This is a genomic window from Bradyrhizobium diazoefficiens (assembly GCF_016612535.1).
Taxonomy (GTDB): domain Bacteria; phylum Pseudomonadota; class Alphaproteobacteria; order Rhizobiales; family Xanthobacteraceae; genus Bradyrhizobium; species Bradyrhizobium diazoefficiens_C.
The window spans coordinates 57152-112113 of record NZ_JAENXS010000007.1; the positions used below are offsets into that span (position 1 = coordinate 57152).

Here is a 54962-nt window from a genome sequence, read left to right on the forward strand (position 1 = left end):
CGATCCTTCATCCCGGGCAACACAGCGCGGACGGCATGGACCACGCCCATGAAATTGACATCCATCATGCGCGCGAAGAGGGCGCTGTCCGACTTCGCAAACGGCGCCGACTCGGCGCTTCCGGCATTGGCAATCAGGATATCGACCGGCTTTCGCGCATGCGCCTCCGCAACGGCCGCCTTTAGGGCAGCTTCGTCGGAAACGTCGGCGACGACTGCAAAGTGCGCAGCTCCTGCGTTCACCGCCTGCTCGAGCGTTGCCGCATTTCTGCCGAGCACGGTCACCGTCGCGCCGGTCTCGACAAGCGCCGCCGCAATCGCGCGGCCGATGCCGCGACTGCCACCTGTTACCAACGCGTGCGGCGAATGCGGCAATCCGGACATGCACTGGCTCCCTGACATGGCTGCTGGCCTACGCGTGGATATATTTTAACCTTCAAGCTTTTGCAACGAAGCCTGCTTTTGCACCGGGTACCGACGCGGGGAGCAACCGGCCTGAAAATTGCTTTAAGTATAAAATTATCTCTTCCCATCGTCCGCAGGCCTGTTAGCATCGCCGGGCCAAGCAGAAGGATGTCGCGTGCCGCAGCCTGCGCCAATGATAACAAAGGACGGACGCTTCGCCTACGAAGCTGCGGGCGATCCGAACGCAATACCTTTGATTTTCCTGCATGGCATTGGCGGCGCGGCGCGGGCCTGGCGGCAGCAGCTCGCCAACTTTGGCGATCGCTTCCGCGCCATCGCATGGGACATGCCGGGTTACGGCGGCTCTGCGCCGCTCGCCAGCGTCAGCATCACTGCCCTGGCGGATGCTCTCCAGCAATTCGTCGAACAGCTCGGCGCAACACGCCCCGTTCTGGTCGGCCATTCGATCGGCGGCATGATCGTCCAGAAGCGGCTCGCGCAATCTCCGAAATCAGCGCGCGCCGTCGTTCTCGCGCAAACCAGCCCGGCCTTCGGCAAGGCCGATGGCGACTGGCAGGCATCGTTCATAGCGGCGCGATTGGGGCCGCTCGATCGCGGCGAGACGATGAGGGCGCTGGCGCCGTCGCTGGTGAAGGAGCTCGTCGGCGACGACCCCGATCCCGAGGGGATGGAACTTGCGCGCGAGTGCATGGCAAGCGTTCCCGAGGCGAGCTATCGCGCCATGATGCTGGCCTTGATCGGATTCGATCAGCGCAGCACGCTCAAGGACATTTCCGTGCCGACGCTGCTGCTGTCCGGCTCGAAGGACAACAACGCGCCCGCGCCGATGATGGCCAAGACGGCGACCTACATTCCTTCTTCCGAGTATATCGAGCTCGCCGGGGTCGGCCATCTCGCGAACCTCGAGCGCCCTGATGCCTTTGACGCGGCTCTCGGCCCATTCCTGAATTCCGTCGCGACCAGAACGTAGGGTGACTGCGCAATGACCATGCAAGTCAGCAAGACTATCGGCATCAGCGACAAGGTCGCGCTGGATGCTCCGATCTTCGATCCCGTTGCATTCCGCCTGAGCGACGAGCAAGCAAGGATAATCGCGCGGGCGCGGGAGATCGGCCAGAGCGTATTCGCCGGTCGCGCCGCGAGCTACGATCGCGAGGCAATCTTCCCGAGCGAGAATTATCGCGACCTGCATCGCGTCGGCCTGCTCGGCATTGCGGTCCCCAAAAAGCATGGAGGGCTCGGCGCGAACTATCAGACTTATGCCCTTGCAGCGGCCGAGATCGGCCGCTATTGCGGCGCGACAGCGCTGACCTGGAATATGCATGTCTGCTCGACCCTGTGGTCGGGTCCGCTCGCCGACGATCTCGACATGGATGCGGAGACCCGCGCCGAGCACGAGCGCCGGCGCGCAGTTCACTACAAGCGAATCGTCGAGGACGGCGCGATCTATTCGCAGCCCTTCTCCGAGGGCGGTGCGGCCGCCGCGGGCGGGGTCGCCTTCGGTACGGAAGCAAAGCCGGTGGACGGTGGCTGGATCGTCAACGGCAAGAAGATCTTTGCATCGCTCTCCGGACACGCAGACTACTATGGCGTGCTCTGCACCGAGATCGAGGAGGGTGAGAAGGCCTCGCGCCGCAATACGCTTTACCTCGCTATTCCTGCGAAGTCGCAAGGCGTTTCTGTCGTCGGCGACTGGGATCCGCTCGGCATGCGCGGCACGGTCTCGCGAACGCTGCTGTTCAAGGACGTGTTCGTGCCGGAAGATTCCGCATTGATGCCGCGCGGCGTCTATTTCCAGGCGGCGATGCGCTGGCCACACATGTTCCTGACGCTGTCGCCGACCTATATGGGCCTCGCGCAAGCCTCTTACGATTTCACGGTATGTTATCTGCGTGGCGAGGTCCCGGGCATGCCGCCGGTCAAGCGCCGGATGTACCCGACCAAGCAGATTGCAGTCGCGCAAATGCAGATCAAGCTCGAGCAGATCAAGACGATCTGGTTCCAGGCCGTCACAGAAGCCTGCGCCAATCCAAGCAAGGAGCAGGTGCTGCGCGCCTATGCCGCGCAATATTCGGTGATGGAAGGCGTCAATGAGCTCGCCGCGCTTGCGATCCGCACCTGCGGTGGCCAAGCCATGCTCCGGTCGCTGCCACTGGAACGTATCTATCGCGATAGCCGCTGCGGCTCGCTGATGCTGCCCTGGACGGCCGAGCTCTGCCTCGACCGGATCGGTCGCGAGGCGCTGTACGAGGCCGGCGAAACGGACGACTGACGGTGGACCTCTGCAGTCTGATCGAGCGCAACGCGGCGTTCGCGCCAGATAAGACGGCCATCGCCTTCGAAGGCGAGCGGCTAAGCTATGCGGCGTTTGCCGACCGCATCGAACGGACCGCAACAGCCCTAAAGCAGGAGTTCAGTGTCGGGCGCGGTGATCGCGTTGCGATCCTGAGCCTGAATCGGCCGGACTATCTGGTCCTGCTCTACGCATGTGCGCGGCTTGGCGCGATGCTGGTGCCACTGAACTGGCGGTTGGCGGTCGCCGAGCAACTCTTCATCCTCACTGATGCCGGCGCCAAGGTGCTGGCGCTCGAGCAAGCGTTTGAGGGCGTTCTCCCCGAGCTCGCACCCGGAACTGCTGTCGTCGGCCTCGATTTTTTGCCACCGCGCGGCACGACATTCGAAAGCCTGCTGACGCGCAGCGATGGTAATGGCCGCAACCCGCACACTGATCTCTCCAGCCCGCTGCTCATCGTGTACACGTCAGGGACGACTGGACGGCCGAAGGGCGCGGTGCTGCGCCAGGAGGCGCTGTTCTGGAACGGCGCTATGAGCCAGCACATGCACAACATGACGTCGGACGATCACGTGCTGACGGTGTTGCCCTTCTTCCATGTCGGCGGCCTCAACATCCAGACGACGGCGGCGCTCCAGCTTGGCGCGACCGTCACGATCCACGCCCGCTTCACGCCGGACACGGCGCTTGGGGCCATCGAACGGGAAAGACCGACCCTGACGGTGATGGTGCCGGCAATCATCCAGGCAGTGAGCGATCATCCTGCCTGGGCCGCGACGGATCTCTCGTCGCTGAAGGCCGTCGCCACCGGCTCGACCATCGTGCCGCCGCATCTGATTGATCGCTTTGTCGCGCGCGGCGTGCCGGTGCTGCAAGTTTACGGCTCGACGGAAACCTGCCCCATCGCAGTCTATACCCGCCTCGGCGGCGACCTGTCGCGCACGGGATCGACCGGACTTGCCGGCTTGTGCTGCGAGGCGAAAGTGATCGACCAGGCCGGCAATGAGGTGCCGCCGGGCACGCCGGGTGAGATCGCCGTTCGCGGCCCCAACGTCTTCTTCGAATATTGGGGGAATGCGGACGCCACACGCGATGCGCTGCACGACGGCTGGTATCGCACCGGCGATATCGGCCTGTGCGACCCGGACGGCTACTTCTCGGTCCGCGACCGCAAGAAGAACATGATCATTTCCGGCGGCGAGAACGTCTATCCGGCCGAGGTCGAACGGGTGCTGCTCGAACATCCGGACGTCAGCGAATGCGCTGTGATCGGCAGACCGGACCCACGCTGGGACGAAGTGCCCATCGCTTATGTCATCCCGCGATCCGGCCGCCGGCCCGAAGCGGACGCGCTCAGAGTACACGTTCAGGCCCAGCTCGCCCGCTACAAGGTTCCGCGCGACATCGTCTTCGTCACCGATCTGCCACGCACAGCGCTTGGCAAGGTCCAGCATTTCCTGCTGAAACAGCTTGATACGCAGTCGCGCGCGCAAGGAGAAGCGTCTTGAAGGTTGCAGTTCTGGGCGGGGGAAACGGCTCTTTCGCGGCCGCGGGCGACTTCTCGCTGTCGGGGCACGAGGTCCGGCTTTGGCGCCGTGACGCCGAGCAGGTCGAAGCACATCGTGCCACCGGCTCACGCATCCTCGTGAAGGACCACAACGGCCGCCACGACGTGAAGCTGGCGCTCGTGACCACCGATATCGCCGAAGCCGTCAGCGGTGCCGAGCTGATCCTGTGCCCGGCCCCGGCCTTCGCACAACGGGACATCGCGCGGTTGCTTGCTCCGCACCTTCGCGACGGGCAAGTCGTGTTTCTGCCGCCCGCAACATTTGGCTCGGTGATCTTCGCCCAAGCGGCCCGAGACGCCGGCAACCGCGCCAAGGCGAGCTTTGCCGAAACCGGGACGTTGCCCTGGCTCACCCGCAAGCACGGACCGTTCGAGGTCGCGATCACCATCCGCGCCAAGCGGCTGCCCGTCGGCGTCTTTCCTCTCGATCAGGCGCCGCATGCGCTTGAAGTGATTGGACGCGCCTTCCCGGGCGTGATCGAGCCGTGCGGTGACGCGCTGTCCGGCGCGCTGATGAACGCAGGCTGCATCATCCATCCTCCACTGATCGTGATGAACGCGGGCCCCATCGAGCATTTCGAGCGGTGGGACATCCACAAGGAAGGAACGCAAGCCGTGATCCGGCGGGTAACCGACGCCCTCGACGCCGAGCGGATCGCCGTGCGCGAGGCGCTCGGATATGGCGCGCCGCATTTTCCGCTCGCCCATCACTACGCCAAGGGGGGCGAAATCTGGATGTATGGTCGTGACTCGCATGACCGCTTGACGGAGTCCGGCGACTGGCGCGAGCGGATCGTGCTGACCGAGCACCGCTACATGCGCGAGGATCTGCAGCTTGGGTTGTCGTTGCTGGTATCCGCCGCCGGACTGGCGGGCGTGGCCACACCGCTCGCCAAGGCTTTCCTGGCCATCGGCGGCGCAATCTGTGGCGAGGATTTTTCGCAAGGCGGCCGGACGTTGCAGACGCTAGGGCTTGGCAAGCTTCACAAGGCCGAATTGCAGATGCTGCTCCGTGAGGGATTCTGACCGATGAGCCGTCGCGCCAACATTGCCTGTCTCGGCGCCGGTCGCATGGGTCGAGGCATCGCCGTCGCGTTCGCTTATGCGGGGCACACGGTGACGATGATCGACATCAAGGCCCGCTCGGCGGAGGACTTCGCCAGGCTGGAGGCGGACGCGCTTGGCGAGGTCAGGACGACCTTTGCCAGCCTGTCGAAGCTGGGGCTGCTCACCGAGAACGATGTTGATCCGCTCATCGCGCGGGTCTCGGTGGTACCCGCGCGTCAGAGCAGCATTGTGCTGGCTGGTGCCGGAATGGTTTTCGAGGGCGTTCCTGAGGTCGTTGAGCTTAAGCGTGAGGTGCTGGAGGCTGCTTCAAAACAGGTCGGCCCGGACACGATCATTGCGTCGACAACATCGACCATCCTCGTCGACGATCTCTCCGGAGTGATCGTGAACCCACACCGCTTCCTCAACGTGCACTGGCTCAATCCGGCCTATCTGATCCCGCTCGTGGAAGTATCGCCCGGCAAAGCCACCGATCCCGCCATCATCGACGAGGTCAAGGCGCTGCTCGAAGGCATCGGCAAGGTCCCGGTGGTCTGCGCTGCGACACCAGGCTTCATCGTCCCCCGCATCCAGGCGCTCGCGATGAATGAGGCCGCGCGCATGGTCGAGGAAGGCGTCGCCAGTGCCGAGGAGATCGACAAGGCGATTCGCTACGGATTCGGCTTCCGTTATGCCGTGCTCGGGCTGCTCGAGTTCATCGATTGGGGTGGCGGGGATATTCTGTACTACGCCAGCCGCTATCTCGAAAGCGCGCTCGGCAGCGACCGCTATCGGGCGCCAGACGTCGTTTCGCGCAACATGCACGAGGGCCGGATCGGCCTTCGCACAGGCGCGGGCTTCCTCGATTATTCAGAGATGGACGTCGATGCCTATCGCGCGAAGCGGCTTCAAGCCATGGTCGATCTGCTCCGGCACTTCGACCTAGCTCGCCCGCCGGTGCTTGACCCTCACTAGTCGAAGACGTCCTGAAGCACGCCTTCCCGGACCACCGCGACCCCATCGAGCTCGATGGTAGTTCCCATCATCGGCAGATCGAAATGTCCCGCGGTGTAACGGCCGGCGAATTCATTGGCACCGGTCGAGAACAGGAAGTTACCGGAGACGGCGCGAATTTCGGTACCGTTTGTGTCGCGCTGATCGTACATCGACAGCGCCTCGTAGCGTGCACCCGGGTTCATGCCGAAGCCGACATGCGAGACCGCATAAGCTTCCCGATCGCCCCAAGCGGCGAGATAGGCGCGCATCATCGCGGCATCCGTACCCTCGCCGTCCAACTCGACGACATAGTCGTCCTTCAAAATCATCTTCACCGGCGACGTCAGGTACCGCTTGAACGTGAGATTGATGTCGCCGGGCGCCATCACCAACGTGCCGTTGATCGTTCCGCTCTTGGGAAAGCTGACGACGATGCCGCCCGGCCAATGCGCCAGCGTGCCGGGCTTGTCGGTCCAGCCCCACACGCCGACCGTCGAGGCTCCGATCATGTCCACATCGAGTGCCGTGCCGGCCTTCGACGTAACCCGCATCCGCTTGGTCCCCCGCAGCATCTTTGCCGCCGCACGAACACGCTTCTCAAGCGCCGGATCCGGCACCATGCGCTCCAGCGCCTCGGGATGCTCATTGGAGATCACCAGGATGCGCGCGCCGGTCTTGAGAATTTCGGGTGTCTCGACCGCGTGCATCAGGCCCTCGATGGTGCAATCCACCACGAAGCCTGCCTGCTGAAGCGCGCTGATGACCGGACCAAGCCGCTGGATCGCTTCGCTGGCCCCCGTTGAGCGAACTGGAACGATATTCCGGTTGCGCGGCGTCGGCATGACCACGTGAAACGGCCTCGCTCCCATTCGCAGCAGGGCCAGCTCCGCCAGGTGCACGTTCAGCGCGCGCGACTGCGTCTCCGAGAGAATCGCCGCCGTGTCCCCGGCCTTGACCGCGCATCGCTCAAAAATTTCGCAAAACGCGTCGATCCATTTTGCCTCGATGCGATCAGCCAGCATGGTTCACTCCCGGTCTTCCGGTTTCTTGTTCGTCAGGTCACGCTTCGGGGAAGCCCCGCAAGAGGTACGATCGCACGGCGCCTAATAGACCGTTCAGGATCAACCCCAGCAGCGAGATCGTGATCAGCGGCACGAACATGTCGACGGCTTGGAACGTTCGGGCCGCTGTCACGAGCACGTGCCCCAATCCGTCCGTCGACGTGATCATCTCGGCCAGAAACACCACGATGCAGGAAATGACAAGCCCGATCCGGCAGCCGATCAGGATTGACGGCATCGCCGCCGGCAAGACCACCTTAAAGAGGATTTCATAGCGGGGCGTTCCCGCCGCCATCGCCGACCAGATCAGCTTCTGCTCGACTGTCGACGCCCCGTAATAGGTGGACAGCAAAATCGGGAAGAGTGCATCCGCCGCGACCAACGTGATCTTCGATCCGTGGCCAAAACCGAGCAGCAGCAGCAGGGCCGGATAGAGCGCGACTTTCGGCAATGGCGCCAACACCCGCACGATCGGCCGCACCACGGCATTGACCACGGGATTGGCTGCAGCCGCGATGCCGATACCTACGCCGAAGACGACCGCAATCGCGAAGCCAGCGAATAGCCGGATCAGGGTCGCCGCGATTTCCTGTTGAAACGTCCATGTCATGAGCTGCTGGAGTAGCCGGCTGAAGACGACTCCCGGCGGCGGCAGCAAAACCGTCGGCGCAAAGCCGAACGAGACTAGGCCCTGCCACAACGCGATGACCAGTGCGATTGGCGCAAGCCCAAAGATGACGTTTGCTGAGAGAGAACGTGACATCAAGAGAAGCTCAGCGGCATGTCGAATTGCGGTTCAGACCAGCGCACGAGCCTTGCGCGGACGCGCTCGAAAATCGCATCGAGGGAGATCCCCATCGCGCCGACGATGATGATCATCGCGTAGACCGTGTCGTATTGGCCCATGTCGAGCGCGTTGAACAGGATGTTCCCGGCCCCGGACTGCCGAGCGATCATCTCGCTGGTGATCATCGTGATCAGCGCAAGCACCAATCCCGTGCGGCACCCCGTCAAAATCTCCGGGAGTGCGGCAGGCAACACGATCCGGACGAGGCGCTGTATGGGCGAAAGCCCCATCGCCGCGCCTGACCAGAGCATCTTCTCCTCGACGGCCTTAGCACCCTCAAAGCTATGATAGATCACAGGCAAGCTCACGCCGAGGAAAATCACCAGCGTCTTCGTGATGTCGCCGACGCCGAGCCACAGCATGATGATCGGCATCAGGGCTGCCTTGGGCACCGGATAGATCACCATCAACAACGGGTTGAAGAAAGCCGCAACGGACCGGCTGCGGCCCATCAATAGGCCCAACGGAATCGAAATAACCACCGCTACAGCGAACCCAATCGCCATGCGGCGAAGCGAGGCCAGGATGTTGATCAACGATTCCTTGTCGCCAAGGATGTCCGGAATTGCCCGGATCGCCTCGACCGCAGTTGGAAAGCTGTCGCTCTTCAGTGCGAGCGATGCAACCTGCCACACCGCCAACAGTCCGATGCACGCCAGCACCGGGGCAATGCGTCTGGTCAAGGCCGCCGGCGAGATCATGACGATGATCCGCTCTCGTCGACCTCATCGAACATGCGTTCAATATCGACGACGTATTTTTGATAGCGCGGATCGAGCAAAAGCTCGTTGCGGCGCCGCGGCCGTGGCAGATCGATATCGATGGTTTCGCGAATGCGGCCGGGAGATTTCGACATCATCACGACCTTGTCCGAGAGGAACACAGCTTCGTCGACCGAATGGGTGACGAACAGCACTGTCTTGCGGTCACGCTCCCAGATATTCAGGAGGTCGTTTTGCAAACGTGTCCGGGTGTGTGCATCGAGCGCACCAAACGGTTCGTCCATCAACAGGACTTCGGGGTGATAGGCGAGCGTTCGGGCCAGCGCGACCCGCTGCTTCATGCCGCCCGACAGTTCCTTCGGATAGAAGTTCTCGTAGCCCTTGAGGCCGACCATTTCGATCAGAGCTAGGCTCTGTGCTTCAGCCTCTGCGGCTCGCACGCCCTGCTGGCGCGGCCCATAGATGACGTTGCCGAGCACCGTCTTCCAAGGGAACAACGCGAATTCCTGAAACACCGGTCCACGATCCGGCCCCGGGCCCGTAATCGCCTGTCCCTTCATCTTCGCCGCGCCGCTGGTTGGACTGACGAAGCCACCGACGATGTAAAGCAGCGTGGACTTGCCACAGCCGGACGGACCAAGGATGGAGACGAACGCCCCCTCCTCGATCGTCAAGGAGATGTCCGACAATGCCACATGATCCTTGCGCGCCGAGGTCTGGAAGACCTGCGAGACGCGGTCGATTTCGATGATCGCAGAAACCGGCTTTCGTGACGTCACCGGTCTCACCCATTCGCTCGATCTCGAAGGCACTACCTTCATCCCGTCTCTCGTTTCACGCAGGCGCGAACGTCACGCGACCGATCTGCTGAATGTCCTCCATCAGCGACACGAGCTTAGCAAGAAACTTGCCAGACGGGGCGTCATTTTCATACGCGCGATGACTCAGTCGAACCACGGCCACTCCGCCGGCCCCTGATGCGTGACTGCGCCACCAGGCGCCTGGCCAACCAGCCGCGCATATTTTGCCAGCGCACCCGCGCGATGACGCGGCGGGCGTTGCTTCCAATCATTTCGGCGTGCAACGAGCTCCTGCTCGTCGACCAGAAGGTCCATGCGGCGGCCAGCGGCATCAATCCGGATCTTGTCACCATCGTGGACAAGCGCCAGCGGACCGCCGACGAATGCTTCCGGCGACACATAGCCGATACACATTCCGCGGGTCGCGCCGGAGAACCGCCCGTCCGTGATCAGGGCCACCTTCTCGCCCATGCCCTGGCCGTAGATCAGCGCGGTGACGCCGAGCATCTCGCGCATGCCGGGGCCACCGACCGGCCCTTCGTTGCGGATCACCAAAACTTCGCCGGCCTTGTAGCTGCGGTCACGAACAGCCGCGACGCAAGCCTCCTCATCCTCGAAGACGCGCGCCACGCCTTCAAAAAACTGACTCTTCAAGCCCGCGACCTTGATGACGGCACCATCGGGGCAGAGATTGCCCTTCAGCACTGCAACACCGCCGTCGGGCATGATCGGCGCGCGGGCCGCGTAGACGACCTCGCCATCGGGCGCGTTTGCCGCGCCGTATTCTTCCGCGAGCGTACGCCCCGTGATGGTCAAGCAGCTGCCATCGACATACCCGCCCTGGATCAGCTCGCGGATCACAACGGCCGCGCCGCCGATATCGTAGACGTCTTTCGCCGTGTACTTGCCCCCGGGCCGCAAGTTTCCGATCAGCGGCGTCCTGGCAAAGACCTCGCCGACATCATCGATCGTGAACGCGATGCCGGCCTCGTTCGCAATTGCCGGAAGGTGCAGCGCGGCGTTGGTCGAGCCCCCCGTCGCGGCCACGATCGCCGCGCCGTTTTCCAGCGACTTTCGCGTCACGATGTCGCGCGGCAGCGGTCCGCCACGCTTCAGCATCTCCATAACGAGCCGCCCCGCGCGGCGCGACATCTGCGCGCGCTCGGCATAGACGCCGGGCACCATCGAGACGTTGGGGATGGTCAAGCCCATCGCCTCCGACACCATTCCCATGGTGTTCGCGGTGAACTGGCCTGCGCAGGCACCGATGGTCGGCAGGCACGCGCGCTCGATCCGCTCGAGCGTGGCAGCGTCGATCTCACCGGTCATGAAGCTGCCGACTGCTTCATAGGAGTCGAGCACGGTCAGCGTTCGGCTGTCGATACGGCCCGGGAGCGAGCTGCCGCCATAAATGAAGATAGACGGCATGTTGCAACGAACCATGCCCATCATGACGCCGGGAAGCGTCTTGTCGCATCCGCCATATCCGATCAGCGCGTCGTAAGCGAGGCCGTGAACGACGGCCTCGATGGAGTCGGCGATCAGCTCGCGCGAAAACAAAGAGAATTTCATTCCCTCATGATTCATGCTGATGCCATCGGACACGGAGATCGTTGAGAATTCGCGCGGCGTGCCGCCGGCCTCTTCGATCGCGGTCTTAGCCGCGGCCACCTGGAAATCGTGAGTCATGTTGCAGGGCGTCTGCTCGCCCTTCATGCTGACAATGCCCACCATCGGCTTGGCGATGGCCGCATCATCCAAACCCATAGCGCGCATGAAGGCCCGGTGCGGAGCCCGGTCGATACCGTCAGTCGTTATCCGTGATCGCAACTTCTTCATGCTTGCATCATCTTCATGCAATGTCCCGCACACAGCCGGGACATTGCGACCTCGTTGATCCAGCGAACAGCCAGCTTATTGCAGCGGCGCGACGATCGTCGGATGCTTGAACTGCGCGACATCCAGTTTGGGAAGCATTCCCGTATCCGCATAGATATCCAGCATCTTCTGGATCGCCGGGAAATTCGGTGCCGCCCCGGGATCGCGGCCAAAGTCGTTGTCCTTGAGCAGGTAACTCTCAAGAACCGGAATGGGCGCCTTCAGAACCTCATTGACCACCTTCAGCGTCTCTTCGCGGTTCGCCAGCGCCTTCTTCATGCCCGACGTGATATCGCGGACATAGGCCTTGACCAACTCCGGGTTCTTGTCGACGAAATCGGCACGGCAGGCTTCCAGGATATGCACGATGTTCGGCATGGCCTGCGACAAAGAGAACAGCTTTCGGGTGCCGCCCTTGGCCTCCGCTCGCGCCGCAAATGGCTGGTTCATGTTGACCGCATCGACACGGCCCTGGCGCAACGCGTCTTCCGAAACGGCAAAGCCGACTTCGACCAGCTTGATGTCCTTGGCCGGATCGACGCCATTCTGCTTCAGGAGCAGGTTGAACGGCCCCTGCGTACCGCCGCCGATCACGGAAATGCCGACCGTCTTACCCTTGAGATCGGCGATCGTTTTGATCGGGGAGTCGTCCATGACCGCCCAGTAGACCGAAAAGCCGCCGGGCTTTTCGAACACGTGCTGGGCCACGATGTAGGCCTTGAGATTGCCGCCGACCACGCCGTTGGCGAGCGACAGCGGTGCCTGCGTCGCGCAGTCGAGCGCGCCGGCCGCGAGCGCCTGCGTCATCGGCGCTGTACCTTGGAATTGGGTCCATTCGATATTGTAGGTCTTGCCGATATCGGGGAATTCGGCCGGCCTGCGCATCATCCAGTATTTGGATTCCTCGGCCGGGATGGTCCAGCCGACGCGGATTGTCTGCTGCGCCCATGAGGGGCTAGCCCCCGAAATCATGGTCGCCACAGCCCCCAGTGCCAGCATCCACTTCGAAACTGCCCGCATCGTGTCCACTCCGCTGCTCCGGCGTCGACCGACGCCACCCAACCCGACCGGCCCAAATGTTTCATGGTTCAAACACTCAGGCAAGCCATGCAAGCCGGCCCAGTTTCGCTGCGGGAGGTGTTGTGTATGTTGCGCAGCGGCCGCGCGACGCTGCGCCGCGACAGAAGGAGGCAACCTATGGCTGACGCGAGCAAGTCAAACCCGCAACCCGTCGAGAGGCTCGGCTATCTCGGCCTCGGCCTGATGGGGACGCCGATGACCCTGCGCCTGCTCAAGGCTGGCTATCACGTCAGCGTCTGGAACCGTTCGGAGGGCAAGGTAGCTCCGCTTGTCGAGGCCGGCGCCAAGCATATGGGCACGCCTCGTGACCTATTGGCGAATTCCGACATCGTGTTCATGTGCGTGACGGATGCCGCTGCCGTCGAAGAGGTCATCTTCGGGCCGGAGGGTCTTGCGGCGGCCCCCGGCGCTGGCAAGCTCGTGGTCGATTTCTCGTCGATCCATCCAAAGGCCGCGCGTGAGCTGGCCGGGAGATTGAAAGCTGCGAACGGCGCCAGCTGGATCGATGCACCGGCGTCCGGGGGCACCAAGGGTGCCGAAGAAGGTACGCTCGCCATCATGGCCGGCGGTGCAGCCGATGATATCGAGAGGGCGCGGCCTTACGTGCTGGCCATGGCGCGCAGATTCACCCACATGGGCCCTACCGGCGCTGGCCAGACTACAAAGCTCTGCAATCAGGTCATCGTCGGATGCGCAATGGCCGTCCTTGCGGAGGCAACGCGCCTTGCCTCGAATGCTGGAATTGACGCAAGCCGACTGCCCGAGGCGCTCGCCGGCGGCTTTGCGGATTCGATCCCGCTTCAGCTGTTCGTGCCTCGGATGGTCCAGGGCATTCACTCTCCGCCGCTCGGGCACATCGCGACGATGCTCAAGGACCTCGACACGGTTGCCGACGTTGCCCAGGCGACGTCGACGCCGGTGCCGATGGCGACCCTCGCGGGACAGATCTTCAGGCTTGCCAAGGCTGCACGCGGCGCAAACGCGGATGCTTTGGAAATCTACAAACTCTCGGCTATTGACCGTTGAATCGGCTTACGACGACTTCTTGCGCTCGTCGTCGGCCAGAAACCGGCCGTACGTCCCCCGCGCAAACAGCAGCGGCTCGTTTGCGTTGTAGGCATAGGCCTCGACCGCACCGAGAAAGATCACGTGATCGCCGCCATAGTAGCGATTGACGGATCGGCACTGAAAATTGGCCACGCTCTCGGCAAGCACCGGTGCGTTGGCGAGGCCCGGCGTCCAGTCCACGCCAGCGAACTTGTCCTCGGACGACTTTGCAAATTTGTTTGCAAGTGCCTGCTGCGATGTGCCCAGCACGTGGACAGTAAAGTGGCTGGCGCTCTGAAACACGGTCAGGCTCGAGGAGTACACTCCGAGGCTCCAGAGGATCAGGGGAGGATTCAAGGAGACCGATGCGAACGAGTTGCAGGTGATACCATACGGCTTCCCATCAGCGGCCATCGCTGTGATGATCGTTACGCCCGTTCCGTACGCGCCGAGCGCGTTGCGAAAATCACGCGGGTCAATCCGCGAGCTGTCGCTCGCGAATTCGTCGGCTGGATCGGGAGCGGCCGGCTGCTTTGGCTGATCATTCATCGGCCGGCCTCACAAGGTGAGATTCTCGGACGGCAGCCCGAGTGCCACGCGTCCATAGTTGGTTCCGGCCGCATCGAAATTGAATGCGAGGTGCGAATTGATCGCATGCGCATCGCGGAATTGCCTCTGCAACACCCCCGTCGTGAACAGGCCGCGTGCTCCGCTCGCCGAAAACAGCATCGAGACGGCATCTGTGCACAGATTGACCGAGAACGCCCCGTCGCGCCGATATCTGGTCTTGGTCGCCATGTCGGGACCGTGGTTGCGTCGCGCGTGCTCCATCGCCTCGATACAGGCCGAGCGCATGATGAGGCGTGCAGCATCGATCTTGGCGGATGCCTCCGCGATCTTGATTTGCGTACTTTGAAAATCGCTCAGCTTGGCGCGGTTGTACGTCGATATGCGGTGACGCGCGACCTCGGTATAGTCGTCCAGGCATGCCTGCGCGTTCCCTAGCGCAACACCGGAGAGAACATAAGGAAACAGCGAGAACACAGGCAGCGCATACAGCGGATTGGGATTCACCTTGCTTCCGGGCGTTGCGCCTCCCGCAAGATCGCCCACGGCGACCGTCATATGCTCGGCCACGAAGGCATCCCTGACCTCGACATCCGACGACCCGGTGCCGCGCAGTCCGGCGACATTCCAGGTATCGAGGATCTTGTAGTCGGCCTTGGGCAGCAGGAAGATACGGTATTCGATACCGTCAGCCTCGTCCTCGGACGAAACGACGCTTGCGAGCATGTTCCACGCACAGGAGCCGACTCCCGATGAGAAGGGCCAGCTTCCGTGCAGCCGATATCCGCCCTCGACTTTCCTGGCGCGACCGGCGGGGAAGATGAACGACGACGCGATCAGCACGTCCGGGTCTCGGCCCCAGACCAGATCCTGCGCACTGTGCTCGAACATGCCGAGCATCCAGTGGTGGCTCGCCAGATTGGCGAAATTCCAGGCCACCGATGCGTCGGCCCGTCCGAGCAATTCAGCGCAATCGATCAGGGCGACGTAATCGAGCTCGGCGCCACCGATCCGTTTCGGCTGAAGCATGCGGAACAGGCCGGCATCGTGCAGGTCCCGCTCGGTCTCGGGTGGCAGGTGCCGTAGTTCCTCAGTGCGAGCCGCGCGTTCCCGCAGCTGAGGCACGAGCGACCGGACCCTTGCAATCATCGTCGCATAGGCTCGATCGCCGGAGTCTATCCCCGCCGGCTGCCCCATGCTCGGCTCTTGACCACGCGCCATTCAGGTCCCTCGCTTCCACACATTTATGCGGCGGGAGCCTCGCCAAATCAAGCCAATGCAACGACGCGGCTTGCGATCGTGGCACGCTCTTCAGACCGCGTCCGTGCCCTTGCGCGGCCCAAAGGCTCCCTTCTCGGCCAACGCCGCGATCCGACGCTCATCGTAACCAAGCGTCTCACGCATGATGCCCTCGGTATGCTCGCCCAACAACGGCGCGGCTACGGGATCAACTGCCCCGGTCAGGCCCATCGTGATCGGTGGCTCGATGTTCGGCACCCACTGCGCCGTGCGATGCGGGATCCGGCTCAGGCGCGCGCGTTCGCGCGCTTCGGGCGCATTGAATCCCTCCTCCACGGTCCGGAGATAGCCGACAGGGATATTGGCCAGCTTCATCTTCGCCATCCAGTTCTCGAGGCTGTCGGTTGCAAACACCTCCGCGATGGCCGCACGCAGGAGCTCCTTGTTCTCTGAGCGGGCCTTCCGCGTGGCGAAGCGCGGCTCGGTGATGAGATCCGGGCGGTTCAGCACCTCGACCACCAGCCGTCGGTACAACCGATCATTGGCGCAAGCCATGTAGAGCGGGCCATCGGATGCCTCGTAAACACCGACGGTCGGAGACCCGCTCGGCGAATTGCCGAACCGGCCGGGATTCTCGCCGTTGATCAGATAAGCCATGCCGTAGAAGCCCGTCATCCCCATGGCGACGTCGAACAGGGCGACCTCGACGTGCTGCCCGCGGCCGAGCCGATCCCGCGCCAACAGCGCCAGCAGGATGGCATTGCAGGCAGACATCCCAGTTGCCATGTCGACAATCGGCGGACCGGTCCGAACCGCCGGACCATCGGCAAACCCGTTGAGCGACATGAAGCCGCTCTCCGCCTGCGTGATGGGGTCGAAGCCGGGGCGCGAGGCAAACGGCCCGGTGCGTCCGTAAGCGGAGATCGAGCAATAGACCAGCCGCGGATTGAGCGGCGCGACTGCTTCGTAGTCGAGGCCGAACTTCTTCATGACCCCGCTGGAAAAATTCTCCACGACCACGTCCGCTTGGCGGATCAGATCCCGCGCGATCTCACGCGCCTCCGGCACGGCAAGATCGAGCGCGATGCCGCTTTTGTTACGGTTCAGGCTGAGATAGGCAGCGCTTTCGCCGCCGATCTCGGCATGTTCATAGGCGCGCGTGTCGTCGCCACCATCGGGGTTTTCGATCTTGATGACGCGGGCGCCGAAATCGGCGAGCGTCTGTGTGCAGGCCGGACCCGCGACCACGCGCGTGAAATCAACCACCAGCAGACCATCAAGTGCGGTAGGAGCTCCCGCCGCCCGCGACGAACGTTCCGGCAATTGAGGCTTGGTGGACATCCTCAGGCTCCCTTACAACGGCTTGTGCTCGCCGAATTTCCTGCAAGCGAACTTAAAGCCCGACGAGGCCGACTTCGCAAGGGCTTCAGCCACAACGCTTCAATACGCAAAAAGGACCCGGCAGCGGTGAAGCTGCCGGGTCCTCGGACATTGCAGGTGAACAAAACCGCGCCCCTTTACGTTGCGAAAGCCACGTTCCGCACCGCGGGACACACAGCTCAGCGAAGCGACCTTCGCCAATAGAGGGTATGCGACCAGGCCCAGGGCACCTTGGGTTCATAGAGCCGATAGCCTGCCTGGATGAAATTATTGGCAGACACCGGATTATCGGTGGTATCGGAGACGATGCCGTCCCATCCGATGCGCCGCCCCCGCGCTTCGATCGCTCGCATCAGCCTGAGCTGAAGTCCCCTCCCCCAATGCCGCTGCAAGACCCCGACCCTGGAGAAGTAGCCGCAATTGCGTGCGTAGGTGGACGCAACAACACCCGCGAAGGCGACCGCATCGTTACCCTGATAGGCGAGCCACCACGCACCGAGGTCGAACTGCGGCATCGCCGCCGCATCGAAGAACGTCAACCGATGCAGATCAGCCAGGGTGTCGGCAACGTCATCATCAGACGTATCGACGATACGAATTCTGTACATGGGATTGCTCGTTTGGAGCGGAATGACCTTGCGGATTGTGCGGCGACGTCACCGCCGGGAGAAACTCACTTGCCCAGCACGACCTTCACGCCGAGCCAGACGGCGCCCATCAGGCCGGTGGCAATCACCGTAATCACGGCCTTGAAGGTGTAGCTCTGCGCCTGTTCCACGCTTTTTCGCCACCGCCGCAGATGCTGGAAATCCGCCCGAACCTCCCTCCGGTCATCGTCTTCGATTCCGAAGGAAGCCAGCACCGATGCCACGGCCTTCAGCACGATCGCGTCGATGCTGTCTTGCTGGAGTTTGTGCTGCTCGGCCAGCGTCTCGGCCACGATCGCTTTGATTTCGTCATCTGGTATCTTCACCGCTTGATGATCCTTGCGACATTCTCAAAGCCGCGCTTGGCGAAGTAGAAGGAGACGACGAGATTGGCGGTGATTGCCGCAAACCCCGCCAGCGGATCGGTTGATCCAAAGCCAAGGACCTTGTCCCAGACCAGGAGCTTGACGGCTGTTCGGGTATGGCTGCGTGCGATCGACCGGATCTCGGTCAGCGTTCGCGCCTTCGACGCCCTCTTGGCGACAGGCCGGTAGACGTCCGCCATCTTCGGCTCGTATTCAAGACCATCGCTCATGCGAACATCTCCCACACCACAATCGCGACCAGGCCCGCCAGCGCGAACGATATCAGATGGACGGTCATCTTCTCTCCAGCGAAAACAACAATGCGGCAGATCGCGAGACGAGGCGCGATCGTTTCGGCGCGAACCTTATCCCCGTCTCCGGGGACCGCGGCGGCGCGAGCGAATGGCTCGCGCCGCGGGCCGGCACGTTCGCGCGTGCACGGCCAATCAATGTGGTTCGGACGGCGGCGCGCCGATCGGCGCTCCCTGAACGCGTATCAAGCAAGTGCGTGGCCGTGTTGCGCGGGTCGCCGTCCGATTCCGTAGATCGAAACGAAAAAGCCCGCAGCGGATGCTTCCGCGCGGGCCTGACAAACTCGTTTCGATGATGTCATTCTGCCGGTGTTTTGCCCGACGTGTCAAATCTGAAATGCAATCTGATCGCGACGTTGCAATTCCGCAGCGACATGAAAAAACCCGCTGCGGATCATCCCGCGCGGGCTCGACCAACTCATCTCGATGATGCCACTCTGCCAGTGTTTTGCCCGACGTGTCAAACGATGTCGGCGTGGCTGCAAGAAGGACGTCAGGAACGCGGAGAGACTCTGCTTGGAATCCTCACGCTCGCGCGAGCGTCACGCGCCGGGTCATCGACTCCACCGACCTCATGCGCGTTCTTTGTCTCTGGTTCATGTGCAAGTGCCTCCTGCATCCATTGGGGCCAGCCGACGGACCGCTGCTCCCGATTTTTCCGGGAGAATGGTAGTAGGCCCTACGGGGACTGCTCGCATTTTCTCGCTCATCGCAATTCCTCCGGGGATGATGTGGATCTCTCGATCTGATTAACGGCCGGCGAAGGATTGTTCGGATGCACGATGACGCGTTCGATCCGCTGCAGCAGTTCGATTGGGGCACCGTCGGTAGCCAAGGGCTGCACTGGTCTGCCCCAGCCACGGTCAAGAATCGCGTTCGCGGCGGCTACGCGTGCGAACGCGTTCGCGCTCTCCTTGTACATGATGGCGGAGAGTACGTTGATTGCGGCTTCGGTCTTGCTCCTCGCCAACACCCGAATGTCATCCAGCGTTGGATCTCCGATGCCGTCGCTGAAAGACAGAGCAGAACTTCTCTTCAACGTGACCATTGGAAGCTCCTAAAAGGAACTGCGTTTATGGAAACAAAAACCCGCGGCGGATTGCTCCGCGCGGGCTGAACCAAACTCTTTTCGATGATGCCACTATGCCGGTGTTTTGCCCGACGCGTCAACTCCTTTGTGAGGATAAACCGAAGTAGCTCCGGCGCGTGACGGGGGACTCGGTGCGCCGGAGCCGCCTTTCCAGCCGGCCAATCGGCGGTATGGCGGCACGCAACCAATCCCGGTTTGAAACTGAGGTTCCTAACGCCCCTTCCGCCCGAGCTTGCGCTCATCCTTTCTGGATTTCTCACGACAGCGCCGAACGCGGTCGTCGAGCCGATTCATCCGAAGGCGATGCCGGTAATCCTCACGACGGCCGAAGAACGAGAGGTTTGGTTGCGGGGCTCGTGGGATGAAGCCAAGACCCTACAGCGACCACTGCCAGACGAGAGACTAAAGATTGTCGGGCGAGGGAGCGAGAAGGAGGACGCTGTGTCGGCATAGCTCGCGAAGAACTATCCACCACCGACTCGATCGTTATCTTGAACCTGGACAAGGACACCGAAAATATATGCGACCCTAGCGAATGATAGGAAAGCCCAAACAAATAATGAGAACCAAACGATTATCATTAGATAGAGGAATTTGTCGTCGGGAGATATCGTAAACTTCCAAACGAGCAACGGCATTGACGTAACCGTAAGGAGAAATCCGCTCGCGATTGCACGCATAATGTAGGTGCTAAATCTTCTCATCGAGCGAGTTCGGCGGACCTCTCCGATGAAGCCATCGTTTTTTCCAGCCACAAATCCATAGATTGCAAATACGCAACCGGTTTGAATGGAGGCCCACCCAAATACCGCGGAAAATAGATTACTTGCCGAGATTCGATCCGCAGCCATAAGCGGAATGATTGACGAGCGGAGCGACCACAGCAAGGCAAGAGCTATAAAGGCGCAACAGATCGGCCCGAAGGCTTCAACCATCCAGCCGAAAGATTTGCTAGAGCCACGCATGCATTTGGTCTCTCAAGGCACTGAGCTTCACTCGATAGTTGGCCTCCGGATCATTGACACTAAGCTCGAGCCTCTCCCTTACTGAGAGAATATCTTCCAAAAGGTCTAGGTCCTCCGTCTTCTCGCCTTCTTGCCTAACTCTCGCTTTCATGCTCGAAATTTCGACTTGATCTTGTACGGCTTGAGCTCTGAAGTGGCGGACCATGGCCTTAATCCTTTCAGAGAGGCCACCTGAATGATGCCCCATAGAAAGATCGATTGTGATGCTCGGCGCCTCATAAGCTTCGCCCATGTCACGAAATGATCTGACGATTGATTGCGCGCCGCCGCGATCCATCTGATTAAGTTGCGTGGGGCCTGCTACACTGATCGAGATCTTTCGAACGATTCCTTGGTTGAATTTCTCCCACATGTCCTCGCGCACGATAGGCTGAAATTCGAACCTGGCCCCGTCAACCATTTGGCCTAAGTACTCAGCGATCCGTCCGGGCGAAATGACGCGCGGATCGTACTGCAAACCAAGATGGTCATTGCCCGGTAGGTACCGAAACACTATCCCGTGTCCTAACGGGTTTCTGATCCGGAGGGGTCGTCGACCCGTTTCACTTACCTCGGACGGATAGTTCGTTTTCTGTATGCGCGTAAACTCGCCGTGAATCGAGCCACGAGCACTCTCTACGATCTCAGCTCTTACGTAATAGTCCTCGCCGAGTTGGCGTTCACGGTCGGCTGGTCGAGGAATATCGCCGATCTGTGAAAGGATACCGCTGAAATTGAGCCGACCACCCGGCGCTCTAAGAACACGATAAAATCTAAAAGTAATTCGTCTATCCACTTAGCTCCCCCGCCTGTGTGTTGTGTCCATAGGATGACACAACTTCAGCGAAGTATCCAAGAGGGCACTCCTCTCGCAGGGCTAGCCTGTGGATTTGCTCTCAAAACTGACAAGTGGAAAGGCTGTAACAGCCTTAGAACAAAACAAGAACATCGTCAATGGCTCTCATTGTTTTTCATTGATGTCATACGCCCCTACTTCTCCCTCAGCTTCCGCTCGATACGAGCACCAACTGTCTTAGGGAACGAGCGCTTCACGCCAACTGGATCATTCGGCGCGGGCCGGCCAACTCATCTCGATGATGCCACTCTGCCAGTGTTTTGCCCGACGTGTCAAATCTTATTGCGGTTAAACCGAAATCACGCCTCGTTCAGCCCGGCCCCACGGTCGACCACGACCGCTTCTCCCTTGGCGGTCAGCTTGAAGAGGTCGCCATCCCTCTCCACGTAGCCGTCCGCGATGAGCTCGAACAGTTCGCCGTGCCTGTCATCGCTGAAGGCGATGGACTGGCCGATGTCGCAGAGTGTGGCGATCTGGGCATCCGTCAGCATTGTATCCTCCTGACGGACTAAAATCCGAAGGGCGCGAAGGGTTCCTCCGCCGCGCGGCCGGAGGTCGCTGCGACGGCAAAGCCCGCGGCGGATGCCTCCCGCGCGGGCTCGATCTCACTCTTCCGATTTTCCGATGATGCCATTCTGCCAGTGTTTTGCCCGACGTGTCAAACGCCGAGCAATTTTCAGACGCCAGGAAACGCCCAGACATTTATGGTGGCGACACCCTCGCGCAGCTTCTTGATCGGTACATAGTCCGGAGAATTCCAGAAGGCATGAATGGCCTCCATAGTGGGAAACTCAAACATGACCACCGGCCGGGTGTCGTGATCGCCTTCGAAGATTTCGACCTTTGCACCTCGAGCGGCGATTTTGCCTCCAAACTTGGCAATGAACGGAACGACCGCCTCGCGGTACTTCTGATATTGAGGTTCGTCGGCAATTGTGGCTTGAACAATAAAATATGCAGACATGATAGCCATCCCTGTGCGTGCTTCCAAGGACGGTAAGCGTAATCACTTGGCGGCCTGTTGTCGATGTCGCCAAGCATCCACCGTGGGTCGGAAGCAGAAATGCTGATCCTTATTCGATAACAACGTCCGCCGAGGCAAGCAAACTCGGCGAGATCGGGAGATCGAGCGCTTTTGCCGTTTTGAGATTGAGCAGTAATTCAAATTTTGTTGGTGTTTGAACCGGCAAGTCGAATGACTTCGAGCCCGATAATAATCGAGAAACGTAAGACGCTGCCTCGCGGAATTGCTGGTCCTGATCGAAGCCGTAACTGCATAATCCTTCGTTTCCGGCAAAGTTGCGTGACGGATAGACGGCAGGCAGTCGATAACGCGCAGCCATTTCCACAATAGGCCGGCGATGAATCAGCATGAAGCCGTCAAACGCCACCAGCAAGCCTCCGTCCGGACCGGCGGCGAATCCCTGTATCGCATTGTCGATCTCTCCGGCGTCCTGGGCAGGTGCATCGGTCACATCCAAGCCGGCCGACCGCGCATCTTCAAGCAAGCGTTCCAGCAGCGGCTGCGTCGCGACTCCGCTTTGCCGGCTTCGCAAATACAACACGCGGCTGATTCGCGGGGACAGGTCTTTCAGCAGACTGAGCCGCTTGCCGACAAGCCCGTTCTCGTAAGTGGTGAAGCCCGTGACGTTGCCAACCGGATGCGAAAAGCTCCCGACGAGAGGCTGAACGATCGGATCGGGAAGGCTGACAAAGACAATGGGTATCGAGGTCGTTGCCTGTCGGGCCGAAGGAACGGTCGCGCCCTTGGCCAGGATAACGTCGGTCCCGGACGCCACCACTTCCTTGGCGTTGGCAGTCATCCGCTGGCTGTCGGCCGCGCCCCATCGCACGGTCACGTCGATATTTTTTCCTTGGACCCATCCAAGTTTTTCCAGCTCGGCTTTGAAGGCGTTGACGCTGGAAATCTCCAACGGATCGGTTTCGGCCGTACTCATCAATATGCCGACACGCCTGATGCGTTCGACCTGCTGCGCGCTGACGATAAGCGGCCACGCTGCCGCGCCGCCAACGAGGCCGATAAAGGTGCGTCGTTTCATTTGATACCCCTAGCCCAAGGGGGCTATTTAAGCCGGTCGAGAGCCTCGCATCCAGAGAATTAGAATTCACGACAGTCTTGTGTCTGCTGAAGGCCCATCAAGCGACATCAGGGCGCTTGGACAAAACAAAAGCCCGCGGCGGATTGCTCCGCGCGGGCCGAACCAAACTGTTTCGATGATGCCACTCTGCCAGTGTTTTGCCCGACGCGTCAACTTCTTTCTGATGATAAACCGAAGCGGCTCCGGCGCGTGACAGGGGGCTCGGTGCGCCAGAGCCGCCATTTCAGCCGGCCAATCGGCGGTATGCCGGCAAGAGACTAAATCCAGTTTGAAACCGAAGGTTCCTAACGCGTCCCTCCGGATTGTCCCGCGCCGGTCATCCGAGACGCAGCCAACGGCGAACGCGAGATGGTGATGGTGATGATGATGATGATGATGCGCTGGGGCATGCCGCCTCCGTCACGCACCCGTGGCCCCACTTTCGCAACACCTCGTCGGGCGTCTGCCAGTATGGGAGTCTCCTGACGGTACAAAATCCGAAACCGCAGACTATTTCTCCGGGGTGGGAGACCGGGTGTCCGACAATAAAAAGCCCGCGGCGGATTGCCTCCGCGCGGGGTCGACCTGGCTTTTTCGATTTTCCGATGATGCCATTCTGCCAGTGTTTTACCCGACGTGTCAAACGAACGATTGGACAGAGCGAGCGTTGACTGAACAGGAGAATCCGCCAGGGCGACAAGACATGACACCCAAGACCTCACGAAATATGCCAGGACCGGAGCCACGCACGGACAGCGCGCGTGACACGCAGCAAGCGATCATCGAGGACGCGGACAAGACCGACAACAAGGATCGCGATCTCGTGCACGGCGATGGCGGGAGCATCGACATTCCCACAAAGCCCGACGATCTATCGCGAGACGACTAGGCCCCCGTGAGTGGACCACGCGCGGGGTATGCAGCCCGTGTTGCCGCTCGTACCGTTTGAAGGACGACCCACAGCTATGCCGCCCGCGACAACTCCGCCGCGCGCTCGCCCTGTCTCTCCAGCATGGCGATCGAGGCCCGCAAATTGTCCCTGCGTGCCCGCAAATTCAGGGCCAGCATCGAATAGGTGGGACTGCCGGGGTCGGCGTTTCCGGCATTGCGCTCCTCCTCGGCAATGTCGGCCTCGAGCATCTGGACCCGCCATTCCAGGTCGGAGATCAGAGCGTGGAATTGCAAGGACGCGGTCGGTTCGAAACGGGACATAGACTGCATGTGATCGCCTCAATCTGAAACGGCCCGATGGGCCGGGCCGGGATTAAGACGTCGTGCAGCAAGAGGGATGCCAATTCATCGGGGAGGACGGGAGCGGCAGATTCGCCGCCCTCATTCCTCCCTGAGCTTCCGCTCGATATAGGCGTCGATCGTCTCGGCGAAGGAGCGCTGCACGCCAACCGAACTGACATGCAGCTCCAGTGCGTCCTGCTGGAGCACGCGCAGGCCGCGGCTGCGCACGCTGACCGGCGCCATCGCCGGATAGTCGTCGATGGCGCTCGTCGCCAGCGGGACTCCTCTCGGATCTCCCCTGGCAATCAGCAAGCGCAGAAAGCTCAGGCAATCGGCCAAGCCCGGCATGGGTTCGCACTCAGCCTTGCTGCGACTTCGGCTGGGGCCTCCTGACCGGCTGGGCATGCGTCCCGAACAGCGCCAGCAGCAACGCGACTTCTTCCTTTGAGCCGACCTGGATCATGATTGTCTCCTTTTCGCTCCCTTGGTCGGGCCCAACGGCGAAGGCGTTCAGGACGATCTGGTTTCAGGATTGTTTCAAACCTGTTTCGTCGTCAGTGCAGGCCGCACCTGGCGAGACCACCGCGCGCGGCGCGCCTGCCTCGCGATGCGGATGCTCAGCTGTTCGGCTGCCACCCGATGATCGCACCGACGAGGCATAGAGCCGCCCCGAAGGCCGTGCCGCCCATCTGCATCCAGTACCGGATCGGCATGGTGTCCCGGTCAAACACCTGCCGCGACCATCTCGACCAGTCCAGCCAGTCATCGCTGACGAACATGATCTTTCCCTCGACGAAGCCGAGCCACGCCTTGCGGGCGCAGTAGATGCACACCGCAAGCGCAGCGAGGCGATAGAGGAGATCAAGCGCGGGGTTCATGCAAAAATCCGTTCACCGGGTCGGGATGCAATGACCGGGCCGCATCGGCTATCCATATCGGCTATCCCATCGGCAAGATCACGGCAGGCAGGGCAATTTCCCTGCCTGATTTGGTGTGGCTGGACCGGATGCAGGTTCAATTGCGCGCAGGTTCGACGGCTCAAACTTTATTCGAATGCAACGAAGCGGATTCGGCGGAATGAAATCTGTTCGCGCCATGCTGGCACACGCGTCTTGAGGAGACATGCGCGATGTACTACGTCGCCGCCGCATTGCTGGGACTTTCAGGACTGTTCTACTCCGCGAGCCATCACGAGCTCGGCCAGTTCGGGTCGGACGTGTGCAGCTATGGCGGCACGTTCTGCGACAGCCCGACGATCGTCTTCACCGGCGCGGCACTCGCCGCTGCCTGGGGCATGTTCGTCAGCATCAAGTAAGACGCCGGATGCCCGCCGTCCATTCCGGACGCCGGGCATGCATCCAATGGGTTGCAGGCTCAAAGCCTACTGGCGTGCCGCTCCGCTCGCTCCCGGAATCTGCCCGCCAAACTTCGACGGGCCGGTGCCGCTGACGCTGGTCGGCCCACCCGCCGTGCCGTTCGGGTCGGTGCGCGCCGCGGTGCGGCCCGGGCCGTGCATCATGTTGAGGGAATTGTGCCAGCCGTGATGATGATGCCTCGTGCCGTGAGCCGAGGCATAGCCTGCCGGCATCGCCAACAAAATCGCCAAAGTCCATGCTGCTGTTTTCATAGGTTCCTCCTGTCGGGAAAACTGTCCGGCGGCTTGCTCGTTCCCACCGGCGATGACGACAAGCTGAAAAATTCGGCACCTGAACCTTCATTCGAACGCCGGACGATTCACGTCTCGTTGTTCTTGTATCGCTCGCGCACGATGCTGTCGGCAACATGCCGCTCGGTTCGGCCGCGGGCACGGTTGCGCAGCACGCCGTAGATCAGCGCCGTGAGCAGGATCAGCGCACCGATGAAGAAGACTGCTTCCAGACCCATCAATGCCTCCTGTCGTTGCAAGTCTGTTGTCTGAAAGTCTGTTGTTTGGTCCGTTGTTTGGAAGTCTCTTCTTCGAAGCGCGCGCGGGCCTTGTGCCGGGCTTCGCAGAGGGACCGCGTCCCGTCACAGTTGCGCCGCCAGCTCCTTGCGGACGGCGGCGGCCGAATTGCCGACCTTGTCGACAACCTGTTGCAGCTTTTCCCGAGAGATGCCGAGCGCGTGGGTCCAGTATTTGACCTCGTAAGCCTCGTGCATGTTGATCTTGCTGCGGTCGGGGTGCTCGCGCTTCATCAGATTGTCCATCGGACCATTCCTCGTTTGCTGAAGCGAGAAACGCCGTGCATCGGCCCGCCGTTCCCAAGCCCGGCCATCCCAAATCGGACCATCCTGGATCAGATCATCCTGGATCAGATCATGGGTTGTTCGCCGCCCCGGCGAGCAGACCGTGACATTCCAATTGGCGGCGCCAAAGAAGACAGGGTTCGCAGGTGCGATATTTCGGCTATGCTGGACCCGGGGGTGCGGGGTCAATCATGCCGTCCGACGTGCGGGACTATATCGATTTCTGGGTTGAAAACAGCATACACGCTGCGGAGCAGTTCGGCACGCAAGGCGCATCGCAGGATGTCGCCGAGCTGGTACGGCGACTGGTCGAGAGCGCAAAGGGCCAAGGCATCTCCGAAGACGACATGCGCCAGCAAGTCGGCGATCTCCACGAATTCCTGGCCGACAAATTGGCTGGCGCCAACCTGATCGAGCGTGGCCGTCTCAAATGAGGAGGCCGGCTTCGTGACCTATGCCACCCGACAAGGTCCGGGTCGACAAGGCCCTCGTCGAGATGGCGCGGAACGAGGCGCGTCGCGCCGTTGTCCGGTCCGTAAGCGTCGAGAAAGACCATAGCAGCGGCGGCGTTGCTCCCTAGACCATCGCGGTGCAGGGGTCGATGGCCGCCGTCCTTGAGCGGCTCGCGGCCCTCGACCTGGGCGAGAAGGAACGGACCGGCCAGCATGTGCGCTGCCGCCGCCAGAAGCGGCGGCAGGCGACAAGTCCGCTGCACGATTGGGTCCAGATCGACCAGCGCATGGCGCAAGCCAGCACCGCAGGGCGCCGACCATTGGTCACCGGTCCCCGCGCCCGCATCGAAGGCGGCCCGCAGCGCATCGCACCAGACCGCAGGGACAGCACCGCGGAGCAGGAGATACCCGTCGCGCGTCAGCGCGGCGGCTGATCCGCCGCGAGCAGGTCGACCTTGGTGGGCGTCAGGCCATGGCTCATGATGCTCCCTACAATCTCAACGTGCTTGTCGCAAGGGCCTCGCGCTCGACACGTCGCGCCTCACTGGCCGGCCGTGGAACTTTCCGGCTATGATCGGGCTTAGGCCTTGAATTCGCAATTCCGGAAGGTGTGCCCTGTCGAACCGATCGAAACACCGGCCCTCCAAGCACGACAGCTCCGTCGCGCCGACGAAATCCGGCTCGATGCTGCTGCAGCGGCTCGGACCCGGCCTGATCACGGGCGCGGCCGACGACGATCCGTCGGGCATTGCCACCTATTCGCAGGCTGGCGCGCAATTCGGCTATGGACTGCTCTGGACGGTGTTCCTGACCACACCATTCATGATCGCGATTCAGCTCGTGAGCGCGCAGATCGGCCGGGTCACCGGCAAGGGGCTGGCTGCCAACGTGATGGAGGTCGCGCCGCGCTGGATGGTGCTGGGGCTCGTGGGGCTGCTCGTGGCCGCCAACACCTTCAACATCGCCGCCGACATCGCGGCGATGGCCGAGGCGCTCTCGCTCGTCATCGGCGGGCTCGACCACGAGCATGCGCTGATCTTCGCGGCCGGCTCGACCATCCTCCAGGTCTTCCTGCCCTATCGCCGCTACGCGCCGGTGCTGAAATTCATGACGCTCTCGCTGTTCGCCTATGTCGCGACCGCCTTCACCGTGAAGATCCCGTGGAGCACGGCGCTGCTCGCCACCGTGTGGCCGAAGGCGACCGTCAACGCCGATTATTTCATGATGGTGGTTGCCGTGCTCGGCACCACCATCAGTCCCTATCTCTTCTTCTGGCAGGCCTCACAGGAGGTCGAGGAGATGAACCAGGGCAAGCGCGACAGACCGCTGCGCGAAGAGACGCGACAGGGCGGCGATCCCGAGATCGCGCGCATCAGGGCCGACACCACCGTCGGCATGCTGCTGTCGAACGGCATCGCCTTCTTCATCATCCTGACCACGGCCTCGGTGCTGAACGCCAACGGCGTCACCAACATCAATTCGGCGACGGAAGCGGCCGAGGCGCTGCGGCCGCTCGCCGGCGACTTCACCTTCGCGCTGTTCGCACTCGGCATCATCGGCACGGGCCTGCTGGCGATCCCGGTGCTGGCGGGCTCGGCGGCTTACGGCGTCGCGGAGATCTTCGGCTGGCGGGCCACGTTGGAGGCACGGCCGGAGAAGGCGGTCGGCTTCTACACCATCATCGCCGCCGCAACCATCATCGGCTTTGGACTTGGCTTCACCGGCATCAGTGCGATCCACATGCTGGTGTGGAGCGCCGTGCTCAACGGCATCGTCGCCGTCCCCATCATGGTGATGATGATGATTGTCTCGAACCAGACAATCATGGGGCGCTTCAGGGCCCGGTCGCAGCTCGTCGCACTCGGATGGCTCGGCACCGCGCTGATGGCGCTTGCCGTGCTCGCCCTGCTCGGCTCGTCCGCGATCGGCTAAAGCGACGACAGCGCCGCCGAACTGCGCATCATGGGCGGCCTTCTCAACTACCGCCGCAAAAGCTGACGCTTACGGCGTCACCGGATTGATGGTTGGGGAGATCTTTGGCCCCGGCCTCTCCGGCTCCACCGGAGATTTTGGTTCGGTCGGAAGTACCTTGGCGCCTGCTGCATGGGCAGCCTCGCCCGTCGTTGCATACATCGCGACATGAGCCGGCTGCGTTTTGGCGCGGTTCCACGGCCCGTGATCGACGATCAACATCGCAGCAATCGTCACGCCGGCGACAATCAACGCGATCACACCGGGATGGCGAAGTGCTGAGGACATGGAGTTTGCGAAGCGGCCAGTTGTCATCCAAAGACCCCACAATTTTTCCTCTCGCTGGTTAATGCAAATGCGGCCCGCGAGTTCCGCACCCGACTTAAGCAAGTTCCGAGCCAATGCAGGGAACTCGACCATTTCGCGGTCTTCACTTTACGTCGGGTCGAGCATCGCCGACGAACTTGTCACGGTTCGGCATTTTGATCGCCGCGAGCGATTTGGCATCGAGCGTCGCATCCGCTCCGACCAGTCCATTCAAGTTCAGGATGTAGGCCGACACCGCGTATACGTCGTCATTGCTCAGCGACTGCGGCGCGTTCTGCGGCATGGCGCGACGGACATAGTCGAACAACGTTGGCGCATAGGGCCAATAGCTGCCGACAGTGCGTATCGGCTTCGCTGTGCTGATCGTTTCTTGACCGCCGACGAGACGATCGCCGACACCGCCCTCGCCCTTGTCGCCATGGCATGACGCACATTGCTGGGCGAACACCTCGCGTCCATGACTGACTGATCCGCTTCCCGCAGGCAGATTGCTGCCATCGCGCCCGACATCGATATTCCAGCCCGCGATCTCGGCAGCTGTCGCCGTCCGACCAATGGCGTAAGCGCCCTGTGCTTGCGCGCCGGTCGCGAAGGCGCACAGCACGATCGCGCAGGCAATGACGCAGATCTCACGCCAGCGCATTGGTCACCTCGCCGTCAGCCGCGATGCGCCAGGGCCAGATCGCGTTGTTGTGGTAGAAAAAATTCTCGCCGCGCACCGCGAGCAGCTCGGCGAGCGTCGGCTGCACATAGCCGGTCTCGTCGATCGCACGGCTCTGGATCACCGCCGGCTTGCCGTCCCATTGCCAGGGCAAACGGAAGCGCGTGAGGGCACGTGTCAGCACCGGCTCCTGCAGCCGTGCCTCCTGCCAGTTCTTGCCGTCATCGATGGAGACTTCGACACGCTTGATCTTGCCGTGGCCACTCCAGGCGATGCCGGTGATTTCGTGGAAGCCGGGTACGTCGAGGCGCTGGCCCCCTGAGGGACGCGTGATGATCGACTTTGCCTCCATGTAAAAGGAGAACTCGCGCGCCGTGCCGTCCGGCAGGAGGTCGGTGTATTTCGAGGTCTCCTCGCGCGAGTAAGCGGGCTCCGCCGTCACGTGCAGGCGCCGCAACCACTTCACATTCATATTGCCCTCGAAACCCGGCAGCAGCAGCCGCAACGGATAGCCCTGCTGCGGGCGAAGCCGCTCGCCGTTCTGGCTGTAGACGAGCATGGCGTCCTCGAGGCATTTCTCGATCGGAATGCTTCGGGTCAGCGCGGCAGCGTCGGCGCCTTCAGCGATCACCCATTTGGCCTCCGGCTTCAGTCCGGCCTCCTGGAGCACCAGCTTCAGGCTGACGCCCGTCCATTCGGCGCAGCTCAGAAGACCGACGAGATCCGAGGCCGTCTTGCCATAGGGCTTGGTGTAACCGGGATTTCCCGAGCATTCGAGAAAATGGATGCGCGACTCCGACGGGAAGCGCCGCAGATCGTCCATGGTGAAGATCAACGGATGCTCGACGAGGCCGTGGAGCATCAGTCGGTGTTGCTCCGGGTCGATTGTCGGAACACCGCCATGATGTCGCTCGTAGAACAAGCCGTTCGGCGTAATGATGCCGTCGAGCTCCTGCAACGGCGTCCGGCCGGAGGCGGAAATGTACTGCTTGAGATTCTTCGAGATGTTCTTGACGACGCCCTTCTCGAACGGCGACGGCGTGCCGTAGGGTTGGCTTCCCATCGGATCACCCGGCGCCTTCATCCAATTGGGAATGTTCGGTGGAAGATTTTCCGTCTCCGCGGCGGCCGGTGCACCGGCGCCGACGACAACACTGCCTGCCACGGCGCCGCCCCCTTGCAAGAAGCGGCGGCGTGTGGTCCTCGCGGATTTGTCGCGGATGTCGATCGTACGGCTCATGGCGGCCCCTCGGCTAAAGCTCGGCCCCTATGAAACCTTCCGCGGAGCGCATTTGCAATTCGCTTGCATTTCAAAAGCAGGCAATTTCGATCAGAGCCGATCTAAATCCACCGGGGCCGACAGCAGTTCCATGCTTTGCAGCGCACAAACGGCTCGCCTGTCACTCACCCGGCGCGATCGCATTGCTGGGCGTCTGCCGATCGGTGATCTGTTGGCCGAACAGGCTGCCAATCAGCTCAACCGCGGTGCGTGCAGTGCGGCCACGCTCATCGAGGAACGGATTGAGCTCGACGATGTCGACGGATCCGACAACGCCGGAATCGTGCAGCAGCTCCATGATCAGATGCGCCTCGCGATAGGTCGCGCCGCCCGGCACCGTGGTGCCGACGCCCGGCGCGACGCAAGGATCGAGAAAATCGACGTCGAAGCTGACATGCAGGACGCCGTTGCTCGCCTTGACGCGCTTGATGACGCGGCGGATCAGCACGGCGACGCCGAACTCGTCGATCTGGCGCATGTCGACAACCCTGATCCGGCGTGCGCGCATCAGCTCCTTTTCGAGCCTGTCGATCGAACGCGCGCCGAACAGGTCGAGCTTGTCTGGATCAATCGAGGCGCGCGGATCGTCGCCCAGGAGACCATCGAGGCCCGCCTCGCCGCACAGGAACGCCGCCGACATGCCGTGCATATTGGCTGTGATCGTCGTCTCCGGCGTGTTGTAGTCGGCATGGGCATCGAGCCAGAGCACGAACAGCTCCCGTCCGCGCTCCTGCCAATGCCGCGCCATCGCATTGACCGACCCCATCGACAGCGTGTGATCGCCGCCGAGGAAGATCGGCAGGGCACCCGTTTGCGCGATCTCATAGCCGCGACGGCTGAGCACGCGCGTCCAGCGCTGGATTTCGCGGTAGTGATTGGCCTTCTCCGGCGGCCCGTCGGCGAGGTCCCTGACCTCGGTCACGGATAGATCGCCGTAATCGACCACGTCGAAATCCAGGCTTTCGAGCAGTGTTGCAAGCCCGGCGGTCCGCAGCGCCGCGGGCCCCATCAAGGTGCCGCGCTGCGAAGCGCCCATGTCGATCGGCGCGCCCAACAGCGCGATGCGCCGGGCTCGATCCGCGATGGTTCGATCGGTCACGGCAATCTCCTGAGGTCAGCAAGGCTGTGCCAGCGTAACAGAGATTCGCATCCGTCGTTTCACGGGGATTCGTGGCCAAAGGGCCCGCGTGCCCCGGAACAAATTCCATCACGCCGCATTTTCTCTGCAAGGCCGGTACCCGCCGTTCAAAACGGCGCCTGTCGCGGATAGCCAAAGGTCATTCGACCCGCTGTTCCAAACGAGCGCACGCGCGGATAGCCAAAGGTGCCGGCCTCTGTTTCTTTGTCAAATCGGAGGTCGCGAGCTTGAGCACGGACATACCGCAGCCCAATCCTCAGCCCGGCATGGCCGAGCGCGCCATCGATGCAGCGACCGACGTGTCCCACACCATCGGCGAGGTCGCCGGAGGTCTGCGTGCCGCCGTCGATCGCCTCACCTACGCGATCAACGAAGCGCGAAAGCCGGGACGGCCGCTCTCGACAGTCGCGGCGATTACGCGCGAGGCTCCCTTGGCCAGTCTGTTCGTCGCTTTTCTCTTTGGCGTGGCGGTTGCGCGCCGGCGCTAACACCAAAGCGAGCGCGTTCAGGCCGCGCTGACAGCTTCGAGTTCAGCCGCCAAAAATTGTTTCTCGAACGCGTCGGCAGGCATCGGGCGGCCGAAGAAATAGCCTTGCCCTTCCTCGCAGCCCATGCTGACCAGGAAGTCGGCGGTGGCGCGATTCTCGATCCCTTCAGCGACAACTGTCAGGCCAAGCTGCTTGCTGAGGCCGATGGTCGAGCCGACAATGGCAGCGTCGTCGGAATCCGCGAGCAGATCGAGCACGAACGAGCGGTCAATCTTGAGTCCGTCGAGCGGAAACTTCTTCAAATAGCTCAGGCTCGCATAGCCTGTTCCGAAATCGTCGAACAGGACGCGAACGCCGAGCTGCTGTATCCGCTTGAAGATGTCGAGCACCCGGCTCTCATCGTGCAGCAGGATATCCTCGGTGACTTCGATCTCGAGCAGCGACGGCGAAAGCCCGGTCTCGGCGAGCAGCACCGCCACCGAATGAGCGAGATCGCCGGAGTGGAGCTGTGACGGCGACAGATTGATCGCGACCCGCACGCTGTTACCAGACTGTTCCCATGCGCGCGCCTGCCGGCAGGCGGTCTCCATCACCCAGCTCGCGATCCGCTCGGACAGCGCCGAGGTGTTCACCACCGGCATGAACTCTCCAGGCGACACATAGCCGCGGACCGGGTGCCGCCAGCGAATCAGCGCTTCGGCGCCGACCAGGCTGCCTTCGACCAGGCGGACCTGGGGCTGATAGAACAGCTCGAATTCGCCGCGATCGGCCGCAAGCGCCAGTTCGATCTCCAGCGTCAACCGGTTCTCCAGCTCCTGCCGGATCGCGCTCTCGAAAATCACGTGGCTGCCACGCCGCGTCGCCTTGGCGCGGCTCAACGCAAGATGGCCGTTGCTCAGGAGATCGTCCGCGCTCTGTCCACCTTCCGGATAGATAGCGACGCCGATGCTGATCCTGACGCGGTGCTGGCGCGTGCCCGTCACCAGCGGCGCTTCGAACCCGCGCGCGATACGCTCTGCGAACGCGGCAATCGTCTCGCCTGCTTCAGCGCAGTCAGCTGCAATCGCGAACTCGTCGCCGCTGAGCCGGGCGACAACCGCCTTGCCATCGGTCTCGGTCCGCAGGCGCCCAGCGACCGCCCGCAGCACGAGGTCGCCGGCCGAATGTCCGAGCATGTCGTTGATTTGCTGAAAGCCATCGAGTCCCAGCACGAGCAGCGCGACCTCAGAGGACCGCCGCTCTGCAGCGGTGATCAGACTGACGAGACCCGCATGCAGCGTGTTGCGGTTAGCAAGACCGGTCAGCGCATCATGCTCGGCGAGATATCTGATGCGTTCGGCCTCGCGCTTTCGTACCGAAATATCGCGCAGGATTGCGCCATATTGGAAGCCGTCGGTGCCCTGCCAGCCCGAGAAGCTCGCCTCGACCGGAAATGTCTCGCCGTTCTTGCGCCGGCCCTCGAACTCGACGACGACGGCCCCGCCGGGGACCAGCAGCGCCTGGCGTGCAGCATCGCGGATGGCGAAGGTCTTTGCGCCGGCTTCCACCGGAATCGCGCAAAGCGTTTCAAACGGGCGACCGATCATCTCGGTCGGCATGTAGCCAAAGATCGCGCTGGCGCCGGGATTCCAGACCGTGATCCGATGATCTTCGTCGGTACAGACCAGACCATCGCCGAGCGACATCGCGATGCGGTGAAAGCGGCTTTCAGCGATACGCCCCAGGAGACTGCGGAAATCGATCTCGTCCAGCGCGACCGCCGTCAGATAGGCGACAATCGCAATATGGAATAGCGAGGTATCGATGACCACCGGCCAACGTTGCTGCACGAGGACCGCCGTCAGTTCGATGCCTGCTCCGGCTGCGACCAGGATCGCGACGCGGACGCCAGGTGCGACACGGCGCCATGAATAGACCATCAGCAGGCAGAGCACGCCGAGGCCGGCGATCATGCCGACATTGGACGTCCAGCGCAGCATCCGGTTCTGAAGGACCGATTCTGCCGCCAACGCCTGGAGGACGGGCCCTGCAACGATACGGCCATTCGGAACACTGAACCGATCGCCCAGTTCGAGCGCCGTAGCCCCGACGATGACCTTCTTGTCTCTCAGTTTGTCGAGCGCCGCAGTATTTCCCCGCAGCACGTCGACATAGGAGACGCTCGGGATGGACGCCGCCTGAATGCTGAAGTCGATCAGGAAGGGCGGCCGCCGATTGGCGTTCTGCCCGGCCAGCACAACGGCCATCGACTGCACCTGCGCATCGCCGAGCTTCTCCCCGACGGGGTAGCGGCGGACCAGACCATCGGATTCGACTGCGACATTGACGACGGCCGGCCACGACTGGTTGCTGAAGGGCTTCAGAGGACGATTGATATGAGCCGCGCCGCCATTCGGCGTCGGCTGCTTGAATGACGGCAGGATGGTCGAGCCGCCGACCTCTCGAAGGGCCTTGAGGAAGGCCGCGTCGGAAGCCGGATCCGACGGCGTACTGAAATCGATGTCGAACGCCACATCCTGCGCGCCGGCGGCCTCGAGCCTGTGCAGGAGGTCAGCGTGCAGGCTACGCGGCCAGGGCCACACTCCGATCTGATCAATCGACGGGGCGTCGATAGCCACGACGACGACGTTGCCGGTGGCGGAACGCGATTGCCAGGCGAAGCGCAGATCGGTGAGTGCGTGGCGAAGCGCACCATCCCATCCCGTGGACAGCACGACCGCCAGCGCGATCACGACAAGGATATGTGGCCGATAGCGTTTCACCTTGCTCCCCCGCACCGGGGGCGCTTGCCCCCCGGTGCTCCCCCATATAACGACGGCACGGTTCTAATGATGCTTGGACCAACCGTAATGATTGCCGTTGTTGCCGCTATTGCCGCCATTACCGTTGCCGGTGGCGCCGCTGTTGTCATTTCCGTTATTGCCGCTATTACCGTTATTGCCGTTGTTACCTTTATTCCCGCCAGAATTATCGCTGGCCGACCCAGCCGTGGTCGCGGCGGTGCTCGTTACACTTGATGACGTCGATGAGGCGCTGGCCGCAGATCCACTGCCGCTCACCGTGACTGCTGTTACGGCGGAGCTGTTGGTGGCAGTAGTCGTCGTGCTCTTGCTATCGCTCCACACTGTTTTGTCGGTGCTGGCGTTCGCATTACGCACGCGCCCCGGTGCGACGGCATCGTGGGCAAGCCCGTGCGTGACTTTGTGGAAGTTCAGCTTGACCTCGCCGAGCGAGGTCGAGAGGTGCACCATTCCGGCCTTGGGCGCATGAACTCCGCTTGCCTGGTGCGATTGCGTCGACGCCCCGGCCGTCTTGCTCCCCTTGTCGATCGGACCAAGCGCGTGGATCGCATGGCCGCTCGCCGTATTGCGCGGCGCCGACAATCCCGCCTTTGGCACCGGGACGCGCTCGATCGTCGAGGCGCGCGGCTTGCCTTGCTCGATCGGATTGAGCGTACCGGAGCCGCTCAGGCTGAGACCGGGCTTGCCGTGCTCGAACGCGGTAGCCACCTGTCCCGGCATCACTTGGGCAATCTGGCCCGTCCTGAAATCGGAAACTTCAACCTGGCCGCGGAGCACGCCAACCTTGGTGCTGCCTGCGTCAACCGTGACGCTGAAATGCGTTCCCTTGACCACGGCGGCGAGATACGGCGTTTCGACCTCGAAATGCTTGACGTTGCGCTTCTCGACCTCGAGCAGGATCGAACCTGCCTGCTGGATGATGGTCGTCGACAGTCCCTCCATCTTCTCGGTTGGCACGCCGACCACCGAGTTGGGCGAGATCAAAATCGTCTCCTCGCCACGAACGAGCAGCACGCGCCCGTTGCGTCCGGTGCGAATGGTGTCGCCCGGCTTCAGCGTCTCTTCCTGATTCAACGACACCTGCTGGGCACCGCTGGTTGCGAGCCACACCTCGCCCGATGACTTGCTGACCGACCAGACGCCGTCATCCGCAGCAGACGCACCGGAGGCCGTTCCCAGGATCAGCGCTGCCATCAAGGCGCACCGCATTCCAATTCGGACAAGCATGACGACCCTCAGCGTGAGTTACTGCGAGCCTGATGCGTATCCGAAATCATTCAAAATTGACTTAGCGGAGACCCGGGAGTCCGGCGGCCGCATTAACCAATCGTTGACCATAAAAAACTATGAAAAATCATGCGGCTACTGAATCCTTACCGGTATCTGGAGATTTCTCCGTCAAACTACGGAGAAAGGCCCCCGCCTCGCCCCGCCGGATGGTATCTCGCTGCCGCGCTCGTGCTGCTGGGACCAACGTTTGCGGGAATTCCGTCTGCGCTCGCGCAACAGGCGAACCAGCCGGGGTTCGATCCTCGTCAGACGGAGAAATATTTTGAAAACCAAACCGAGCAGGAATCTCTGAAGCGGCCTCCGGTGAAGCTACCCTCGGTCGGTCAGCCAAATACCGGCGGAGATACCAGGCCGCAATTCGTGCTGCGCGGCATCAACGTCAGCGGTGCCCACGCCATCCCGCACGATCGCATCGCCGCGGTCTCCCAGACCTATCTCGGCAAGCAAGTCTCGCAGGCCGATCTCGCTGCGATTGCCGGCGCAATCAGTGATCTGTACCGCGCTCAGGGCTTCCATCTGAGCCGGGCGATCGTGCCGCCGCAGGACATCGCCGATGGCCGTGTCCGCATCCAGGTGATCGAAGGCGCGATCGTAGAGGCTGAGCTGAAAGGCGACGTCGCCGAGCAGTTCGGCGTGAGACCGATGCTCGGGCCGATCCTGGCCGAGCAGCCGTCGCGCCTGGCGACGCTCGAACGCCAGCTCTACCTCATCAACGGCCGGCCGGGTGTTCGGATCACCGATACCGCGCTGGAGGAGATCGGCGGCACGACCGGTCGCTTCCGCCTCATCGTCTATATGAAGACCTGGCACGTCTTCACCTCGTTCGGTATGGACAATCTCGGCTCGTCGTCGGTCGGCCCGTGGCAGACCTATGCGACCGGCGCCTTCAACTCCTATCTCACGCCCGGCGACACGCTCGCTGTCAACCTGTCGACCATCGCCAACGACCCGCGCGAGCTCGGCTTCGCGCGGCTGTCCTATGACGCGCCGGTTGGCGTCGACGGCGTGCGCCTTGGCGGATCCGTCCTCTACAGCGCGGTCCGGCCGGGCGATGCCCGCCGCCTCGACAGCGACATCACCACGACCGAGGCGTTCGAGCTGCGCGCCGGCATCGTCCCGCTCCAATCGCAATCATCCACGCTGGCTCTGACTGCGGCCACGACCTTCAGCAACGTGTCCGAGCATGATCTCTACGGCCCCTGGTACAACGACCACATCAGGACCGCGAGCCTCACCGCCGACTACCGCCTTCAGGATCCCTTCGGCGGCACCAACTACGCAACACTGACTTATCGCCAGGGCCTCGACGTGTTCGGCGCCTCGCATTTCGACGACGATCTGTTGTCGCGTGATGGCGCGTCCTCGAATTTCTCGGTGTTGAATTTCTGGTTCACGCGCTACCAGAGCCTCAACGATGCGTGGTCGCTCAAGCTGTCCGCGGCGAGCCAGACCGCGTCACGGCCCCTGTTCACCTCGCAGCAATTCTACCTCGGCGGCGCAACCTTCGGCCGCGGCTATGGTGCGGCCGAGATCAGCGGGGACAATGGTCTGGCCGGCTCGCTCGAGCTGCGCTTCGACCAGAAGCTCAATTTCCGTTACTGGAGCGGCTACCAGCTCTACGCCTTCAGCGACGCCGGCGCAGTCTGGAACGACGGGTATCGGCTGAGCGACGGTTTGGCGCTGACGTCGGCCGGCGTAGGGGTACGGTTCTTCCTGTGGGACGATCTCCAGGCCGCTTTCGGCGTCGCTGTGCCGCTGAGCTACCGGGCGCCGGACAACGAGCGCCGCAGCCCGCGCTTCCTGTTCACCCTCTCAAGCGCCTTCCGGCTCTGTCCGGAACGCGGCAGGGCGAACTGCCTCTAGCGGTTCCAGCATGACGCTGAAGCCCGTCGTGGCCCCTTTTTGCGACCTTCCTCGCAGACTTGCCTAAATTTAATCCCAGAACGTGCTCACGATCGCTCGATCTGGGCGTTTTCGATCGCCATGTTCAGTCAAAAGTGATTGAGACGGAACCATGAAAAGGGTGTTTGCAATTCTGGCTTTTCTCTGCGTCCTCAGCGCGGGCCAGTACATCGTCGTCAGCAAATTCGCGATCCGTCACGAGATGCTGTCCTTGTTCGACACCGCGCGTCAGCGGCCGATCTCGGTCGACATCGCGGTGCGGCGCGACTACGAGACCAAGGCCAATCTCGGCCTCTGGAAGCTTCCGGTCGCCATCATCAGCAATGGCAATACGGTCAAGGCCACCGAGTATTCCTTCCTCGCCAATGTGCTTGCGGCGCGCGGTTATCTCGTCGCCAGCATCCAGCAGGATCTGCCCAGCGATCCGCCCCTGATGACCCATGTCGGCCAGCAATATGTCGGCCGCCGCGGGGTCTATATGCGTTGCGAGGCCAACATCCTCTTCGTGCTGAACACGTTGAAGGGGCGGCAGGAGAATGCCGACTACGATCACATCACGCTGGTCGGTCATTCCAACGGCGGCGACGTCTCCATGTATGTCGCCAAGCAGCATCCCGAGCTCGTGTCGAAGGTGATCACGCTCGACAATCTCAGGGTACCCTTCGTCCTCAACGACCGCATGAAGATCCTGTCGTTCCGCTCGAAGGATCCGCATTTCGTGACCGACCCTGGCGTGCTGCCGACGCCGGAAGAGGCCAAGGCGCGCGGTATCGACATCATCCATACCGGTGCGCAGCACACCGAGTTGAGCGATCGCGGACCCGACTCGGTCAAGGAGAAGATCCAGGCGACCCTTGACCGCTTCCTGCGCGACAGCGCCAGCAGCGCACTCACGGCGGCCGATACGACCAATCCGATGATCATGAACCCCGGCGACTACTAGCCCGGACGCCTTGCGGCAGATCAACGCGTCTCCATGCCGGCCACGATAAAACGGCCGTACAGCATCGGAGAGCCACGTGTTCCACGTTACCGATAGCCTTGATTTGAAAAGGCTTGATACCGAGAGCCTTGATACGGAGCGCCGTGGCCTGCCCCGGGCGAGGATGCCCGTGCTGCTGCGCCATTTCTATCGTTGGGCCCGTAAGCTGCTGCGGTCGATCATCGCCCGCATCGACCTCTCGCAATTTCCGGGATCGTGCTGCGGCTGAGCATACTGTCCGCAAGCGAATTCATGCAGGTCATCCGATGCGCGCAATTGTGGGACGAATTTGGCTTCTGCTCGCGACAGTCTCGGGCCTCAATGCATCAGCTGCTTTCGCGGCTGACGCCGATCACGGCGCCGATCTCGCCCGGCGCTGGTGCGCGAGCTGCCATGTCGTGACGAGCGCTCAGACTCAGGCCAGCGCCGACGTCCCCTCCTTCGCATCCGTCGGTCGCGCGCAGGCCTGATTTCAGCGCGCCGAGACTCGCCTTCTTCCTCCTCGATCCGCATCCGAAGATGCCAAACTTTCCCTTGAGCCGGATCGAAGCCGCCGACTTGGCCGCTTACATCGGATCGCTACGCCAATAGCGGACTGCTCGGTTGCGCCAAGCGCTGAAAATGCAAATCCCTGCCGGATGAACCGACAGGGATCAGCAGAAAGGATGATGGACGGCGGATGATTTTCATCCGGTGGCCCATCATGGACCTGCATCGAAATTGAAATGCGCATCTCGACGCTGCGCAAGATCAATTTGTAAGCAGACGACGGGGCCTTGTATGATCAGGACTTGTCCTTGCCGGGCTGCATGAAGTTGCCGGTCATCTGGCGCATGTGATCGCCTGCATTGGTGAACTGGCTGCGCAGGAATTCGGACTGGATCCGCATCGCCTCCTGAACGTCGGTTGCGTGAACCAGCTTGCGTGCATGCTCGAACGCCGCCTTCATGTTCTGCTCGGTGAAGGCGAGCGCCTGCTTGGATACATCCGCGCCAGCCCCCGGGACTGCCGACATCGACTTGGTGGCAGCATCGAAAAACATGCCGAACGCCTTCTCGGCCTGGTCGATCGTCTTCTCGGCCAAGTCGCGCAGTTCAGCCGGAACTTCGAGCTTCGGTTCGATCATGGTCGCACTCCTCCCCTTTTCCTTACTGATTACCACATTTGTCACATCGCCTTCCAGCGGCCAGGCGACGGCAACGGCCGCAACCTGACAGTCTGCCTCCGACCCGAAAGATGGACAAAGCGTAATGTCGTGCGCAGCCGGGCTCAAGACAAGGGATGTTCGGGGATGGTTTCGTCGGTGACGAGATCTTCGACGAGCTTGATGACCTCAAAGCGCTGCCGGGGGGCGAGCTTGAGAAAGGCGCGCAGCAGACGGAGACTCTCGACGGTACCCGTCGCGGGTGCGCCGAGTTTGAGGTGCAGTTCAGCCGCGAAATTGAGGTTTTTCATCTCGCACCTATGACAGGATCGGCGCTTCGAGGTCGGACATCAGGAGGCCCGATCGAGAACCGGATTGCCGTCACCGAACGCCATGACGACGACGAACTTAGGGTCGGGCACCCCCAGCAGTCGGCACGCCGCTGCATATCAGGACAGACTCGGTCCGACCCGAGAGGTTGCAACTATGGCAAGGAACAACCCTTCGGGCAAGCCCGACCGTGAGACTTAGCGATGCTTCGTCGGCATCACGCCACGGCAATTCCGGATAACAGGAATACGCGCCGCCGTCACCCACCTGCGTCAAGAAGCGTCATCAGTGACCATACAGCCCCGATTGCTGTCAATTGGACTTGGGTTACAGCTTGTTTCCGGCATGATCGGAAATTGGCAACCGCGGACTACCGCTTCTTCAGCGTATACACGTAATCGTTGAGTCCGATTTCGGCGGTTGCATCGTCCACGAAATGAACGTCGATCTCGCAGCCGGTCTCCAGCGTCCTGATGCGGGACCCGGCGAAGCCGAGCGAAGCGGCCAACGCTTTCGGATCGGCCTTGCTGTCGGTACGCTGCATCTCCTCGAATGCGCCTTGGAAGAGCATGTCGGGACCATAGTCCGTCACCTTGTATTGCGGCTTCGCGCAGGCAAACGGACGCGGGCCGGTGATCTCCCTGGACCTCAGAACCACTGTCTTTCCCATCAGCCGCGCGCGCTCGGCATCGTCGGGCTTGCGGTGCAGATCGGCCCATGGCGCCACCACGGCCGCCGTCAATGTCCAGCTTCCAACATAGAAGGCATCTGCGGCCACGGCGGGGCCGATCATGCCGAGCGATGCGACGAGACCAATAGTGCTGGTGAATTTCATGCGACGACTCCCCTTGATCGCCTCTCCGCATCACGGTTCACCATTGCCAACATTTCTCGCCGCATGAACCGCCGTTCAAGATCGTGCGACCAAGCGGTTGCGAAACGGCCACGCAGACCACGGGCGCCATGGCTGATGGACTGGTTTGATTCGGGCGCACCTCAGCAAAGGATGATGGCATGCTTTCTCGCTGCGATCTCATCAGGAGCGCCGCGGTTGCGCTTTTCACACTCTCGATCCAAGGCGCATGGGCGCAGGAGACCAAGATGAACCTGTTCAAGATCGTCACCGTCAAGGACGAGATCGTCATCGGATTGTCGCCAGACGAGCTCCAGGCTCTCGGCGGCAATGACGCCAGCGCGGTCGCGCACGCCCTGGCGCAAAAGGGCGATCTCACCGTTTGGCAATACAACGTGCACCGCGGTCAAAATGGCGAACTGCAGCAGGCGCCAACCGCGAAGATCGGGCTCCTGGCCAACGCCTCGCTCCGCGTCGAGCCCTACACCACGCCCTACCAGATCATGCCGCATCCCTGACGAGAGACGGAGGGCGTGCCGGCGGCGAAAGCCGCCGGCCGCCTCGTTCAGCGGCGTCGAGCCGACGCATCCATCGCAAAGCCGTAGATCAGCGCCAGCCGGTCGAGGCATTCGCGAAAGCGCCGCGCGAAATAGTCGTTCCAGCGCTGGGTGCGGACGGCGCGTCGCAGCCCGATCTGGTCCATGGTCAGGCCGAGCACCAGCACGTCATGCACCAGCGCGGCGCCGTCGGTGCCAAGCTCGCGTTCGACCCGGTTCAGCCGCAGCACTGCCTGGCGCTGGCTCTCGGTCACGGGCTCACGGGAGCCGGTGCCGTCGACATATTCGCGGGTCGGATCCACGGCCTGAGGGCCGCGCTCCGCTCTCTCCCAGTCGCTCTGGTAGGCGCGGCCACCCCGATATTGCGCCTCGTCAATCTGGTGGTGGGCGTGCAGCCGGCCGAGCGGGTCGTTGCGAATCGACCGCATGGCCACGATCTTCTCGTCGAGATCGAGCGCCAGGGGATTATCGACCTCGACCTCCGCCAATTCGGCATTGAACGGCAGATCGCGCGATCGCCGGTCGTGAAGTCCGGCCAATTTGTAGGACATGTTGCGTCTGGCACGTGCCACTCGGAGACTCCTTGCAAACTGACATGAGAAGGGACGCTGGTCAGGCCGCGGAGACCAGCCTCAGCACGGCGGCACCGGCGGTACGGCTGGAGGCTGCTCCGGGACCGCGGGTCAGGTGCGCATGCGGCGCGCAATAGCTCGAACCGGGCTGACGCGGGTGGCCGCAGAAGTTGATCTCCTCCCCCTCCCTGTCACCGCCATAGGGATAGCGGCAATCGCCTCGCTCGAGCTCGACCAGCGTGATCAGGCGCGGCCGGACACCGACGCAGCGCAATTTGACCGGATTGGCCGGTTTCAGGGCCGACTGCGGCGGCAGGTTCAGGCCGGGTACCGCGGCACGACGCGGCGAGGGCGGACAGGGCTCGCCCGGCAAGGACGGCACGATTGATGGGCTGGTCAGGCGTTCGGGCGCGGCGAGCCCGAGCCGCTTGGCGCGGCCGATCACCGCATTGCGTGTGTAAGCCGTTCCAAACCTTGCATTAATCTCCCTTCCGATCTCCGCGTAAGACATTCCTTTGAGAAAATAATCGCGAAGCACGTCGGAATGCTCCGACGACCAATGGCCCGGTTCCATGCTGCTGTCCTGTGATGCGCCTCCCATGATCCGGAGACGGGGCACACATTCCGGTATTCCGAAGAGAAAGTCAAGCCGGATTTCTGATATTCATAATTGCATCAATTCCGAATTTCGGATTACAAGAGACAAGACGATGGGCAATCGAAGGAATCACCATGTTGGATGTTGCAATGATCGAGCGGGGCCTGGAAAAGACAGGCAAGAGCAAAGGCGGCCTGGCCGCGGCCATGGGCGTGCGCCCGGGCGCGGTGTCGGAAATCCTTGGCGGCGAACGTCTGGTGAAGGCCTCGGAAATTGTTCCGATCATGGAATATCTCGAGCTCAATCTTGCGCCGATCATGGGCCGGGTCGGCGCCGGCGCCGTGATTGAGCCGGACTATGAACAGGTCCCTCCGGAGGGGCTCGGCGATATCGCACTGCCCTTCCCGATCATGGAAGAGACCGTCGCCTTCGAGATCGTCGGCGATTCGATGCTGCCCAAATACCAGAGCGGCGACGTGATCGTGGTCTACAAGGACCAGCGCCACCCCCTATCGAGCTTCTACGGCGAGGAAGCCGTGGTGCGGCTCAAGACCGGCGAGCGCTATTTGAAGACCATCGAGCGGGGAAAATCTCCCTCCGTCGTCAATCTCACCAGCTTCAACGCCAAGCCGATCGTCGGCGTCAAGCTCGATTGGGTCGGGGAGATCTGCATCTCCATGCCCAAGGGGCAGCTCGAGCGGTTGCGCGCCAAGTCGGCGCGCCCCCGCAAGAAGGGCAAGTAGACGCCGATTTCCGATTTTTGGAAATCGACCTTGACTTAATTCCGTTTTTCGGAAATACTCTGCCGCGCACCCAGCCACTGGGGGCGCGGCAGGATCGTTCCATGCAGTATTTCGTCGTGATGATCGATTATGGGCGGCGCGGTCGCGAGGCCATCGTCGACCCCGAGATCACAAGGCGCGAGGTCATCTCCCGCGTCACCTCCGGCGAATACCAGAACATCTCGTTCATCCATGAAATCGCAGAGGATTCGGTCGAGGACGTGACCGAGGCCATCCTGGCCGAGGCCGCCCTTCCCCAGATCCCGCCCGAAGACGTCGATCTCCAGGCGATCCGTCTCGATCACGCCCGCGACCTGCGCAAGCACGAGCGGACCTGACGCAGGCCTGGATGGCCCGCGTCACAGTCTGGCCGGGTGATCACACCGTGAGAACGGTCGATCCCGTGGTTTTGCGCGCGGCGAGATCGGCATGCGCCTTGGCAGCGTCCTTCAGCGCATAGGTCTGGTTCACCTCGATCTTGACCGCACCAGATTTGACGACGTCGAACAGCTCGCCCGCCATCGCGACCAGGCTCTCGCGCTTGGCGGCGTAGGTGAACAGCGTGGGACGGGTCACGTAGAGTGAGCCCTTCTGCGCGAGCAGGCCCAGATTGAGCGGCTCAACCGCGCCTGAAGACGCGCCGAACAGCGCGGCGACGCCGAGCGGCGCAAGGCAATCCAGCGACTTCAGGAACGTGTCCTTGCCGACGGAATCATAGACCACCGGCACCTTCTTGCCGCCCGTGATCTCGTCGACGCGCTTCACGAAATCCTCGCGCGAATAGACGATGACATGATCGCAGCCATGTGCCTTGGCAAGCTTCGCCTTGTCGTCGGTGCTGACGGTGCCGATCACGGTCGCGCCGAGATGTTTTGCCCACTGGCTCAAAATCAGACCAACGCCGCCGGCCGCGGCATGGAGCAGGATGGTGTCGCCGGCTTTCACCCGATAGGTCTGACGGATCAGGTATTGCGTAGTGAGCCCCTTGAGCATCATCGCGGCCGCGGTCTTGTCGTCGACGCCGTCAGGCAGCTTCAACAGCCGGTCGGCAGGAATCAGCCGCGCCTCGGAATAGGCGCCGAGCGGTGAAGCGCCGTATGCGACGCGATCGCCGGGTTTCAGATCGGTGACGCCTGGCCCAACCTCCTCGACAACGCCCGCGGCCTCGCTGCCGAGTCCACTCGGCAATTGTGCCGGATACACACCCGAGCGGTTGTAGATGTCGACGAAGTTGAGACCGACGGCAGTGTGCCGGATACGCGCCTCACCCTGCCCGGGCTTGCCTACGTTGACCTCCTCCCAAACCAGGACTTCTGGGCCGCCGGTCTTGTGAAAACGAATGGCATGGGTCATGTCATGGGTCATGGGCGTTGCTCCCTTATCGTTGCGTTGATGGTCCGAGAAAGCGGATCGGCCTGCGAAATAAGCCTTTGGTCTGTCCGTTACAGTAGAGAGACGTAACAAGAATGTCACAGCGAACGACAAACCCTCGCCGTTCCGCCTCTGTTCGAAAGAGTTGATGCCCCCTTTGCGGCGACCGGCAGGAGCCTTTCCGCGGGGTTTGGTGGTCGCCTGGGAAGGAGAGCCGAGATGCCTGCATACGTCCAGCATCATCAGGATATCGAAATCGCGCCTGTGATTTGCCCCACCTGCATGGGGTTTCTGCCGATGTATGTGCGCGAGGTCGAACCGCACTGGAGCCTTGCCAAGATCGACTTCGTTTATGAATGCGCGGATTGCGGCGCCGAGGTCAGACAGACCATCCGCAAGGGCGAACTGTTGCGGCACTGACCGCACGATCGACCATCGCTTAAGTATTTGCGCTGAACGGAAAAAGCGGCCGTCAGCGCGGATCAGGCCCGTCCCAAACGAGGCTTGTTCTTTGCCGGGAACGCAGGCAGAACAAGCCTCAAGCAAGACCTTTGGGAGCGCCCTTTCGTGGCTGAACAGAAGGCCTCGACCTCGATCGAGGCAGTGGAGAGCGGCCTCGCCGCGCAGGGCTATATCGCGAGCCGGCAGATCGCGACCGCCGTCTATCTCTCGCAACAGATCGAGAAGCCGATCCTGGTCGAGGGGCCTGCAGGCGTCGGCAAGACCGAGCTTGCCAAGGCGATTGCCGCCTGGAGCGGCAAGAAGATGATCCGCCTGCAATGCTATGAAGGCCTTGATGAGGCCAAGGCGCTCTACGAGTGGAAATACGCCAAGCAGCTTCTCTACACCCAGATCCTCAAGGACAAGCTCGGCGAAGTCCTCGGCGGCGCGCAGACGCTGCACGAAGCGCTTGGCCAGCTCCATGATTTCGGCGACGTGTTTTTCTCCAAGGAATTCGTCGAGCCGCGGCCGCTGCTGCAGGCGCTGGAGCAGCCGGGCGGCTGCGTGCTGCTGATCGACGAGATCGACAAGTCGGACGCGGAGTTCGAATCACTGCTGCTGGAAATCCTGTCCGACTTCCAGGTTACGATCCCCGAACTCGGTACCGTCTCGGCGATCACGCCGCCGACGGTGATCCTCACCTCCAACAGCGAGCGCGATCTCGGCGATGCCCTGAAGCGGCGCTGCCTGCATCTGCATATCGGCTTCCCTGAACAGCGGCTGGAGGAGCGCATCGTGGAGAGCCGCGTGCCCGGCATCTCCCAGACACTGCGCCGGCAGATGGTCGGCTTCATCCACGAGATCCGCTCGCTGGACCTGAAGAAGCTGCCCTCGGTCAGCGAGACCATCGACTGGGCGCGCGTGCTGGTACTCTTGCAGGCGACCGAGCTCGATACCGAGATCGTGAAGGACACGCTCAACGTGCTCCTGAAATACGAAGCCGACATCGAGGCCGCGTCGCCCCAAATCACGACGTTCATTGCCAAGGCAGCACGATCCAACGTCTTCGGTTGACGCCCGATGCGCGAGAACCTCCATCGTTTCTTTCGGGCGGCGCGGGGCGCGGGCGTCCATGTCTCGCCTGCCGAAAGCATCGATGCGATGCGCGCCGTCGCGCAGGTCGGCGTCACCGACCGCGCGATCCTGCGCGACGCGCTGCTGCTGACGCTCGCCAAGTCGCAGGACGAGAAGCTCGCGCTCGGCGACTGCTTTGATCTGTTCTTCAGCCAGCCCGAACCGCGGCAGGATCAGCCTGAGGCCAATAACGACGACACCTCGGAGGACCAGGATCAGTCTGCCTCATCCGACGCAACCAGTGACGCGGGCGAAGGTCAGCCTCCCGAAGAATTGGGACCCCTCGCGCAGATGCTGCTGTCACAGGATCGCAATGCGATCTCAGCCGCCATCGCCAGCGCCTCCGGTGCAGCCTCCCTGTCCGACATCCGCTACTCCACGCAGCGCGGCATCTTCTCCAGCCGCATCCTCGACGCCATGGGCCTTCAGCGCCTGCGCGACGATCTCGACGAACTGACCGCGACCAATCCCGCGTTGGCCGAACGCCTGCGCGCTGCGCTCGATGCCTTGCGCGAAGCGGTGCGCGACACGGTCTCGCAGGGACTTGCGCTCTATGCCCGTGAAGAGGCCGAAAACCTCCGTAACGAAATCCTGCGCAATGCCCCCCTTGCCCGTATCGAGCGGCGCCAGGTCGCGGAGATGCGGGCGCTCATCCGCCAGATCGCGCGCCGCCTGCGCGAGCGCTATTCGAAGCCTCGCAAGCGCCAGCGGCGGGGCCATCTCGACGTTCGCCGCACGCTGCGCCGCAACGCCGCCTGGGGCGGCATCCCGTTTCTCACCGCATGGAAGCGCAAGCACCGCGACCGGCCGAAGATCGTGGCACTGTGCGACGTCTCCGGCTCTGTCGCGCAGGTCTCGGATTTCTTCCTGCTCCTGATCCACTCGCTGCATGAGGTCGTGGACGACGTCCGCTCCTTTGCATTCTCGTCGCACCTGATCGAGGTCAGCGACATCCTGGAAAAGAAGTCGCCGGAAGAAGCGATGGCGGAGATCATGTCCAAGGTTGGCTTCGGATCGTCAGACTACGGTTCTTCGCTGGTCGATTTCGAGAAGGACTTCATGAGAACGCTGACGCCACAGACCACAGTGATCGTGCTCGGTGACGCCCGCAGCAACAATCTCGATCCGCGCGCCGACATCCTGCGCCGCGTCTCGGAACGCTCGAAGCGGCTGGTCTGGCTCAATCCCGAGGGACGCCTCGCCTGGGGCTTTGGCGATTCCGAGATGCCGCGTTACGCGACCTTTTGCACGGTCGTGCGCCAATGCGCCACCGCGCAGCAGCTCGAGCGGGCGGTCTCCGACATCGTGGCGACATACCAGTAGATCGCGGGCGCAATCGCGTCAGGCGGCGTTCAGCTCAGCCTTGACGAACTCGTCCTGGCGACATTGCACTCCCGGAAGTGATAGGCGATTTCGTCGAGCGCACGCTCTTCCCATTCCTGGGCTTGCGCCAGCCAGAACACTCGGCGCTCGGAATCGAGCGCAGCGCGCTCGCGGCATAGAAATTCCTGATTGCGAATTTCGACCAGCCTGTTCATGCACTCACACTCCTGTGTGTGGAGCCATTCCCGAGGATCAGCCTAACAGAATCCGATACCTTACGTCTCACAATTTCTGTGCATATCGCGACACAGAATGGGACAGCAGCGGTTCCCGTGCACTGCGTCCTTCGCGGCGCAACATCAAATGAAAATCATCAATTAGTGATCGGTGATCGGGACGATATTCGCATCCGAGGGATCTTAACTCTTGTGGCGCAACGCGGTGCGGCAATTCGTGAAGAGACGTTCTAAACAGCTCACCGAATTCCCGACTCATTGTCGTCGCATGGTCTTCATGCAGCGCCGCTAACAGGGGCGCGCGGACAGAACTATCGCTTGAGGCAATATGAGCAACGACGTCGACTTCGATCTCTCGCCGGACCAGTGGGAAGCGCTGCGTGCGCTTCGCAACCCGGTGTCGAACGGTCGCCTCTCGAAGGCTTATCTCCTCGAAGGTCTTATCGAGCTCGGCCTTGTCGTTGTGAACGACGGTACGCCTGCGATGACGCCGGCCGGGCGCAAGGTGCTGGTGCGCGGATCCTGCCGGCTTCTCGACGTCGCGGCGTGATGCTGCCGCGTGATTGCGCGATCGCCTGAAAAATAATCTTTTGCTGTCTCCCGAAATCGGATTTGTTTTCCAACGACGAACTCGCGCGCAGCGAGGACGGCAGGGAAGCCGACGAGGGAGCTGGTCATGAACGGGCTAGGTGGACTGAACAAATCTCCTAATGGCGTGGTCATCGGGCTCGTGCAGTTGCAGCTACCGAACGTCGTCACCAGGGCTGATCTCGCGAAGCAGACCGAGCGCATCGTCTGGATGGTCGGCAAGGCCCGCCGCAATCTCTCCACCATGGATCTGGTGGTCTTCCCCGAATATTCGCTGCACGGCCTCTCGATGGACACCAATCCCGAGATCATGTGCCGGCTCGACGGGCCGGAGGTCGCGGCGTTCAAGCAGGCTTGCATCGACAACAAGATCTGGGGCTGCTTCTCCATCATGGAGTTCAATCCGCACGGCAACCCCTATAATTCCGGCCTGATCGTCGACGATCACGGCGAGATCAAGCTCTATTACCGCAAGCTTCATCCCTGGATTCCAGTCGAGCCGTGGGAGCCGGGCGACATCGGCATTCCCGTGATCGAAGGGCCGAACGGCGCGAAGATCGCGCTGATCATCTGTCATGACGGCATGTTCCCCGAGATGGCGCGGGAATGCGCCTACAAGGGCGCCGAGATCATGATCCGCACCGCCGGCTACACCGCGCCGATCCGCGAGTCCTGGCGCTTCACCAATCAGGCCAATTCGTTCCAGAACCTGATGGTCACGGCGAACGTCTGCATGTGCGGCACCGACGGTTCATTCGATTCCATGGGCGAAGGCATGATCGTCAATTTCGACGGTACGGTGCTGGCGCACGGCACGACCGGCCGCGCCGACGAGATCATCACGGCCGAAGTCCGGCCGGACCTCGTGCGCGAGGCCCGCATCAACTGGGGCGTCGAGAACAACATCTACCAGCTCTGGCACCGCGGCTATGTCGCGGTGAAGGGCGGTGCGATGGACTGCCCCTACACGTTCATGCAGGACATGGTCGCCGGCACCTATCGGCTGCCGTGGGAGGACCAGGTCAAGGTCACCGATGGCACCTCCTGCGGCTTCCCCGCGCCGAACCGGACGTTCGGCAAGACGGCGAAGGCGGCAGAATAGACCGTTTCCAGCGAAAAAACGCGACATTCTGGCACGGTAGTTGCTCCTTTTGACAATCTGGACGTCGTCAAAACGGGGGAGTTTCTATGTCAACCATTGCCGCGGCCCCGGCCGCCGAGCGTAAGCCGCTCTACACCTCGCTGTTCGTTCAGGTCCTCGCGGCCCTGATCCTCGGCATCATCCTCGGCGTGGTAATCCCGGATTTTGCCATCAGCCTCAAGATCCTCAGCGACGCCTTCCTGAAGCTGATCTCGATGATCGTGGCGCCGATCGTGTTCTGCGTCGTCGTCCACGGCATTGCCGGCGCGGGCGACCTCAAGAAGGTCGGCCGGGTCGGCGTCAAGGCGCTGCTCTATTTCGAGGTCATGACCACCGTCGCGCTTGTCGTCGGCCTGATCCTCGCCTACCTCGCAGGTCCCGGCCATGGCATGAACATTGATACCTCGACGCTCGACGCCAAGGCGCTCAACACCTATGCCGACAACGCGCATAAGCTCCAAGGCGCCGGCATCGGCTCCTTCCTGCTCAACGTCATCCCGACCACCTCGTTCGACGCGCTGTCCCGCAACGACGTGCTCCAGGTGCTGTTCTTCGCCATTCTGTTTGGCGTCGGCCTGGCACTGGTCGGCGGCGAGAAGGGCAAACTCGTCACCTCGATCATCGACGCGGCCTCGGCCGTGCTGTTCCGCGTCATGGGACTTATCGTTCGGGTTGCTCCGCTTGGCGTGCTCGGCGCCGTCGCCTACACGGTCGGCAAATATGGCGTCGGCTCGCTGAAGCAGCTGGTCTCTCTGGTGATGCTGTTCTACGTCTCCGTCGGCATCTTCGTGCTCGGCGTACTCGGCAGCGTGATGGCGCTCGCCGGAATCAACATCCTCAAATTCCTCTCTTACCTGCGCGAAGAGCTGATGATCGTGCTGGCGACCGCGTCCTCGGACGCGGTGCTGCCGCAGATCATGAAGAAACTCGAGCGGATGGGGGTGAAGGATTCCGTCGTCGGACTTGTGATCCCGACCGGCTATTCCTTCAACCTCGACGCGTTCTCAATTTACCTCACGCTTGCCGTCGTCTTCATCGCGCAGGCGACCAACACACCACTCTCGTTCGGCGATCTCCTGCTCGTGCTCGGCGTCTCCCTGATCACGTCGAAAGGCGCGCACGGCGTGCCTGGCTCGGCGATCGTGATCCTGGCTGCGACGCTCAACGCCGTGCCAAGCATTCCTGCGATCGGCCTCGTGCTGGTGCTCTCGATAGACTGGTTTGTCGGCATGGCCCGTGCCGTCGGCAACCTCATCGGCAATTGCGTCGCAACGGTGGTGGTCGCCGCTTGGGAGGGCGATCTCGATCGCGCCAAGGCAGCTCAGGTGCTCGATGGCGGCGAGTTGGTGGACGTGACGGCGGGCTGATACGCCATCATTGCCCTAGCGCAGGTGCCCGTGCTCAAAATGCCTGCGCTCCACGGCCGTTAGCGGAGGCCTAGCCGCATTTGCCGGCGTCACCGCAGCGACCACGGCGACGCTGGGCTGCTGCGGCGCCAGCACCAGCACGTCGAGGCCGTCAGCGGTGACCTGCATCGCATAATCATGGCCGCTCAGGAGCCGAGCCACCACGCGCCGCAATGGCCCGTCGAAGATTCCCGTCGTCTGCGTCTGGAGCGCATCGACGGTGCGGTAATGCAGGTTGAATCGCTTTTGCAGAGCCGCCAACACATCGTGGAGCGAGGCGTCGTGGACTTCGAGATGCACGGCCTCCGGCCCACCATCGACCTTCACCTCGGCCGACGCAGCTCGACCAAACGCCAGGAGGATAACCGATGTGGTCACGAGAAACCGTGATGATCGGAGCATCGTCATACCAGCTCTGCCTCCTGAATCTCGCGTGCCAAGCGCGCGCGAAGCGGCGCTAACCGCTCGGCTTGATGACGCCACTTGCCGACCGAGGACGCGTAGATCGGGCGGCGCACCTGAACGGCGCTGGCAGTCGCCGATGGCGCCGGGCTTTCGTGAAAGCGCATCACTCCATCTTCCCAGGGAAGGCCGAGAAAGCCGATGATATCTCGGCTCGCCGCCGCCTGATCCCGCACAATGTCCTCGTAGTTGATTTCCATGAGTACATCCGGCGGCAGCACGCTGCGCCAGTGCCGCGACAGACGGCGATACGCCAGATAATAATCCGCAAGTTCGGTCTGGTGATAGGAGAACGAGAATTTGCCGCGGAAGTGCGCCTTGTAGATCGCCCAGCACGAATCCATCGGATGCCTCTGCACGAGGATGATCTTTGCGGACGGTAGCGCCGCGTGAATAAGACCGCAATAGAGGTAGTTCTCCAGCGTCTTGTCGATGAAACGCACATCGACCGGCACGCGCAGCGCCGCGGCCGAATCCAGATAGCGTCTGCCGATGCCCTCGGGGTCGCGTCCGCCTGGACGCTCCGCCATGGCGCGGCGCATCTCGGCTGCGAAAGCGCCGGTCTCGCCTACGGAATCCATCGCGGAGTGGCTCGCGATGATTCGCTCCACCAGCGTGGTGCCGGTGCGCGGCAGGCCGGTGACGAAAACAGGCGCAGCGTCGGCGTAGCCGCGCGGCGCCGCTTCGATCCAGCGTCGCGTGTGCGTCTGGATGATGGCATCGATCTCGCCAATTTCGGCGGCGGGACTGCGAGCAAGCGATCGGCGCTGCAAGTTGCAGCCAGCCTCGACATGATCGAATGCGCGTCCCCAGAGTTCGATGTCCTCGCATTCCTTGCCGAGCGCGAAGCGCAGCATGATTTCGCTCGGGCCAGACAAATCTCCCTGACCGATCAGCGCTTCCATCTCGTCGATATGATTGCGATCGGGGCTCTGGATACGCAGATCCGACCGCAAATAGTGCGCAAGGCCGTAATGGCGGTCGCTGGCGATGGCCGCATCGCAATGGGCTTCGGCATCACCGAGCGCGCCGATCATCCGCTCGGTAGCGGCCAGGTTGAAGAGATATTGCGGCACGTCCGGTCGTCCGAGAACAGCGCGACGAAAGAGTTCTCTCGCCCGTTGCTGTAGTCCGAGCAGACCGAACATCGCACCGACCGCATCGAGCGCATCCGGCGCATCGTCGAGATGCTGTGCCGCGACGTCGGTCGCCGCACAGGCCTGGCGTGTCTCACCCATCATGAACAGGCACTTCGCGCGCAACACCAGCGCTATCGGATTCGTCGGCGCGAGCGCGACGGCGCGGTCGGCGCTGACGGCCGCTGCGTCCGGCCGACCCCGCAGCAGCGCGGTTTCTGTCAGCAACGCCCAAGCGCGCCAGTCGGAAGGATTCTGTCCAAGAACAGTTGCGCAAATCTGCTCGGCAGCACCCAAATTGCCTCCGGCAAACGCATCACGCGCCGCATCGATCGAAGCGGCACTCCCCGAGCGCGCTACATTCACGCAAATTGCTCTCTGCTACGAGTGATGAAATCGACCCGGTGGCCGGTCAGCCTCCGGGTCGATCGGTCGGAGATCACCAGTTGCGGTCAGTCATCGTCGCGGTCGTCGTCGCGACGATCGGCGAAGTTGAAATTGCCGAAGAGATCGCCGATCGCCGGCCGGTTGACGGGAACGTAGGGATTGTCGTCCGAGGCTACAGGGTTGGGCAACGTGTCGCGCGTCTTGGGCCCAAGCGGCTTCAGATGCCAATTGCGCTCGATGAACTTGGTGATCGAGACGTGATCGCCATATTCATGCGACATGTGTCCGCCGCGCGAGTATTTCGACACCACCAGCAGCGGAATCCGCGTGCCGTCGCCGAAGAAGTCGACCGGCTGGATATAGCCTGAATCGTAGTAGCCGCCGCCCTCGTCCATGGTGATGACGATGGCCGTCGACTTCCACAGCTCCT

The 54962-nt window shown here is 62.1% G+C and carries 64 protein-coding genes and 2 pseudogenes (2 of these 66 running past the window's edge); 26 read left to right on the plus strand and 40 right to left on the minus strand.

Annotated features, from left to right (window positions below; all coding sequences use genetic code 11):
* Window positions 1-383: the 5' portion of an SDR family NAD(P)-dependent oxidoreductase gene (locus JJE66_RS36930; RefSeq protein WP_200520709.1), read on the minus strand. The gene continues 379 nt to the left of window position 1, outside the view; the window shows 383 of its 762 coding nt (coding positions 1-383); the start codon lies at window positions 381-383; its stop codon lies beyond the left edge, outside the window.
* Window positions 384-579: 196 nt separating this feature from the next.
* Here JJE66_RS36930 and JJE66_RS36935 point away from each other — a divergent pair, with 196 nt between their 5' ends.
* From JJE66_RS36935 to JJE66_RS36955, 5 genes are read left to right on the plus strand one after another with little or no spacing between them, the layout of a single operon-like run.
* Window positions 580-1395 carry an alpha/beta fold hydrolase gene (locus tag JJE66_RS36935; RefSeq protein ID WP_200520710.1) on the plus strand — a complete coding sequence of 272 codons (816 nt, stop codon included), beginning with the start codon at window positions 580-582 and terminating at the stop codon, window positions 1393-1395.
* Window positions 1396-1407: 12 nt separating this feature from the next.
* Window positions 1408-2697, plus strand: a complete 1290-nt coding sequence (locus JJE66_RS36940) for an acyl-CoA dehydrogenase family protein (protein ID WP_200520711.1) — start codon at window positions 1408-1410, stop codon at window positions 2695-2697.
* A gap of 2 nt (window positions 2698-2699) precedes the next feature.
* The gene (locus JJE66_RS36945; protein WP_200520712.1) at window positions 2700-4226 is read left to right on the plus strand and encodes an AMP-binding protein; all 1527 of its coding nucleotides are present in this window, start codon (window positions 2700-2702) and stop codon (window positions 4224-4226) included.
* Window positions 4223-5311 carry an NAD/NADP-dependent octopine/nopaline dehydrogenase family protein gene (locus JJE66_RS36950; RefSeq protein WP_200520713.1) on the plus strand — a complete coding sequence of 363 codons (1089 nt, stop codon included), beginning with the start codon at window positions 4223-4225 and terminating at the stop codon, window positions 5309-5311. The genes JJE66_RS36945 and JJE66_RS36950 overlap by 4 nt, the downstream gene beginning before the upstream one ends.
* Before the next feature lie 3 nt (window positions 5312-5314).
* Window positions 5315-6307: a 3-hydroxybutyryl-CoA dehydrogenase gene (locus JJE66_RS36955; protein WP_200520714.1), complete on the plus strand. Its 993-nt coding sequence runs from the start codon at window positions 5315-5317 to the stop codon at window positions 6305-6307.
* Here the strand turns inward: JJE66_RS36955 and JJE66_RS36960 are convergent.
* The 6 genes from JJE66_RS36960 to JJE66_RS36985 form a co-directional block, all read right to left on the minus strand.
* Window positions 6304-7350 (minus strand): peptidase M29, encoded by a 1047-nt coding sequence (locus JJE66_RS36960; protein WP_200520715.1) that lies wholly within the window; start codon window positions 7348-7350, stop codon window positions 6304-6306. The two genes, JJE66_RS36955 and JJE66_RS36960, sit on opposite strands and share 4 nt — an antisense overlap.
* Window positions 7351-7387: 37 nt before the next feature.
* Window positions 7388-8152 (minus strand): ABC transporter permease, encoded by a 765-nt coding sequence (locus JJE66_RS36965; RefSeq protein WP_200520716.1) that lies wholly within the window; start codon window positions 8150-8152, stop codon window positions 7388-7390.
* The gene (locus JJE66_RS36970) at window positions 8152-8937 is read right to left on the minus strand and encodes an ABC transporter permease (RefSeq protein ID WP_200520717.1); all 786 of its coding nucleotides are present in this window, start codon (window positions 8935-8937) and stop codon (window positions 8152-8154) included. The genes JJE66_RS36965 and JJE66_RS36970 overlap by 1 nt, the downstream gene beginning before the upstream one ends.
* On the minus strand, window positions 8934-9779 hold the full coding sequence (locus JJE66_RS36975; protein WP_200520718.1) for an ABC transporter ATP-binding protein: 846 nt from the start codon (window positions 9777-9779) through the stop codon (window positions 8934-8936). The genes JJE66_RS36970 and JJE66_RS36975 overlap by 4 nt, the downstream gene beginning before the upstream one ends.
* Before the next feature lie 123 nt (window positions 9780-9902).
* Window positions 9903-11597 carry a dihydroxy-acid dehydratase gene (ilvD, locus tag JJE66_RS36980; protein ID WP_200520719.1) on the minus strand — a complete coding sequence of 565 codons (1695 nt, stop codon included), beginning with the start codon at window positions 11595-11597 and terminating at the stop codon, window positions 9903-9905.
* A 75-nt stretch (window positions 11598-11672) separates the two neighbouring features.
* Window positions 11673-12656: an ABC transporter substrate-binding protein gene (locus JJE66_RS36985; RefSeq protein ID WP_200520720.1), complete on the minus strand. Its 984-nt coding sequence runs from the start codon at window positions 12654-12656 to the stop codon at window positions 11673-11675.
* A gap of 177 nt (window positions 12657-12833) precedes the next feature.
* Between JJE66_RS36985 and JJE66_RS36990 the strand changes: the two genes are divergently transcribed.
* Window positions 12834-13742 (plus strand): NAD(P)-dependent oxidoreductase, encoded by a 909-nt coding sequence (locus JJE66_RS36990; RefSeq protein ID WP_200520721.1) that lies wholly within the window; start codon window positions 12834-12836, stop codon window positions 13740-13742.
* Between the two features lie 6 nt (window positions 13743-13748).
* Here JJE66_RS36990 and JJE66_RS36995 read toward each other — a convergent pair whose 3' ends face one another.
* The 7 genes from JJE66_RS36995 to JJE66_RS37025 form a co-directional block, all read right to left on the minus strand.
* Window positions 13749-14312, minus strand: a complete 564-nt coding sequence (locus JJE66_RS36995) for a flavin reductase family protein (RefSeq protein WP_200520722.1) — start codon at window positions 14310-14312, stop codon at window positions 13749-13751.
* 9 nt (window positions 14313-14321) lie between these two features.
* Complete coding sequence (locus tag JJE66_RS37000; protein WP_200520723.1) at window positions 14322-15551, minus strand: acyl-CoA dehydrogenase family protein; 1230 nt, start codon at window positions 15549-15551, stop codon at window positions 14322-14324.
* Window positions 15552-15641: 90 nt separating this feature from the next.
* The gene (locus JJE66_RS37005) at window positions 15642-16910 is read right to left on the minus strand and encodes a CaiB/BaiF CoA-transferase family protein (RefSeq protein ID WP_200520724.1); all 1269 of its coding nucleotides are present in this window, start codon (window positions 16908-16910) and stop codon (window positions 15642-15644) included.
* A 218-nt stretch (window positions 16911-17128) separates the two neighbouring features.
* The gene (locus JJE66_RS37010; protein WP_200520725.1) at window positions 17129-17557 is read right to left on the minus strand and encodes a GNAT family N-acetyltransferase; all 429 of its coding nucleotides are present in this window, start codon (window positions 17555-17557) and stop codon (window positions 17129-17131) included.
* Window positions 17558-17622: 65 nt separating this feature from the next.
* Entirely contained in the window at window positions 17623-17922 is a 300-nt protein-coding gene (locus JJE66_RS37015; RefSeq protein WP_200520726.1) for a hypothetical protein, read from the minus strand.
* Window positions 17919-18161 (minus strand): hypothetical protein, encoded by a 243-nt coding sequence (locus JJE66_RS37020; RefSeq protein ID WP_409362873.1) that lies wholly within the window; start codon window positions 18159-18161, stop codon window positions 17919-17921. Before JJE66_RS37020 ends, JJE66_RS37015 begins: the two co-directional genes overlap by 4 nt.
* A gap of 817 nt (window positions 18162-18978) precedes the next feature.
* Entirely contained in the window at window positions 18979-19320 is a 342-nt protein-coding gene (locus JJE66_RS37025) for a hypothetical protein (RefSeq protein WP_200520727.1), read from the minus strand.
* Between the two features lie 291 nt (window positions 19321-19611).
* Here JJE66_RS37025 and JJE66_RS38365 point away from each other — a divergent pair.
* A pseudogene (locus JJE66_RS38365) lies at window positions 19612-19815 on the plus strand (SOS response-associated peptidase); the annotation flags it as partial.
* 498 nt (window positions 19816-20313) lie between these two features.
* Here the strand turns inward: JJE66_RS38365 and JJE66_RS37030 are convergent.
* The 4 genes from JJE66_RS37030 to JJE66_RS37045 form a co-directional block, all read right to left on the minus strand.
* Window positions 20314-21162, minus strand: coding sequence for a DUF6731 family protein (locus JJE66_RS37030; RefSeq protein WP_200520728.1), 849 nt, complete (start codon window positions 21160-21162; stop codon window positions 20314-20316).
* 359 nt (window positions 21163-21521) lie between these two features.
* Window positions 21522-21713 (minus strand): hypothetical protein, encoded by a 192-nt coding sequence (locus JJE66_RS37035; protein ID WP_200520729.1) that lies wholly within the window; start codon window positions 21711-21713, stop codon window positions 21522-21524.
* A gap of 185 nt (window positions 21714-21898) precedes the next feature.
* Window positions 21899-22186, minus strand: a complete 288-nt coding sequence (locus tag JJE66_RS37040) for a DUF1330 domain-containing protein (RefSeq protein ID WP_200520730.1) — start codon at window positions 22184-22186, stop codon at window positions 21899-21901.
* A gap of 109 nt (window positions 22187-22295) precedes the next feature.
* A complete protein-coding gene (locus JJE66_RS37045; RefSeq protein WP_200520731.1) occupies window positions 22296-23282 on the minus strand; it encodes an ABC transporter substrate-binding protein in 987 nt (328 codons plus the stop codon).
* A gap of 742 nt (window positions 23283-24024) precedes the next feature.
* On the opposite strand from JJE66_RS37045, the gene JJE66_RS37050 reads away from it, so the two are divergent.
* Complete coding sequence (locus tag JJE66_RS37050) at window positions 24025-24210, plus strand: hypothetical protein (RefSeq protein ID WP_200520732.1); 186 nt, start codon at window positions 24025-24027, stop codon at window positions 24208-24210.
* Between the two features lie 74 nt (window positions 24211-24284).
* Here the strand turns inward: JJE66_RS37050 and JJE66_RS37055 are convergent, their stop codons facing one another.
* The 3 genes from JJE66_RS37055 to JJE66_RS37065 all read right to left on the minus strand — a co-directional run bounded on the left by JJE66_RS37055 (window position 24285) and on the right by JJE66_RS37065 (window position 25432).
* On the minus strand, window positions 24285-24542 hold the full coding sequence (locus JJE66_RS37055) for a hypothetical protein (protein WP_200520733.1): 258 nt from the start codon (window positions 24540-24542) through the stop codon (window positions 24285-24287).
* A 111-nt stretch (window positions 24543-24653) separates the two neighbouring features.
* Window positions 24654-24902: a hypothetical protein gene (locus tag JJE66_RS37060; protein ID WP_200520734.1), complete on the minus strand. Its 249-nt coding sequence runs from the start codon at window positions 24900-24902 to the stop codon at window positions 24654-24656.
* Between the two features lie 269 nt (window positions 24903-25171).
* Window positions 25172-25432 carry a hypothetical protein gene (locus tag JJE66_RS37065; protein WP_200520735.1) on the minus strand — a complete coding sequence of 87 codons (261 nt, stop codon included), beginning with the start codon at window positions 25430-25432 and terminating at the stop codon, window positions 25172-25174.
* A gap of 251 nt (window positions 25433-25683) precedes the next feature.
* Here JJE66_RS37065 and JJE66_RS37070 point away from each other — a divergent pair, with 251 nt between their 5' ends.
* Window positions 25684-25869, plus strand: coding sequence for a hypothetical protein (locus tag JJE66_RS37070; protein WP_200520736.1), 186 nt, complete (start codon window positions 25684-25686; stop codon window positions 25867-25869).
* Window positions 25870-25935: 66 nt separating this feature from the next.
* On the opposite strand, the gene JJE66_RS37075 is transcribed toward JJE66_RS37070, so the two are convergent.
* From JJE66_RS37075 to JJE66_RS37085, 3 genes are all read right to left on the minus strand, one after another.
* Window positions 25936-26181, minus strand: coding sequence for a hypothetical protein (locus tag JJE66_RS37075; protein ID WP_200520737.1), 246 nt, complete (start codon window positions 26179-26181; stop codon window positions 25936-25938).
* Window positions 26182-26288: 107 nt separating this feature from the next.
* On the minus strand, window positions 26289-26438 hold the full coding sequence (locus JJE66_RS37080; RefSeq protein WP_200520738.1) for a hypothetical protein: 150 nt from the start codon (window positions 26436-26438) through the stop codon (window positions 26289-26291).
* 123 nt (window positions 26439-26561) lie between these two features.
* Entirely contained in the window at window positions 26562-26741 is a 180-nt protein-coding gene (locus tag JJE66_RS37085) for a DUF3606 domain-containing protein (protein ID WP_200520739.1), read from the minus strand.
* A 230-nt stretch (window positions 26742-26971) separates the two neighbouring features.
* Here JJE66_RS37085 and JJE66_RS37090 point away from each other — a divergent pair, with 230 nt between their 5' ends.
* From JJE66_RS37090 to JJE66_RS37100, 3 genes are all read left to right on the plus strand, one after another.
* Complete coding sequence (locus JJE66_RS37090) at window positions 26972-27214, plus strand: hypothetical protein (protein WP_200520740.1); 243 nt, start codon at window positions 26972-26974, stop codon at window positions 27212-27214.
* Between the two features lie 167 nt (window positions 27215-27381).
* Window positions 27382-27666: a hypothetical protein gene (locus tag JJE66_RS37095; protein WP_200520741.1), complete on the plus strand. Its 285-nt coding sequence runs from the start codon at window positions 27382-27384 to the stop codon at window positions 27664-27666.
* Window positions 27667-27916: 250 nt separating this feature from the next.
* Window positions 27917-29164, plus strand: coding sequence for an NRAMP family divalent metal transporter (locus tag JJE66_RS37100; RefSeq protein ID WP_200520742.1), 1248 nt, complete (start codon window positions 27917-27919; stop codon window positions 29162-29164).
* Window positions 29165-29233: 69 nt separating this feature from the next.
* Here JJE66_RS37100 and JJE66_RS37105 read toward each other — a convergent pair whose 3' ends face one another.
* From JJE66_RS37105 to rocF, 4 genes are all read right to left on the minus strand, one after another.
* The gene (locus JJE66_RS37105; RefSeq protein ID WP_200520791.1) at window positions 29234-29518 is read right to left on the minus strand and encodes a hypothetical protein; all 285 of its coding nucleotides are present in this window, start codon (window positions 29516-29518) and stop codon (window positions 29234-29236) included.
* 115 nt (window positions 29519-29633) lie between these two features.
* Complete coding sequence (locus tag JJE66_RS37110; RefSeq protein ID WP_200520743.1) at window positions 29634-30173, minus strand: c-type cytochrome; 540 nt, start codon at window positions 30171-30173, stop codon at window positions 29634-29636.
* The gene (soxC, locus tag JJE66_RS37115) at window positions 30160-31431 is read right to left on the minus strand and encodes a sulfite dehydrogenase (protein WP_200520744.1); all 1272 of its coding nucleotides are present in this window, start codon (window positions 31429-31431) and stop codon (window positions 30160-30162) included. The genes JJE66_RS37110 and soxC overlap by 14 nt, the downstream gene beginning before the upstream one ends.
* A 160-nt stretch (window positions 31432-31591) precedes the next feature.
* Entirely contained in the window at window positions 31592-32569 is a 978-nt protein-coding gene (gene rocF / locus JJE66_RS37120; RefSeq protein ID WP_200520745.1) for an arginase, read from the minus strand.
* A gap of 266 nt (window positions 32570-32835) precedes the next feature.
* Between rocF and JJE66_RS37125 the strand changes: the two genes are divergently transcribed.
* Window positions 32836-33096 carry a hypothetical protein gene (locus JJE66_RS37125; protein ID WP_200520746.1) on the plus strand — a complete coding sequence of 87 codons (261 nt, stop codon included), beginning with the start codon at window positions 32836-32838 and terminating at the stop codon, window positions 33094-33096.
* Window positions 33097-33113: 17 nt separating this feature from the next.
* On the opposite strand, the gene JJE66_RS37130 is transcribed toward JJE66_RS37125, so the two are convergent.
* Together JJE66_RS37130 and JJE66_RS37135 are read right to left on the minus strand one after the other, a co-directional pair.
* Complete coding sequence (locus JJE66_RS37130; protein WP_200520747.1) at window positions 33114-35858, minus strand: EAL domain-containing protein; 2745 nt, start codon at window positions 35856-35858, stop codon at window positions 33114-33116.
* Window positions 35859-35921: 63 nt separating this feature from the next.
* The gene (locus JJE66_RS37135) at window positions 35922-37124 is read right to left on the minus strand and encodes a FecR domain-containing protein (RefSeq protein ID WP_200520748.1); all 1203 of its coding nucleotides are present in this window, start codon (window positions 37122-37124) and stop codon (window positions 35922-35924) included.
* A gap of 129 nt (window positions 37125-37253) precedes the next feature.
* Between JJE66_RS37135 and JJE66_RS37140 the strand changes: the two genes are divergently transcribed.
* From JJE66_RS37140 to JJE66_RS38370, 4 genes and pseudogenes are all read left to right on the plus strand, one after another.
* On the plus strand, window positions 37254-39050 hold the full coding sequence (locus JJE66_RS37140; RefSeq protein WP_200520749.1) for a ShlB/FhaC/HecB family hemolysin secretion/activation protein: 1797 nt from the start codon (window positions 37254-37256) through the stop codon (window positions 39048-39050).
* 151 nt (window positions 39051-39201) lie between these two features.
* Entirely contained in the window at window positions 39202-40032 is an 831-nt protein-coding gene (locus JJE66_RS37145) for an alpha/beta fold hydrolase (protein WP_200520750.1), read from the plus strand.
* Between the two features lie 76 nt (window positions 40033-40108).
* The gene (locus tag JJE66_RS37150; RefSeq protein WP_200520751.1) at window positions 40109-40300 is read left to right on the plus strand and encodes a hypothetical protein; all 192 of its coding nucleotides are present in this window, start codon (window positions 40109-40111) and stop codon (window positions 40298-40300) included.
* Window positions 40301-40337: 37 nt separating this feature from the next.
* Window positions 40338-40662: pseudogene (locus JJE66_RS38370) on the plus strand (c-type cytochrome).
* Between the two features lie 193 nt (window positions 40663-40855).
* Here JJE66_RS38370 and JJE66_RS37155 read toward each other — a convergent pair.
* From JJE66_RS37155 to JJE66_RS37165, 3 genes are all read right to left on the minus strand, one after another.
* A complete protein-coding gene (locus JJE66_RS37155) occupies window positions 40856-41197 on the minus strand; it encodes a phasin (protein WP_200520752.1) in 342 nt (113 codons plus the stop codon).
* Window positions 41198-41340: 143 nt separating this feature from the next.
* The gene (locus JJE66_RS37160) at window positions 41341-41526 is read right to left on the minus strand and encodes a hypothetical protein (RefSeq protein ID WP_200520753.1); all 186 of its coding nucleotides are present in this window, start codon (window positions 41524-41526) and stop codon (window positions 41341-41343) included.
* Between the two features lie 389 nt (window positions 41527-41915).
* Entirely contained in the window at window positions 41916-42380 is a 465-nt protein-coding gene (locus tag JJE66_RS37165) for a hypothetical protein (RefSeq protein ID WP_200520754.1), read from the minus strand.
* Window positions 42381-42559: 179 nt separating this feature from the next.
* On the opposite strand from JJE66_RS37165, the gene JJE66_RS37170 reads away from it, so the two are divergent.
* Window positions 42560-42916 carry a hypothetical protein gene (locus JJE66_RS37170; RefSeq protein WP_200520755.1) on the plus strand — a complete coding sequence of 119 codons (357 nt, stop codon included), beginning with the start codon at window positions 42560-42562 and terminating at the stop codon, window positions 42914-42916.
* A gap of 47 nt (window positions 42917-42963) precedes the next feature.
* On the opposite strand, the gene JJE66_RS37175 is transcribed toward JJE66_RS37170, so the two are convergent.
* Together JJE66_RS37175 and JJE66_RS37180 are read right to left on the minus strand one after the other, a co-directional pair.
* Entirely contained in the window at window positions 42964-43527 is a 564-nt protein-coding gene (locus JJE66_RS37175) for a hypothetical protein (RefSeq protein WP_200520756.1), read from the minus strand.
* Window positions 43528-43567: 40 nt separating this feature from the next.
* Window positions 43568-44101, minus strand: a complete 534-nt coding sequence (locus JJE66_RS37180; RefSeq protein WP_200520757.1) for a GcrA family cell cycle regulator — start codon at window positions 44099-44101, stop codon at window positions 43568-43570.
* A 158-nt stretch (window positions 44102-44259) separates the two neighbouring features.
* On the opposite strand from JJE66_RS37180, the gene JJE66_RS37185 reads away from it, so the two are divergent.
* The gene (locus tag JJE66_RS37185) at window positions 44260-44868 is read left to right on the plus strand and encodes a S24 family peptidase (RefSeq protein ID WP_200520758.1); all 609 of its coding nucleotides are present in this window, start codon (window positions 44260-44262) and stop codon (window positions 44866-44868) included.
* Between the two features lie 101 nt (window positions 44869-44969).
* Window positions 44970-45245 (plus strand): hypothetical protein, encoded by a 276-nt coding sequence (locus JJE66_RS37190; RefSeq protein ID WP_200520759.1) that lies wholly within the window; start codon window positions 44970-44972, stop codon window positions 45243-45245.
* Between the two features lie 40 nt (window positions 45246-45285).
* On the opposite strand, the gene JJE66_RS37195 is transcribed toward JJE66_RS37190, so the two are convergent.
* Window positions 45286-46260 carry a quinone oxidoreductase gene (locus JJE66_RS37195; RefSeq protein ID WP_200520792.1) on the minus strand — a complete coding sequence of 325 codons (975 nt, stop codon included), beginning with the start codon at window positions 46258-46260 and terminating at the stop codon, window positions 45286-45288.
* 237 nt (window positions 46261-46497) lie between these two features.
* Between JJE66_RS37195 and JJE66_RS37200 the strand changes: the two genes are divergently transcribed.
* The 3 genes from JJE66_RS37200 (at window position 46498) to JJE66_RS37210 (ending at window position 49176) form a co-directional block, all read left to right on the plus strand.
* Window positions 46498-46698, plus strand: a complete 201-nt coding sequence (locus JJE66_RS37200; protein ID WP_008130254.1) for a hypothetical protein — start codon at window positions 46498-46500, stop codon at window positions 46696-46698.
* A 147-nt stretch (window positions 46699-46845) separates the two neighbouring features.
* Window positions 46846-47793, plus strand: coding sequence for a MoxR family ATPase (locus tag JJE66_RS37205; protein WP_200520760.1), 948 nt, complete (start codon window positions 46846-46848; stop codon window positions 47791-47793).
* A gap of 6 nt (window positions 47794-47799) precedes the next feature.
* Entirely contained in the window at window positions 47800-49176 is a 1377-nt protein-coding gene (locus JJE66_RS37210) for a VWA domain-containing protein (RefSeq protein WP_200520761.1), read from the plus strand.
* A gap of 29 nt (window positions 49177-49205) precedes the next feature.
* On the opposite strand, the gene JJE66_RS37215 is transcribed toward JJE66_RS37210, so the two are convergent.
* Entirely contained in the window at window positions 49206-49391 is a 186-nt protein-coding gene (locus JJE66_RS37215) for a hypothetical protein (protein WP_200520762.1), read from the minus strand.
* Between the two features lie 349 nt (window positions 49392-49740).
* Here JJE66_RS37215 and JJE66_RS37220 point away from each other — a divergent pair, with 349 nt between their 5' ends.
* The 3 genes from JJE66_RS37220 (at window position 49741) to JJE66_RS37230 (ending at window position 52508) form a co-directional block, all read left to right on the plus strand.
* Window positions 49741-49962, plus strand: a complete 222-nt coding sequence (locus JJE66_RS37220) for a hypothetical protein (protein WP_200520763.1) — start codon at window positions 49741-49743, stop codon at window positions 49960-49962.
* A gap of 126 nt (window positions 49963-50088) precedes the next feature.
* Complete coding sequence (locus JJE66_RS37225; protein WP_200520764.1) at window positions 50089-51102, plus strand: formamidase; 1014 nt, start codon at window positions 50089-50091, stop codon at window positions 51100-51102.
* A gap of 86 nt (window positions 51103-51188) precedes the next feature.
* Complete coding sequence (locus tag JJE66_RS37230; protein WP_200520765.1) at window positions 51189-52508, plus strand: dicarboxylate/amino acid:cation symporter; 1320 nt, start codon at window positions 51189-51191, stop codon at window positions 52506-52508.
* Between the two features lie 15 nt (window positions 52509-52523).
* Here JJE66_RS37230 and JJE66_RS37235 read toward each other — a convergent pair whose 3' ends face one another.
* From JJE66_RS37235 to JJE66_RS37245, 3 genes are all read right to left on the minus strand, one after another.
* Window positions 52524-52925: a hypothetical protein gene (locus tag JJE66_RS37235; protein ID WP_200520766.1), complete on the minus strand. Its 402-nt coding sequence runs from the start codon at window positions 52923-52925 to the stop codon at window positions 52524-52526.
* Between the two features lie 26 nt (window positions 52926-52951).
* Window positions 52952-54511 (minus strand): tetratricopeptide repeat-containing sulfotransferase family protein, encoded by a 1560-nt coding sequence (locus JJE66_RS37240; RefSeq protein ID WP_409362872.1) that lies wholly within the window; start codon window positions 54509-54511, stop codon window positions 52952-52954.
* A gap of 86 nt (window positions 54512-54597) precedes the next feature.
* Window positions 54598-54962, minus strand: partial view of an alkaline phosphatase family protein gene (locus JJE66_RS37245; RefSeq protein ID WP_200520768.1) — the 3' portion only. 1705 nt of this gene lie beyond the right edge of the window; only the last 365 of its 2070 coding nucleotides appear in the window; its start codon lies off the right edge, out of view; it ends in the stop codon at window positions 54598-54600.

Bases quoted from the DNA above. Each gene is read 5' to 3' on its own strand.
- JJE66_RS36940 (WP_200520711.1), top strand. From the start codon at position 1,408: ATGACCATGCAAGTCAGCAAGACTATCGGCATCAGCGACAAGGTCGCG.
- JJE66_RS36955 (WP_200520714.1), top strand. From the start codon at position 5,315: ATGAGCCGTCGCGCCAACATTGCCTGTCTCGGCGCCGGTCGCATGGGT.
- JJE66_RS36960 (WP_200520715.1), bottom strand. From the start codon at position 7,350: ATGCTGGCTGATCGCATCGAGGCAAAATGGATCGACGCGTTTTGCGAA.
- JJE66_RS36965 (WP_200520716.1), bottom strand. From the start codon at position 8,152: ATGTCACGTTCTCTCTCAGCAAACGTCATCTTTGGGCTTGCGCCAATC.
- JJE66_RS36970 (WP_200520717.1), bottom strand. From the start codon at position 8,937: ATGATCTCGCCGGCGGCCTTGACCAGACGCATTGCCCCGGTGCTGGCG.
- JJE66_RS36975 (WP_200520718.1), bottom strand. From the start codon at position 9,779: ATGAAGGTAGTGCCTTCGAGATCGAGCGAATGGGTGAGACCGGTGACG.
- ilvD (WP_200520719.1), bottom strand. From the start codon at position 11,597: ATGAAGAAGTTGCGATCACGGATAACGACTGACGGTATCGACCGGGCT.
- JJE66_RS36985 (WP_200520720.1), bottom strand. From the start codon at position 12,656: ATGCGGGCAGTTTCGAAGTGGATGCTGGCACTGGGGGCTGTGGCGACC.
- JJE66_RS36990 (WP_200520721.1), top strand. From the start codon at position 12,834: ATGGCTGACGCGAGCAAGTCAAACCCGCAACCCGTCGAGAGGCTCGGC.
- JJE66_RS36995 (WP_200520722.1), bottom strand. From the start codon at position 14,312: ATGAATGATCAGCCAAAGCAGCCGGCCGCTCCCGATCCAGCCGACGAA.
- JJE66_RS37000 (WP_200520723.1), bottom strand. From the start codon at position 15,551: ATGGCGCGTGGTCAAGAGCCGAGCATGGGGCAGCCGGCGGGGATAGAC.
- JJE66_RS37005 (WP_200520724.1), bottom strand. From the start codon at position 16,910: ATGTCCACCAAGCCTCAATTGCCGGAACGTTCGTCGCGGGCGGCGGGA.
- JJE66_RS37010 (WP_200520725.1), bottom strand. From the start codon at position 17,557: ATGTACAGAATTCGTATCGTCGATACGTCTGATGATGACGTTGCCGAC.
- JJE66_RS37020 (WP_409362873.1), bottom strand. From the start codon at position 18,161: ATGGCGGACGTCTACCGGCCTGTCGCCAAGAGGGCGTCGAAGGCGCGA.
- JJE66_RS37025 (WP_200520727.1), bottom strand. From the start codon at position 19,320: ATGGTCACGTTGAAGAGAAGTTCTGCTCTGTCTTTCAGCGACGGCATC.
- JJE66_RS37035 (WP_200520729.1), bottom strand. From the start codon at position 21,713: ATGCTGACGGATGCCCAGATCGCCACACTCTGCGACATCGGCCAGTCC.
- JJE66_RS37040 (WP_200520730.1), bottom strand. From the start codon at position 22,186: ATGTCTGCATATTTTATTGTTCAAGCCACAATTGCCGACGAACCTCAA.
- JJE66_RS37045 (WP_200520731.1), bottom strand. From the start codon at position 23,282: ATGAAACGACGCACCTTTATCGGCCTCGTTGGCGGCGCGGCAGCGTGG.
- JJE66_RS37050 (WP_200520732.1), top strand. From the start codon at position 24,025: ATGACACCCAAGACCTCACGAAATATGCCAGGACCGGAGCCACGCACG.
- JJE66_RS37055 (WP_200520733.1), bottom strand. From the start codon at position 24,542: ATGCAGTCTATGTCCCGTTTCGAACCGACCGCGTCCTTGCAATTCCAC.
- JJE66_RS37060 (WP_200520734.1), bottom strand. From the start codon at position 24,902: ATGCCGGGCTTGGCCGATTGCCTGAGCTTTCTGCGCTTGCTGATTGCC.
- JJE66_RS37065 (WP_200520735.1), bottom strand. From the start codon at position 25,432: ATGAACCCCGCGCTTGATCTCCTCTATCGCCTCGCTGCGCTTGCGGTG.
- JJE66_RS37070 (WP_200520736.1), top strand. From the start codon at position 25,684: ATGTACTACGTCGCCGCCGCATTGCTGGGACTTTCAGGACTGTTCTAC.
- JJE66_RS37075 (WP_200520737.1), bottom strand. From the start codon at position 26,181: ATGAAAACAGCAGCATGGACTTTGGCGATTTTGTTGGCGATGCCGGCA.
- JJE66_RS37080 (WP_200520738.1), bottom strand. From the start codon at position 26,438: ATGGGTCTGGAAGCAGTCTTCTTCATCGGTGCGCTGATCCTGCTCACG.
- JJE66_RS37085 (WP_200520739.1), bottom strand. From the start codon at position 26,741: ATGGACAATCTGATGAAGCGCGAGCACCCCGACCGCAGCAAGATCAAC.
- JJE66_RS37090 (WP_200520740.1), top strand. From the start codon at position 26,972: ATGCCGTCCGACGTGCGGGACTATATCGATTTCTGGGTTGAAAACAGC.
- JJE66_RS37095 (WP_200520741.1), top strand. From the start codon at position 27,382: ATGGCCGCCGTCCTTGAGCGGCTCGCGGCCCTCGACCTGGGCGAGAAG.
- JJE66_RS37100 (WP_200520742.1), top strand. From the start codon at position 27,917: ATGCTGCTGCAGCGGCTCGGACCCGGCCTGATCACGGGCGCGGCCGAC.
- JJE66_RS37105 (WP_200520791.1), bottom strand. From the start codon at position 29,518: ATGACAACTGGCCGCTTCGCAAACTCCATGTCCTCAGCACTTCGCCAT.
- JJE66_RS37110 (WP_200520743.1), bottom strand. From the start codon at position 30,173: ATGCGCTGGCGTGAGATCTGCGTCATTGCCTGCGCGATCGTGCTGTGC.
- soxC (WP_200520744.1), bottom strand. From the start codon at position 31,431: ATGAGCCGTACGATCGACATCCGCGACAAATCCGCGAGGACCACACGC.
- JJE66_RS37135 (WP_200520748.1), bottom strand. From the start codon at position 37,124: ATGCTTGTCCGAATTGGAATGCGGTGCGCCTTGATGGCAGCGCTGATC.
- JJE66_RS37140 (WP_200520749.1), top strand. From the start codon at position 37,254: ATGCGGCTACTGAATCCTTACCGGTATCTGGAGATTTCTCCGTCAAAC.
- JJE66_RS37145 (WP_200520750.1), top strand. From the start codon at position 39,202: ATGAAAAGGGTGTTTGCAATTCTGGCTTTTCTCTGCGTCCTCAGCGCG.
- JJE66_RS37155 (WP_200520752.1), bottom strand. From the start codon at position 41,197: ATGATCGAACCGAAGCTCGAAGTTCCGGCTGAACTGCGCGACTTGGCC.
- JJE66_RS37160 (WP_200520753.1), bottom strand. From the start codon at position 41,526: ATGAAAAACCTCAATTTCGCGGCTGAACTGCACCTCAAACTCGGCGCA.
- JJE66_RS37165 (WP_200520754.1), bottom strand. From the start codon at position 42,380: ATGAAATTCACCAGCACTATTGGTCTCGTCGCATCGCTCGGCATGATC.
- JJE66_RS37170 (WP_200520755.1), top strand. From the start codon at position 42,560: ATGCTTTCTCGCTGCGATCTCATCAGGAGCGCCGCGGTTGCGCTTTTC.
- JJE66_RS37180 (WP_200520757.1), bottom strand. From the start codon at position 44,101: ATGGAACCGGGCCATTGGTCGTCGGAGCATTCCGACGTGCTTCGCGAT.
- JJE66_RS37185 (WP_200520758.1), top strand. From the start codon at position 44,260: ATGTTGGATGTTGCAATGATCGAGCGGGGCCTGGAAAAGACAGGCAAG.
- JJE66_RS37190 (WP_200520759.1), top strand. From the start codon at position 44,970: ATGCAGTATTTCGTCGTGATGATCGATTATGGGCGGCGCGGTCGCGAG.
- JJE66_RS37195 (WP_200520792.1), bottom strand. From the start codon at position 46,260: ATGACCCATGCCATTCGTTTTCACAAGACCGGCGGCCCAGAAGTCCTG.
- JJE66_RS37200 (WP_008130254.1), top strand. From the start codon at position 46,498: ATGCCTGCATACGTCCAGCATCATCAGGATATCGAAATCGCGCCTGTG.
- JJE66_RS37210 (WP_200520761.1), top strand. From the start codon at position 47,800: ATGCGCGAGAACCTCCATCGTTTCTTTCGGGCGGCGCGGGGCGCGGGC.
- JJE66_RS37215 (WP_200520762.1), bottom strand. From the start codon at position 49,391: ATGAACAGGCTGGTCGAAATTCGCAATCAGGAATTTCTATGCCGCGAG.
- JJE66_RS37220 (WP_200520763.1), top strand. From the start codon at position 49,741: ATGAGCAACGACGTCGACTTCGATCTCTCGCCGGACCAGTGGGAAGCG.
- JJE66_RS37225 (WP_200520764.1), top strand. From the start codon at position 50,089: ATGAACGGGCTAGGTGGACTGAACAAATCTCCTAATGGCGTGGTCATC.
- JJE66_RS37230 (WP_200520765.1), top strand. From the start codon at position 51,189: ATGTCAACCATTGCCGCGGCCCCGGCCGCCGAGCGTAAGCCGCTCTAC.